Source organism: Aurantimonas sp. (assembly GCF_964217435.1).
Taxonomy (GTDB): Bacteria; Pseudomonadota; Alphaproteobacteria; order Rhizobiales; family Rhizobiaceae; genus Aurantimonas; species Aurantimonas coralicida.
Window position 1 is genome coordinate 55,762 of record NZ_CAXPJM010000007.1, and the last position, 46,592, is coordinate 102,353.

At 68.6% G+C, this 46,592-nt stretch carries 46 protein-coding genes and 1 other RNA gene (1 of these 47 running past the window's edge); 14 read left to right on the forward strand and 33 right to left on the reverse strand.

All coding sequences use genetic code 11. The features are described 5' to 3' along the window. The 6 genes from ACEQX1_RS02930 to ACEQX1_RS02955 all read right to left on the reverse strand — a co-directional run. Nucleotides 1–207: the start of an outer membrane protein assembly factor BamD gene (locus ACEQX1_RS02930; protein WP_188076296.1), read on the reverse strand. Its footprint begins 675 nt before the window's first position; 207 of the gene's 882 nt are visible here — the first part of the coding sequence; it begins with the start codon at nucleotides 205–207; its stop codon lies beyond the left edge, outside the window. A 177-nt stretch (nucleotides 208–384) separates the two neighbouring features. Further along, on the reverse strand, nucleotides 385–1,323 hold the full coding sequence (gene lpxC, locus ACEQX1_RS02935; RefSeq protein WP_188076297.1) for a UDP-3-O-acyl-N-acetylglucosamine deacetylase: 939 nt from the start codon (nucleotides 1,321–1,323) through the stop codon (nucleotides 385–387). Nucleotides 1,324–1,643: 320 nt separating this feature from the next. Beyond that, on the reverse strand, nucleotides 1,644–3,212 hold the full coding sequence (gene ftsZ / locus ACEQX1_RS02940) for a cell division protein FtsZ (protein ID WP_370196491.1): 1,569 nt from the start codon (nucleotides 3,210–3,212) through the stop codon (nucleotides 1,644–1,646). A 127-nt stretch (nucleotides 3,213–3,339) separates the two neighbouring features. Continuing rightward, nucleotides 3,340–4,665: a cell division protein FtsA gene (gene ftsA, locus ACEQX1_RS02945; protein ID WP_187390555.1), complete on the reverse strand. Its 1,326-nt coding sequence runs from the start codon at nucleotides 4,663–4,665 to the stop codon at nucleotides 3,340–3,342. Then, complete coding sequence (locus ACEQX1_RS02950) at nucleotides 4,662–5,597, reverse strand: cell division protein FtsQ/DivIB (protein ID WP_024351994.1); 936 nt, start codon at nucleotides 5,595–5,597, stop codon at nucleotides 4,662–4,664. Before ACEQX1_RS02950 ends, ftsA begins: the two co-directional genes overlap by 4 nt. Next, nucleotides 5,585–6,508 carry a D-alanine--D-alanine ligase gene (locus ACEQX1_RS02955; RefSeq protein ID WP_188076298.1) on the reverse strand — a complete coding sequence of 308 codons (924 nt, stop codon included), beginning with the start codon at nucleotides 6,506–6,508 and terminating at the stop codon, nucleotides 5,585–5,587. Before ACEQX1_RS02955 ends, ACEQX1_RS02950 begins: the two co-directional genes overlap by 13 nt. Nucleotides 6,509–6,732: 224 nt before the next feature. On the opposite strand from ACEQX1_RS02955, the gene ACEQX1_RS02960 reads away from it, so the two are divergent. Beyond that, a complete protein-coding gene (locus tag ACEQX1_RS02960; RefSeq protein ID WP_040325776.1) occupies nucleotides 6,733–6,930 on the forward strand; it encodes a hypothetical protein in 198 nt (65 codons plus the stop codon). Between the two features lie 64 nt (nucleotides 6,931–6,994). Here ACEQX1_RS02960 and murB read toward each other — a convergent pair whose 3' ends face one another. The 14 genes from murB to ACEQX1_RS03030 all read right to left on the reverse strand — a co-directional run bounded on the left by murB (nucleotide 6,995) and on the right by ACEQX1_RS03030 (nucleotide 22,762). After that, the gene (murB, locus tag ACEQX1_RS02965) at nucleotides 6,995–7,951 is read right to left on the reverse strand and encodes a UDP-N-acetylmuramate dehydrogenase (protein ID WP_370196492.1); all 957 of its coding nucleotides are present in this window, start codon (nucleotides 7,949–7,951) and stop codon (nucleotides 6,995–6,997) included. After that, a complete protein-coding gene (gene murC, locus ACEQX1_RS02970) occupies nucleotides 7,951–9,378 on the reverse strand; it encodes a UDP-N-acetylmuramate--L-alanine ligase (protein ID WP_370195595.1) in 1,428 nt (475 codons plus the stop codon). The genes murB and murC overlap by 1 nt, the downstream gene beginning before the upstream one ends. A gap of 28 nt (nucleotides 9,379–9,406) precedes the next feature. Beyond that, nucleotides 9,407–10,513, reverse strand: a complete 1,107-nt coding sequence (gene murG, locus ACEQX1_RS02975; RefSeq protein ID WP_370196503.1) for an undecaprenyldiphospho-muramoylpentapeptide beta-N-acetylglucosaminyltransferase — start codon at nucleotides 10,511–10,513, stop codon at nucleotides 9,407–9,409. Between the two features lie 103 nt (nucleotides 10,514–10,616). Beyond that, a complete protein-coding gene (gene ftsW, locus ACEQX1_RS02980) occupies nucleotides 10,617–11,774 on the reverse strand; it encodes a putative lipid II flippase FtsW (RefSeq protein ID WP_024352000.1) in 1,158 nt (385 codons plus the stop codon). 2 nt (nucleotides 11,775–11,776) lie between these two features. Further along, nucleotides 11,777–13,189 carry a UDP-N-acetylmuramoyl-L-alanine--D-glutamate ligase gene (murD, locus tag ACEQX1_RS02985; RefSeq protein ID WP_370192284.1) on the reverse strand — a complete coding sequence of 471 codons (1,413 nt, stop codon included), beginning with the start codon at nucleotides 13,187–13,189 and terminating at the stop codon, nucleotides 11,777–11,779. Nucleotides 13,190–13,192: 3 nt separating this feature from the next. Continuing rightward, nucleotides 13,193–14,275 (reverse strand): phospho-N-acetylmuramoyl-pentapeptide-transferase, encoded by a 1,083-nt coding sequence (gene mraY, locus ACEQX1_RS02990; protein WP_009210158.1) that lies wholly within the window; start codon nucleotides 14,273–14,275, stop codon nucleotides 13,193–13,195. Then, entirely contained in the window at nucleotides 14,275–15,786 is a 1,512-nt protein-coding gene (locus tag ACEQX1_RS02995) for a UDP-N-acetylmuramoylalanyl-D-glutamyl-2,6-diaminopimelate--D-alanyl-D-alanine ligase (protein ID WP_370196493.1), read from the reverse strand. The genes mraY and ACEQX1_RS02995 overlap by 1 nt, the downstream gene beginning before the upstream one ends. Continuing rightward, a complete protein-coding gene (locus tag ACEQX1_RS03000) occupies nucleotides 15,783–17,231 on the reverse strand; it encodes a UDP-N-acetylmuramoyl-L-alanyl-D-glutamate--2,6-diaminopimelate ligase (protein ID WP_370196494.1) in 1,449 nt (482 codons plus the stop codon). Before ACEQX1_RS03000 ends, ACEQX1_RS02995 begins: the two co-directional genes overlap by 4 nt. Nucleotides 17,232–17,402: 171 nt before the next feature. Then, nucleotides 17,403–19,088: a peptidoglycan D,D-transpeptidase FtsI family protein gene (locus ACEQX1_RS03005; protein WP_370195999.1), complete on the reverse strand. Its 1,686-nt coding sequence runs from the start codon at nucleotides 19,086–19,088 to the stop codon at nucleotides 17,403–17,405. Between the two features lie 50 nt (nucleotides 19,089–19,138). Further along, nucleotides 19,139–19,495, reverse strand: a complete 357-nt coding sequence (locus ACEQX1_RS03010; protein ID WP_024352006.1) for a hypothetical protein — start codon at nucleotides 19,493–19,495, stop codon at nucleotides 19,139–19,141. Between the two features lie 5 nt (nucleotides 19,496–19,500). After that, a complete protein-coding gene (gene rsmH / locus ACEQX1_RS03015) occupies nucleotides 19,501–20,547 on the reverse strand; it encodes a 16S rRNA (cytosine(1402)-N(4))-methyltransferase RsmH (protein WP_370195986.1) in 1,047 nt (348 codons plus the stop codon). Continuing rightward, nucleotides 20,544–21,005 (reverse strand): division/cell wall cluster transcriptional repressor MraZ, encoded by a 462-nt coding sequence (gene mraZ, locus ACEQX1_RS03020; RefSeq protein ID WP_024352008.1) that lies wholly within the window; start codon nucleotides 21,003–21,005, stop codon nucleotides 20,544–20,546. Before mraZ ends, rsmH begins: the two co-directional genes overlap by 4 nt. A 530-nt stretch (nucleotides 21,006–21,535) precedes the next feature. After that, nucleotides 21,536–21,974, reverse strand: an RNA gene (gene rnpB / locus ACEQX1_RS03025) — RNase P RNA component class A. 68 nt (nucleotides 21,975–22,042) lie between these two features. After that, nucleotides 22,043–22,762: a winged helix-turn-helix transcriptional regulator gene (locus ACEQX1_RS03030; protein WP_370195987.1), complete on the reverse strand. Its 720-nt coding sequence runs from the start codon at nucleotides 22,760–22,762 to the stop codon at nucleotides 22,043–22,045. A gap of 60 nt (nucleotides 22,763–22,822) precedes the next feature. Between ACEQX1_RS03030 and ACEQX1_RS03035 the strand changes: the two genes are divergently transcribed. From ACEQX1_RS03035 to ACEQX1_RS03045, 3 genes are all read left to right on the forward strand, one after another. Next, on the forward strand, nucleotides 22,823–23,251 hold the full coding sequence (locus ACEQX1_RS03035) for a VOC family protein (RefSeq protein ID WP_370195988.1): 429 nt from the start codon (nucleotides 22,823–22,825) through the stop codon (nucleotides 23,249–23,251). Between the two features lie 155 nt (nucleotides 23,252–23,406). Next, nucleotides 23,407–23,757 carry a DUF1428 domain-containing protein gene (locus tag ACEQX1_RS03040; protein WP_188076308.1) on the forward strand — a complete coding sequence of 117 codons (351 nt, stop codon included), beginning with the start codon at nucleotides 23,407–23,409 and terminating at the stop codon, nucleotides 23,755–23,757. A gap of 4 nt (nucleotides 23,758–23,761) precedes the next feature. Beyond that, complete coding sequence (locus ACEQX1_RS03045; RefSeq protein WP_187390545.1) at nucleotides 23,762–24,250, forward strand: VOC family protein; 489 nt, start codon at nucleotides 23,762–23,764, stop codon at nucleotides 24,248–24,250. Between the two features lie 100 nt (nucleotides 24,251–24,350). Here the strand turns inward: ACEQX1_RS03045 and ACEQX1_RS03050 are convergent, their stop codons facing one another. From ACEQX1_RS03050 to ACEQX1_RS03060, 3 genes are all read right to left on the reverse strand, one after another. Next, nucleotides 24,351–24,803: a lytic transglycosylase domain-containing protein gene (locus tag ACEQX1_RS03050; RefSeq protein ID WP_370195992.1), complete on the reverse strand. Its 453-nt coding sequence runs from the start codon at nucleotides 24,801–24,803 to the stop codon at nucleotides 24,351–24,353. 216 nt (nucleotides 24,804–25,019) lie between these two features. After that, entirely contained in the window at nucleotides 25,020–25,808 is a 789-nt protein-coding gene (locus tag ACEQX1_RS03055; protein WP_370196495.1) for an N-acetylmuramoyl-L-alanine amidase, read from the reverse strand. Next, entirely contained in the window at nucleotides 25,805–26,518 is a 714-nt protein-coding gene (locus ACEQX1_RS03060; RefSeq protein ID WP_009210171.1) for a DnaJ family molecular chaperone, read from the reverse strand. The genes ACEQX1_RS03055 and ACEQX1_RS03060 overlap by 4 nt, the downstream gene beginning before the upstream one ends. Nucleotides 26,519–26,833: 315 nt before the next feature. On the opposite strand from ACEQX1_RS03060, the gene ACEQX1_RS03065 reads away from it, so the two are divergent. The 3 genes from ACEQX1_RS03065 to ACEQX1_RS03075 all read left to right on the forward strand — a co-directional run bounded on the left by ACEQX1_RS03065 (nucleotide 26,834) and on the right by ACEQX1_RS03075 (nucleotide 30,260). After that, a complete protein-coding gene (locus ACEQX1_RS03065; RefSeq protein WP_370196496.1) occupies nucleotides 26,834–27,637 on the forward strand; it encodes a GH25 family lysozyme in 804 nt (267 codons plus the stop codon). A gap of 74 nt (nucleotides 27,638–27,711) precedes the next feature. Beyond that, nucleotides 27,712–28,899, forward strand: coding sequence for a lytic murein transglycosylase (locus ACEQX1_RS03070; RefSeq protein WP_370196497.1), 1,188 nt, complete (start codon nucleotides 27,712–27,714; stop codon nucleotides 28,897–28,899). Nucleotides 28,900–29,126: 227 nt separating this feature from the next. Further along, a complete protein-coding gene (locus ACEQX1_RS03075) occupies nucleotides 29,127–30,260 on the forward strand; it encodes an AbrB family transcriptional regulator (protein ID WP_370194962.1) in 1,134 nt (377 codons plus the stop codon). Nucleotides 30,261–30,279: 19 nt separating this feature from the next. On the opposite strand, the gene ACEQX1_RS03080 is transcribed toward ACEQX1_RS03075, so the two are convergent. After that, nucleotides 30,280–31,716 carry a cation:proton antiporter gene (locus ACEQX1_RS03080; RefSeq protein WP_370194959.1) on the reverse strand — a complete coding sequence of 479 codons (1,437 nt, stop codon included), beginning with the start codon at nucleotides 31,714–31,716 and terminating at the stop codon, nucleotides 30,280–30,282. A 213-nt stretch (nucleotides 31,717–31,929) separates the two neighbouring features. On the opposite strand from ACEQX1_RS03080, the gene ACEQX1_RS03085 reads away from it, so the two are divergent. The 3 genes from ACEQX1_RS03085 to ACEQX1_RS03095 all read left to right on the forward strand — a co-directional run bounded on the left by ACEQX1_RS03085 (nucleotide 31,930) and on the right by ACEQX1_RS03095 (nucleotide 34,981). Then, nucleotides 31,930–32,358, forward strand: a complete 429-nt coding sequence (locus tag ACEQX1_RS03085; RefSeq protein ID WP_024352020.1) for a DUF4112 domain-containing protein — start codon at nucleotides 31,930–31,932, stop codon at nucleotides 32,356–32,358. A gap of 172 nt (nucleotides 32,359–32,530) precedes the next feature. Continuing rightward, nucleotides 32,531–33,700, forward strand: coding sequence for a chromate efflux transporter (gene chrA, locus ACEQX1_RS03090; protein ID WP_370196504.1), 1,170 nt, complete (start codon nucleotides 32,531–32,533; stop codon nucleotides 33,698–33,700). Between the two features lie 108 nt (nucleotides 33,701–33,808). Then, the gene (locus ACEQX1_RS03095; protein WP_370196498.1) at nucleotides 33,809–34,981 is read left to right on the forward strand and encodes a GGDEF domain-containing protein; all 1,173 of its coding nucleotides are present in this window, start codon (nucleotides 33,809–33,811) and stop codon (nucleotides 34,979–34,981) included. 13 nt (nucleotides 34,982–34,994) lie between these two features. Here ACEQX1_RS03095 and ACEQX1_RS03100 read toward each other — a convergent pair whose 3' ends face one another. The 3 genes from ACEQX1_RS03100 to ACEQX1_RS03110 all read right to left on the reverse strand — a co-directional run bounded on the left by ACEQX1_RS03100 (nucleotide 34,995) and on the right by ACEQX1_RS03110 (nucleotide 38,042). Beyond that, nucleotides 34,995–35,450, reverse strand: coding sequence for an isoprenylcysteine carboxylmethyltransferase family protein (locus ACEQX1_RS03100; RefSeq protein WP_370194467.1), 456 nt, complete (start codon nucleotides 35,448–35,450; stop codon nucleotides 34,995–34,997). A gap of 162 nt (nucleotides 35,451–35,612) precedes the next feature. Continuing rightward, on the reverse strand, nucleotides 35,613–36,617 hold the full coding sequence (locus ACEQX1_RS03105) for a diguanylate cyclase domain-containing protein (RefSeq protein ID WP_370194466.1): 1,005 nt from the start codon (nucleotides 36,615–36,617) through the stop codon (nucleotides 35,613–35,615). Nucleotides 36,618–36,821: 204 nt separating this feature from the next. Further along, complete coding sequence (locus ACEQX1_RS03110) at nucleotides 36,822–38,042, reverse strand: alanine racemase (RefSeq protein WP_370196499.1); 1,221 nt, start codon at nucleotides 38,040–38,042, stop codon at nucleotides 36,822–36,824. Nucleotides 38,043–38,313: 271 nt separating this feature from the next. On the opposite strand from ACEQX1_RS03110, the gene ACEQX1_RS03115 reads away from it, so the two are divergent. Next, on the forward strand, nucleotides 38,314–39,579 hold the full coding sequence (locus tag ACEQX1_RS03115; protein ID WP_370196500.1) for an amidase: 1,266 nt from the start codon (nucleotides 38,314–38,316) through the stop codon (nucleotides 39,577–39,579). A 766-nt stretch (nucleotides 39,580–40,345) separates the two neighbouring features. Here ACEQX1_RS03115 and metF read toward each other — a convergent pair. Further along, on the reverse strand, nucleotides 40,346–41,257 hold the full coding sequence (gene metF / locus ACEQX1_RS03120) for a methylenetetrahydrofolate reductase [NAD(P)H] (protein WP_009210182.1): 912 nt from the start codon (nucleotides 41,255–41,257) through the stop codon (nucleotides 40,346–40,348). Between the two features lie 14 nt (nucleotides 41,258–41,271). Continuing rightward, complete coding sequence (locus ACEQX1_RS03125; RefSeq protein ID WP_188076319.1) at nucleotides 41,272–42,285, reverse strand: metalloregulator ArsR/SmtB family transcription factor; 1,014 nt, start codon at nucleotides 42,283–42,285, stop codon at nucleotides 41,272–41,274. Between the two features lie 123 nt (nucleotides 42,286–42,408). Between ACEQX1_RS03125 and tsaA the strand changes: the two genes are divergently transcribed. Both tsaA and ACEQX1_RS03135 read left to right on the forward strand, forming a co-directional pair. Beyond that, on the forward strand, nucleotides 42,409–42,921 hold the full coding sequence (gene tsaA, locus ACEQX1_RS03130; protein ID WP_370194463.1) for a tRNA (N6-threonylcarbamoyladenosine(37)-N6)-methyltransferase TrmO: 513 nt from the start codon (nucleotides 42,409–42,411) through the stop codon (nucleotides 42,919–42,921). 16 nt (nucleotides 42,922–42,937) lie between these two features. After that, nucleotides 42,938–43,291, forward strand: coding sequence for a DUF2293 domain-containing protein (locus tag ACEQX1_RS03135; protein ID WP_370194462.1), 354 nt, complete (start codon nucleotides 42,938–42,940; stop codon nucleotides 43,289–43,291). Between the two features lie 60 nt (nucleotides 43,292–43,351). Here the strand turns inward: ACEQX1_RS03135 and ACEQX1_RS03140 are convergent, their stop codons facing one another. The 3 genes from ACEQX1_RS03140 to ACEQX1_RS03150 form a co-directional block, all read right to left on the reverse strand. Continuing rightward, nucleotides 43,352–44,134: a hypothetical protein gene (locus tag ACEQX1_RS03140; RefSeq protein WP_370194461.1), complete on the reverse strand. Its 783-nt coding sequence runs from the start codon at nucleotides 44,132–44,134 to the stop codon at nucleotides 43,352–43,354. 194 nt (nucleotides 44,135–44,328) lie between these two features. Further along, nucleotides 44,329–44,910 (reverse strand): MOSC domain-containing protein, encoded by a 582-nt coding sequence (locus ACEQX1_RS03145; RefSeq protein WP_370194460.1) that lies wholly within the window; start codon nucleotides 44,908–44,910, stop codon nucleotides 44,329–44,331. Between the two features lie 42 nt (nucleotides 44,911–44,952). Beyond that, nucleotides 44,953–45,585, reverse strand: a complete 633-nt coding sequence (locus tag ACEQX1_RS03150) for a DedA family protein (RefSeq protein ID WP_188076323.1) — start codon at nucleotides 45,583–45,585, stop codon at nucleotides 44,953–44,955. 156 nt (nucleotides 45,586–45,741) lie between these two features. On the opposite strand from ACEQX1_RS03150, the gene ACEQX1_RS03155 reads away from it, so the two are divergent. After that, nucleotides 45,742–46,143, forward strand: a complete 402-nt coding sequence (locus ACEQX1_RS03155; protein WP_370194459.1) for a hypothetical protein — start codon at nucleotides 45,742–45,744, stop codon at nucleotides 46,141–46,143. Between the two features lie 71 nt (nucleotides 46,144–46,214). On the opposite strand, the gene ACEQX1_RS03160 is transcribed toward ACEQX1_RS03155, so the two are convergent. After that, on the reverse strand, nucleotides 46,215–46,592 hold a 378-nt coding region (locus tag ACEQX1_RS03160), incomplete at its 5' end, for a helix-turn-helix domain-containing protein (RefSeq protein ID WP_370196501.1).

Here is a 46,592-nt window from a genome sequence, read left to right on the forward strand (position 1 = left end):
ACGGCCACCTTCGAGATTGGCGAGACCCTGATTGTACAGGACGTCCGGCGGATCGGTCTGGGCGGCGAGCGCAAGCGCCTCGACGTCGCTGGTGTCCGAACTCATGCAGCCCGACAGGCCGGCGGATGCGAGACCCAGCGCCAGAGCGCCGGTGAGTTTCGCCACCCGCAGTCGGCGCAAGGCCGGATGGTCGTGCGGATTGCTCATTCGTGCTGATCCCCCTGCTTTCGAAAGCCCGGCTGTCTTACGCCGCGCCTTCGTCGTCAGCAACGCTCAAGCCGGTTCAACCCGTCTTTTTTGTGACGCAGCGTCCCGATCGAGCGCACGTCGTCGTGTGCGACACCGGTTTTGTCGACCGGACGCGGCGGTTGCGCAATGCCGATGTCAGAGAGTCTGCGGACCGTAGGCGGGCGCCGCGACGGCGACCAGCGGCGCGTGACGGACCGGATCGACCCGGCGCGACGGCGCCTCGACGATCTCGTAGGCCCGGCGGTCGGCCAGAAGCGCCTGCAGCGCGAGACCGTTGAGCTTGTGGCCGCCGCGATAGGAGCGGTAGCAGCCGAGCACGCGGGCACCGGCCAGCGCCTGGTCACCCACCGCGTCCAGCGCCTTGTGGCGGACGAATTCGTCGTCGTAGCGCAGGCCGTCCGGATTGATCACCCGGCCGTCGTCGCCGATGACCACGGAATTGTCGAGCGAGGAGCCCAGCGCGGAGCCGGCGGCCCACAGGCGCTCGACATCCTTCATGAAGCCGAAGGTGCGGGCGCGGGACAGGTCGCGGGCGAAGCGCTCGGCGGTGAGATCCGCCTTGTAGACCTGCCGGCCGATGGCCGGGGTGGCGAAGTCGATCTCGATTTCGAAGCGGGTGCCGTTGTGGGGCAGATATTCGGCGCGGGCGCCGTTCATCTCGACCGAGACGGGCTTCAGCACGCGCACATAGCGGGCCCGGGCCGACTGGCCGACGACGTCGGCCTCGCGGATGCCCTTGATGAAGGCGGCGGCGCAGCCGTCCATGATCGGCGTCTCGTGCGCGTCGAGCTGCACGACGACATTGTCGACGCCCATGGCGTAGAGCGCGGCCATCAGATGCTCGATCGTCGCGACATGGGCGCCGCGCGGATCGCCGACGACGGTCGCCAGATCCATCGGCGCGGCATTGCCGGTCACGGCCTTGATCTCGTGCAGGTAGCCCTGCTTGTCGCACAGGTGGAAGACGATGCCGGTGTTGACCTCGGCCGGAAGCAGGGTGAGCTGGACCGGGAGACCGCTATGGACGCCAATGCCCTCGAAATAGACCCTGGATCCAATCGTCTGCTGGAACATTCGCACTATCGGCAACCTTTCCCGCCGGCATCGGCGCGGTGCTCCGCGTCTCAGATACCGGCATCCCCGCTCGGGAGCTTCGTCGTCAGTGCTGGCCCGCCCCCTCTCCCCCTATGGAGGAATCGGGCCATCCCGCACTCTGCAATTCGTGACAAATTCCCTAGAACGAACAGGCCCTTCGACAAAATCACGGTTCGTTACCCGTTGTTACCGCCGGAACGGGGCCGAAAACACGGATGTCAGCGATTTCATACGCTTGTCGTAAAAAAGGCCCGCCGAACGTGCCGGCGGGCCTTGTGTCAAACCTGCAACGTTGACGGTCAGTTCGCCTGACGACGCAGGAAGGCAGGGATCTCGAGCTGGTCTTCCTCGCTGACGGCGCGCGGCTGCGGGGCCGGACGGGCCGCCGATTCCGCCGCCTGACGGCGCGGCGCGTAGGGGTTCGGCTCGACCACGGCGCGACGCGGCTGCTCGGCCGGCGCATGGCGTGCCTCGTGCGGTGCAGCCTCGTCCTCCTCGCGGCGCGACAGGCCGGTCGTCAGGCGACGCAGCAGGCCCATCGGGCCCCGCTCGTCATGGGCGTCGGCCGCCGCACGGCTCTCGATCTCGGCCCGCACATTCGGCGGGAAATCCTCGACCTGGGGCATGCGCGGTGCGGCTGCACGCGGTGCCGGCTCCGCGGCCGGGCTGACCTGGGCGATCTCGGCCTCGAGGGCGGCGGTGAAGTCGTCCTCCATCTCGGCCTGGGGCGCCGGGGCAGCTTCGGCATGGACCGGAGCTTCCTGGACGGGGGCAGCGGCCGGGGCCGGCTGCTGCGCCGCCGGACGCACGGCCGCGGCCTGCGTTTCGGGCAGCGCACGCGGTGCCGGGGCCGCCGTCGGACGGACCTGGTAGGCGGCGGTGTGCTCGGCCGCTTCCATCTCGGCCTTGTCGATGCCGGTGGCCACGACCGACACGCGGATCACGCCTTCCAGATTCTCGTCGAAGGTCGCGCCGAGGATGATGTTGGCGTCGTGGTCGACTTCCTCGCGGATGCGGGTCGCCGCCTCGTCCACCTCGAACAGGGTCAGGTCACGGCCGCCGGTGATCGAGATCAACAGGCCGCGGGCGCCCTTCATCGAGGTCTCGTCGAGCAGCGGGTTGGCGATCGCCGCTTCGGCGGCGGCCATGGCGCGGCCCTCGCCCGACGCTTCGCCGGTGCCCATCATCGCCTTGCCCATCTCGCGCATCACCGAACGCACGTCGGCGAAGTCGAGGTTGATCAGGCCTTCCTTGACCATCAGGTCGGTGATGCAGGCAACGCCCGAATACAGAACCTGGTCGGCCATGCCGAAGGCATCGGCGAAGGTGGTCTTGTCATTGGCGATCCGGAACAGGTTCTGGTTCGGAATGACGATCAGCGTGTCGACGGTCTTCTGCAGTTCCTCGATGCCCTGGTCGGCGATGCGCAGACGGCGCTGGCCCTCGAAGTGGAACGGCTTGGTGACCACGCCGACCGTGAGGATGCCCTTTTCGCGCGCCGCACGGGCCACGACGGGAGCCGCACCGGTGCCGGTGCCGCCGCCCATGCCGGCGGTGACGAAGCACATGTGCGATCCGAGCAGGTGATCGCAGATCTCGTCGATGGATTCCTCGGCGGCGGCGCTGCCGACTTCCGGCTGCGAGCCGGCGCCCAGGCCCTCGGTGACGGCGACGCCCATCTGGATGATGCGTTCGGCGCGCGAGGAGCGCAGGGCCTGCGCGTCGGTGTTCGCTATGACGAACTCGACGCCTTCCAGCCCGGCATTGATCATGTTGTTGACCGCGTTGCAGCCACCGCCGCCGACGCCGAAGACGGTGATGCGGGGCTTCAGCTCGGTGATGTCGGGCTTCTTCAGGGTAACGCTCATGGTTCGATCCTCTTTCACGCAGTTCTGGCCGGTTCGCCGCGCGGCCGTTCGTTGGTGACTCTTCAGCGGCGCGCGGCGCGCACCGATCTCGTTGTTCGCCCGGCCGTCCGCGCGGCCGGGGGCGTTGTCAAAGGCTGCGTCTCAGCCAGGATCCGATCCGGCCGGCGCGGGTGTTCTCGTTGAAGGCGACCGTCGCGATGGACGGCGCCGAGACGTTCTCGCGGTGGGCGACCTGCGGGTAGATCAGCAGGCCGACGGCCGTCGCGAAGGCCGGGCCCTTGCTCGACGGATTCAGTCCCGACACGCCCATCGGCCGGCCGAGCCGGACGTTGCGCTGCAGGATGGTGCGGGCCGTGTCGCCGAGACCGGCCAACTGGCTGGCACCGCCGGTCAGGACGATGCGCTTGCCGATGACGTGGCCGAGGCCGGACGAGGCCAGCCGGTCGCGGACCAGCTCCAGCGTCTCCTCGACGCGCGGCCGGATGATCCGCGCGACCAGCGAGCGGGCCACGGTGACCGGCGCGTCGTGGCCGTCCTCGCCGAGGGCGGCGACCTGCACGGTCTCGCCGTCCTGCATCAGCTCGGTCAGCGTGCAGCCATGCATGACCTTCAGCCGTTCGGCATCGGCCAGCGGGATGGACAGGCCGCGGGCCAGATCCATGGTTATGTGCCGGCCGCCCATGGCGACCTGGTCGGCATAGACGAAGCGACCGTTCTGGAAGATCGCGATGGTGGTCGCACCGCCGCCCATGTCGATGCAGGCCGAGCCCATGGCGGCCTCGTCCTCGACGAGGGTCGACAGCGCGCTGGCATAGGGCGTGGCGACGAAGGCCTCGACCATCAGCTGGGCGCGGTTGACCACCGCCTCGAGATTGCGCAGCGGCGTTTCCTCGGCCGACAGGACATGCATCGAGGCGCCGAGCCGCGAGCCGGTCATGCCGACCGGATTGTCGAGGCCGCCCTCGCCGTCCAGCGCCAGGTCGTAGGCCATGGAATGCAGCGCCACGCGGCGCTCATCGAGCGGCACGCGTGCGGCCATGCCGAGGACGCGCTCGACGTCCATCTTGTCGATCTCGCCGGACGTCGCGATCTCGGCCGAGCCGCTGTGGCTCTTCAACCGCCCGGCAGTGACCGAGACGATCAAGGATTCGATGGTCAGGCCGGCCATCCGCTCGGCAGCGTCGACGCACAGGCGGATCGACTGCTCGGCCGCGTCGAGGTCGACGACGACGCCGGACTTGATGCCGTGCGAACGCTGGTGACCGACGCCGATGACCTCGATCGTATGGGTGCGGCCGGGCAGCATCTCGCTGGCCAGGCGCGGCTTCAGGCGCGCGATCAGGCAGGAGATCTTTTCCGAGCCCACGTCGAGCACCGAAATGATCCGGGCGCGGCGCTTCGGCAATGCCTTGATGCGGGGCAATTCGTCCCCGCCGCGATTGAACAGACTCATACCGGCTTGTCCTTCCGGCTACGCTTGATGAGCTTCTCGCGCTCTTCGAGTGCCGCGTTCCGGCGCACCAGGGCGTCGGGAGTGAGCTTGACGACCATGCGATCGGACAGCCGCATGTCGACGGAGACGATGTCCCGCGACAGAAGTCCGTTCTCCCGATCCATTCTCGCTACCTCGGCCAATGCTTCTACCGGCTGATCTTCGGGCAACAGGACGGACAGGCCGTTCTCCAGTCGCAGATCCCACCGGCGGTCTCCGACGCGAACATACGCCTTGACCCTTGCGCGAAGCTCGGGAAGCACTTCCATTTCATCGATCAGGGCGGCGGCATGGGTTGCCGCGCCGGCGCCGACGACGATGGGCAGCGCGGCGAAACGGCCGGGCACGAAGGGGACGATTTCCTGTCCCTCGCGATTGACCACGACGAATTCCCGGCCCTTCTGCCAGACCGCATAGGGGCGGTGCTCGGAGATGCCGATCTTGACGCGGCCGGGGAAGATCTTGGCGACCGAGGCGCGGTCGATCCAGGGCATCGCCTCCAGCGTCTCGCGGGCCGCGGACGGATCGAGCGAGATCAGGCTCTGGGAGCCGGTCTGCCACAGCGCCTGCAGAACGTCGATTTCCGAGGTCTCGGCATTGCCGACGACGTCGATGTCCTCGATGGCGAAGCCCAGCGGCTGGGCGACGGAATCGACCACGGTGACCGTATGGCCGCCCTGGACGACGCCGTAGACGACCGATGCGCCGACGACGACGGCCGCGAGGCTGCCGAAGCGCGGCAGCGGCAGATGCGCCACATCGCCGGCCAGCGCCGAGATCCGGCGGCCGAAGCGCGCGGTGCGCAGCATCAGCCGGCCGGCGGCACCCGGCCGCGGGTCGTCGTGGTGATCATGATAGGCCCCGTAGGGGCGCTGGGCGGTCATCGGCGACATGAGGCATCCTCCACCATCCAGCTGAGAAGTTCGGGGAAGCTGTGACCGGACGCGGCAGCGATGTCGGGCACCAGCGAGGTCTCGGTCATGCCCGGCTGGGTGTTGACCTCCAGCCAGACCACCTCGCCGCCCGGACCGAACCGGTCGTCATAGCGAAAGTCCGAGCGCGACACGCCGCGGCAGCCGAGCGCCGCATGGGCGGCCAGCGACCAGCCCTGGATCTTGCGCGCGACATCCTTGGGCAGGTCGGCCGGCACGATGTGGCTCGAACCGCCGGGCACATATTTGGAATCGTAATCGTAGAAGGCGTGGCCCTCGGTGACGATCTCGCAGACCTCCAGCGCCACGTCGCCCATCACCGCACAGGTGAGTTCGCGACCGGCGATGAAGCGCTCGATCATGACGATGTCGCCATAGGGCCAGTCGTCGCCATAGAGCTGCTGCGGCGGATGCGGCTGGTCCTCGCGGACGATCAGCACGCCGAAGCTCGAGCCCTCGGCCACCGGCTTGATGACGTAGGGCGGCGGCAGGACATGGCTCTCGGCCGCGTCGAGGCGATGGCGGAGCTTGGCCTCGGCCACCGGCACGCCGGCCGCCTTGGCGACGATCTTGGCCCGTTCCTTGTGCATGGCCAGCGCCGAGGCCAGCACGCCGGAATGGGTGTAGGGAATTTCCAGATATTCGAGGATGCCCTGGATGGTGCCGTCCTCGCCGAAGGGCCCGTGCAGCGCATTGAAGGCGACGTCGGGGCGCAGGCGGGCCAGGGTCTCGGCGACGTTGCGGTCGACGTCGACCGTCGTGACGGTGTAGCCGGCGGTCTCCAGCGCAGCCGCGCAGGCCTTGCCGGAGGCCAGGCTCACGGGCCGCTCCGACGAAAACCCACCCATCAAGACTGCTACATGCTTGCCCATAGAACCCGATCCATCCTCAAAACGAGGGTATCGGCCATTCATCGCAGCCAGATGGTTAAGCGCGGGTTAAGGCACTCACGCTAAAGCAAGAAAATCGTAACGTTGCCACAATGGGGGTGGCAGATGTCGGGTCTGTCGTTCCGTTCAAATTTGCCTTCGCAGACAGCCGGTCCGTTAACGAATTGTCGATCATCTCCATGGTCGTGACCGTCAGGAGACATGCAATGTCGAACGATCTGCATGATGCCGTCGAAGAAGTCGTGATCCGCGCCAAGCAGGAGCGGACGGTACTGACGCTGGCCGACGCCGCAAGGCAGATCGCCATCGCCAGGGGCGCGACGGACCGCCGGGGGGACGGCGATCTGATGCTCGCCCTGATGAAGGAATCGGCGCGCCGCGGCGTCGCCATGCGCTTCAACTGAGCCGCGGCGAAAGATCGAGCGCGCGTTGAACGCCCGCGCGGCGCCTTGAGCAGCCGCGCCGACGTCACTTGCCGAGAAACGGCTCCACCACGGCGCCGTCGCGGAAGCGGCCGAGCCGCTTGATCTCCCATTCGAGCCGGATGCCAGAATTCTCCAGCACCCGGGCGCGCACCGTCTCGCCGAGGCACTCCAGATCGTAGGCGGTCGCCGACGCGTCGTTGATCATGAAATTGCAGTGCAGCTCGGACATGTGCGCACCGCCGACGCGAAGCCCGCGGCAGCCGGCCTTGTCGACTTCCTTCCAGGCGGAACTGCCGGCCGGGTTCTTGAAGGTCGAGCCGCCGGTCTTCTCGCGGATCGGCTGCACCGTCTCGCGGTGATGCTGGACCTCGTCCATCTTCGCGCGGATCTCGGCTTCCTCGGCCGGATAGCCCTCGAAGACCGCCGAGGTGAAGATCAGGTCGCGCGACGCCGCCGAATGGCGATAGGCGTAGCCCATCTCCTCATTGGTGAGGACATGCACGACGCCCCTGCGATCCAGCGCCCGCACCTCGACCACCCGCTCGCAGGTCTCGACGCCGTTGGCGCCGGCATTCATCCGCAGGGCACCGCCGATGGCGCCGGGAACGCCGTGGTAGAAATGAAAGCCGCCGAGCCCCGCCTCAAGCGCCGCCGCGGCCAGCCGCTTGTCGGGCAGCGCGGTGCCGGCGCGCAGGGTGCGCTCGCCGATGCGCTCGACCTGGCCGAAGCCCTTGGCGGACAGGCGGATCACCACGCCCGGCACGCCGCCGTCGCGCACCAGGAGGTTCGAGCCAATGCCGACGACCAGCACCGGGATCTCCTCGGGCAATGCCGCCAGGAAGGTCGCCAGATCCGCCTCGTCGGCCGGCTGGAACAGAAGCTCGGCCGGACCGCCGGCGCGGAACCAGGTGATCTTGTCCATGCCCGCATCAGGCGTCAGCCGTCCCCGGACCGCCTCCAGCCTGTCGCCGAGGGAGGCCAGCAGATCCGCACCCGCCATCAGGCCGAGGCCCGGCCGTTGTTCGCGGCCAGCGCTTCCAGATCCTTCGGCAGCGCATAGGCCCATTGCGAGATCGAGCCGGCGCCGAGGCAGACCACCATGTCGCCGGGCTCGGCCAGATTGTGGATCAGCGGGGCGAGTTCTTCCGGCCCGTCGATCAGGCGCGCGTCGCGATGGCCGCCGAGCTTCAGCCGCTCGACCAGGATCTCGGAGCTGACGAAGTCGATCGGCTCCTCGCCGGCCGCATAGACCGGTGCGATGATCACCGTGTCGGCGTCGTTGAAGCAGGCGGCGAAATCGGCGAACAGCGCCTGCAGCCGGCTGTAGCGATGCGGCTGGACCACCGCGATGACCCGGCCGCTGGCCGACGAGCGCGCCGCCGACAGCGCGGCCCGGATCTCCACCGGATGGTGCCCGTAATCGTCGTAGATGGCGACCTCGCCGACGACGCCGGTCAGGGTGAAGCGCCGCTTGACGCCGCCAAAGCCCGCGAGACCCTTGCGAATGGCGTCGCCCGAGATGTTCAGGCGGTGCGCCACGGCGATCGCGGCGGTGGCGTTGGAGACGTTGTGGCGGCCCGGCATCGGCAGGACGAGGCCGTCGATGCGCTCGGTCGTGCCCTTCACCCGGTCGCGGATCGAGATGTCGAAATGCGACTTGCCGGCGGTGAAGCTGACATTCTCGAAGCGCACGTCGGCCTGCAGATTCTCGCCATAGGTGATGATGCGGCGATCCTCGATGCGCGAGACCAGCGCCTGCACTTCCGGGTGGTCGAGGCACATCACGCCGAAACCGTAGAAGGGCACGTTCTCGACGAAGGCGCAGAACGCCTCGCGGACCTTGTCGAAGGTGCCGTAATGGTCGAGATGCTCGGGATCGATATTGGTGACGACGGCGATATCGGCCGGCAGCTTTAGGAAGGTGCCGTCGGATTCGTCGGCCTCGACGACCATCCACTCGCCCTCGCCCATGCGGGCGTTGGTGCCATAGGCGTTGATGATGCCGCCATTGACCACGGTCGGGTCGAGATCGCCGGCATCCAGGAGGGTCGCGACCATTGAGGTGGTCGTCGTCTTGCCATGGGTACCGCCGATGGCGACGGCATGGCGGAAGCGCATCAGCTCGGCCAGCATCTCGGCGCGGCGCACGATGGGCAGCAGCCGCTCGCGGGCGGCGGCGAGCTCCGGATTGCTGCGCTTGATCGCGGTGGAGACGACGACGACCTCTGCCTGGCCGAGATTTTCGGCGGAATGGCCGACGAAGATCTTCACGCCCAGTTCGCGCAGGCGCTGGACATTGGCGTTCTCGCCCTGGTCGGAGCCCTGGACGTTATAGCCGAGATTGACCAGCACCTCGGCGATGCCGCTCATCCCGATGCCGCCGATCCCGATAAAGTGGACCGGTCCGATGTTCGGCGGCATCTTCATGACCGCATCCCCCTGATTTCATGTGTGTTCAGCTTGGTTTCACGGCCTGCGGCATAGACTCAACGAGGTCGGCAAGCAACTCCGCCGCGTCCGGTATCCCCGTCGCACGCGCCGCCGCGGCCATCGCCGCGGCCTTGGCCGGGTCGCCGGCGATGCCGGCGACCAGCCCGGCAAGGCGCTCGGGCGTCAGCTGCGCCTGCGGCTCGACCAGCGCCCCGCCCTCGGCCTCGAGCCGCGCCGCATTGGCGGCCTGGTCGTGGTCGAGCGCATAGGGATAGGGCACGAGGATCGCCGGCCGGCCGACCACCGCGATCTCCGAGACCGTCGAGGCGCCGGAGCGGCTGATCACCAGATGCGCCGCGCCGATCCGCTCGGCCATGTCGGAGAAGAACGGCGCGACCGTCGCGGGAATGCCCTCGGCTTCGTAGAAGCGGCGCACAGTCTCCTCGTCCTCGGCCCGCGCCTGCTGGGTGACGACCAGCCGCCGGCGCAGCGCCTCGGGCAGATGCGCGATCGCCTTGGGCATGACCTGCGAGAAGAACTGCGCGCCCTGGCTGCCGCCGAAGACGACGAGATTGAACGGCGCGTCGGCCTCGGCCGGCCTGTAGGCCTGGCGCGCCGCGAGGATCACGGCCGGGCGCACCGGATTGCCGGTGACGGTGATCTTGCTGACGATGGCCGGATCGGCCTTGCCCTGCGGGATGCCGGCGGCGATGCGGTCGACCCGCGGCGCCAGGAACTTGTTCGCCCGGCCCATCACGGCGTTCTGCTCGTGGATCATGGTGGGGCGGCCGGCGCGCTGCGCCGCCATCAGCGGCGGCACGGTCGGATAGCCGCCGAAGCCGACGACCACCGCCGGGCGGATCTCGCGGATCAGCGCGCCGGCCTCGCGGAAGCCGCGCCACAGGGTCCACAGCGCCGAGAACACCTTGACCGGGTTCTTCGAGGCGAAGGTCGCCGAGCGGACGCGGTGGATCTCCTTGACCGGAAACCGGTCGGCGAAGCGGCCGGCGCGGTCGTCGGTGACGAGATGGACGTCGTGGCCGCGCGCGACGAGTTCGTGCGCCAGCGCCTCGGCCGGAAACAGATGGCCGCCCGTGCCGCCGGCGGAAAGCAGGATCGTGGTCATGGTCAGGCGATATCCATGCGGGCCGCCGGACGCAAGCGTACGCCGCGGCGGGCTGTCATGCACCGACGACCTCTCAGGGGACGGCGGCGTTTGTATGGCCGAAGCCGTGTCAGGCGGGGCTGTGCATCTGCCAGGTCCGCTCCAGAAGCCGGTCGGTATGCGAACGGTTCTCGGGGCGACGGCGGGTGAGCGCCAGGATGAAGCCGGCGGAGACCGCCACGGCCAGCATCGACGAGCCACCGTAGGAGATGAAGGGCAGCGTCATGCCCTTGGCCGGCATCAGCTGCAGGTTCACCGCCATGTTGATGATCGACTGCAGGCCGAACAGCAGGACGAGCCCGGCGATCGCCAGCCGGTTGAAGACGTCGCGCTGGACCAGCGCCACCTGCAGGCCGCGGATCACGATGAAGGCGAAGATCGCCGCCAGCAGCGCGCAGGTGACGATGCCGAATTCCTCGGCCAGCACGGAGAAGGCGAAGTCGGTGTGGCTGTCGGGCAGCATCCGCTTGACGGTGCCCTCGCCCGGTCCCTGTCCCAGCCAGCCGCCACGCATGATCGCCTCGCGGGCGGTGTCGGTCTGGAAGGTGTCGCCCTCGCCGGTGAGGAAGCGGTCGATGCGGCTCGCCACATGCGGGAAGGCGAGATAGGCCAGGAGCGCGCCGCCGGCGCCGATGCCGCCGAGGACGGCGATCCACAGCCAGGACAGGCCGGCCATGAAGAACAGCCCGCCCCAGGCGCCGGCGACCAGGATGGTCTGGCCGAGATCGGGCTGGGCGACCAGCAGCGCCACCGCCACCAGCAGCAGGATCAACGCAAACAGGTTGCCGGGGATCTCGGCGCGGCGCTGGTTCTCGGCGAACAGCCAGGCGCAGATCACCACGAAGGCCGGCTTCATGAATTCCGACGGCTGCAGGTTGAGCGGGCCGAGGTCGATCCAGCGGCGGGCGCCCTTGATCTCGGTGCCGAAGAACAGCGCCATCACCATCAGCGCCATGGAGACGGCAAGCATGATCAGCGCGGTGCGGCGCACGCCGCGCGGGCTGAGCAGCGAACAGGCGAACATCACCAGCGCCGACGGGATCAGGAAGACCGCGTGCCGCTTGACGAAATGGAAGGGCTCGAGCCCGATGCGCTCGGCGACGGGCGGGCTGGCCGCGAAGGACAGCACCAGGCCGCCGACCAGCAGCGTCAGGAACGCCGCCAGGAACCAGCGATCGACGCCCCACCACCAGTCACTGATCACACCACGCTTGATCCGGCTCGTCATCGTCATCCCTTCCGGATCATCGCCATGTCCGGCAGCTTGCGTACCGCGTCGCGGAAGGCATCGCCCCGAACCTCGAAATTGCGGAACTGGTCGAAGCTGGCACAGGCCGGCGACAGGAGGACGACCGCCTCCGCCCCCTCGCCCTGCGCTGCCGCGTCCGCTGCCGCATCGGCCGCCGCGCGTTCCACCGCGACCTTCAGCGTACCGGAAATTTCGTAAGGAATTCGTTTACCAAGCGTCGCGGCGAAGGACGGCGCCGCCTCGCCGATCAGATAGGCCTTGGCGATCCGCGGGAAGAACGGCGACAGCGAACCGATGCCGCCCTCCTTGGGCAGGCCACCGGCGATCCAGTGGATGCGCGGGAAGGCCGCCAGAGCGGGTGCCGCGGCCTCGGCATTGGTCGCCTTGGAATCGTTGACGAACAGCACGGGGCCGGCCCGGCCGACCTCTTCCATGCGGTGCGCCAGCCCGGGGAAGCTTTCGAGGCCGGCGACGATCTCCTCGTCGGACAGGCCGAGCGCGGTGAAGACGGCGACCGCCGCGGCGGCGTTCTGCCCGTTGTGGCGGCCGCGCAGCGAGCCGATGGCGGACAGGTCGAAGCTCGCCTCGGGGCGGCCGTCCATGCGCCGGTGCAGCACCCGGCCGTCGAAGCCGACGCCGGCATCGAGCCCGTCGGTCTGCGAGATGCGAACGACCCTATGGCCCTCCGATTCCAGTTCGTCGGCGATCTGGCGGCAATGGGGATCGTCGACGCCGACGATGGCAAGCTGCGAACCCGCCACCAGCCGCGCCTTGACCGCGGCGTAGCTGCTCATCGAGCCGTGGCGGTCGAGATGGTCCGGCGTCAGGTTGAGCAAGAGCCCGATGGACGGCTCGATCGTCGGCGCGAGGTCGATCTGGTAGGAGGAGCACTCGACGACGTAGTGGCGCTCGGGCGCCGGCGGCGCGAGGGTCATCACCGCGACGCCGATATTGCCGCCAAGCTGCACGTCGCGCCCGGCATGGGCAAGGCAATGGGCGATCAGCGCCGTCGTCGTCGACTTGCCGTTGGTGCCGGTGATGGCGACGAAGGGCGCCGTCGGTGCCAGCGCCCGGCGCTCGCGGCAGAACAGTTCGATGTCGCCGATCACCTCGACGCCGGCCGCATAGGCCAGCGCGACGGTCCAGTGTGGCCGCGGATGGGTCAGCGGCACGCCCGGCGACAGCACCAGCGCGGCAAAGCGCGTCCAGTCGGCAGAGGCCAGATCGACGGTCGGGATGCCCTCGGCGATCGCCGCCTCGACGCTGGCCGGGTTGTCGTCCCAGGCCGCAACCTCGGCGCCGCCCTCCTGCAAGGCGCGCGCGGTCGCCCGGCCCGAGCCGCCCAGCCCGAACAGCGCCACCGACTTGCCAGAGAATGCGCGCGCCGGGATCATCTGCTACCTCAGCTTCAGGGTCGACAGGCCGACAAAGGCCAGCATGAAGGCGATGATCCAGAAGCGGATCACGACCTGGCTCTCGGTCCAGCCGAGCTTTTCGAAATGGTGGTGGATGGGCGCCATCAGGAACACCCGCCGCCCGGTCAGCTTGAACCAGCCGACCTGGATGATCACCGACAGCGCCTCGATGACGAACAGGCCGCCGATGATGGCGAGGACGATCTCGTGCTTGGTGGCGACCGCCACCGTGCCGGTCATGCCGCCCAGCGCCAGCGAGCCGGTGTCGCCCATGAAGATGGCGGCCGGCGGCGCGTTGAACCACAGGAAGCCGAGACCGGCGCCGATCACCGCGCCGCAGATCGGCGCCAGTTCGCCGGTGCCGGCGACATAGTGGATCTGCAGGTAATTGGCGAAGTTCACGTTGCCGGCGACATAGGCGATCAGGCCGAAGGCGCCGGCGGCGATCATGATCGGCACGATCGCCAGGCCGTCGAGACCGTCGGTCAGGTTCACGGCATTGGCCGCGCCGACGACGACGAAGGCGGCGAAGCCGACATAGAACCAGCCGAGATTGAGGAGGATTTCCTTGACGAAGGGAAACGCCAGCGAGGTCGCGAAGTCACCGGTGCCGGCATAGATGATCAGCACCGCGGCGACGCCGGCGATCAGGAACTCCAGCGCCAGCCGCATCTTGCCGGAAAAGCCCTTGTCGCTCTGCTTGGTGACCTTGAGATAGTCGTCGTAGAAGCCGATCGCGCCGAAGCCGAGCGTCACCAGCAGCACCGTCCAGACATAGAGATTGCGCAAATCCGCCCACAGCAGCGTCGCCGTCAGGAAGCCGGTCAGCATCATCAGGCCGCCCATGGTCGGCGTGCCGGCCTTCTTGAAATGGGTCTGCGGCCCGTCGGCGCGGATCGGCTGGCCGCGGCCCTGGCGCACGCGCAGATTGGCGATGACGACGGGGCCGAACAGGAAGACGACGAGGAAGCCGGTGATCATCGCCGCGCCGGTGCGGAAGGTGATGTACCGGAAAACGTTGAACAGCGGGAAATCGGCACCGAACTGGCCGAGATAGGCAATCATTAAGCGGCTCCCGCTGGGTCTGTATCGTCCGCCGGCGGCTCGGCCGGGGACATGGCGTCGGCGGAGGAGGTCTCCGGCGCGTCGGTTTCGGCCGCCTTGGGCGGATAGAGGGCGAGGAGCTTGTCGACCAGCGGCGAGAAGCCGATGCTCTTGGACGCCTTGACCATGACGACGTCGCCGGTGCGCATGGTCTTCAGGAGGCTGTCCAGCAATTCGCCGGCATTCTCGTGCCATTCGCGGCGCACGCGCGATTCCAGCACGTCGTCGAGCGCCTTCATCTCGTCGCCCGCCAGGAAGACGAGGTCGACGCCCGCCGCCTCGATGGGTTCGACGAGACCGGCATGCAGGCCCGGGGCCTTGTCGCCGAGTTCCAGCATGTCGCCGAGGACGGCGATGCGGCGACCGCCCTCGCCCGGCTTCGCGGCGCCCAGTACGTCGAGCGCGGCGCGCATCGAGGCCGGGTTGGCGTTGGAGCTCTCGTCGATCAGCTCGACACGGCCGCCGGCCGGCATCGGCAGGAGGTCGCGCCCGCCGCGGCCCTTGACGGCGCGCCAGTCCTTCAGCGCGCCGGCGACCCGGTGAGGGTCGGCATGGGCCAGCGACGCCGCGCCGAGGACGGCGAGGACGTTCTGCGCCATGTGGCGGCCGCGGGAGGTCAGCTCGACGCGTACGGTATCGCCGCCGATATCGGCTTCCATCACCGAATGCTCGCCGGTCGGCGCGAAGGACAGGAGCCGGAAGTCGGCGCCGGCGCTCTCGCCGAAGGTGCGGATCTCGGTGACGCCTGCCTTGCGGGCCATGGTCGCCAGCGGGCCGCATTGCGGATCGTCGGCGTTGAGGATGGCGGTGCCGTCGCTGACCAGCCCCTCGAAGATCTCCGCCTTGGCCTCGGCGATCTCGTCGAGGTCGCGGAAATGGCCGAGATGGGCCGGCGCGATCAGGGTGATGATCGCCAGATGCGGCCGCACCAGCTTGACCAGCGGCCGGATCTCACCGGGATGGTTCATGCCGATCTCGAAGATCGCGAAGCGGGCGTCGCGCGGCAGGCGGGCGAGGCTCAGCGGCACGCCCCAGTGATTGTTGAAGGACGCGGCGCTCGCATGGACCTTGCCCTCGGCGGCCAGGCCGTGGCGCAGGGCCTCCTTGGTGGTGGTCTTGCCGACGCTGCCGGTCACCGCGACGATGGTCGCCTTGGAGCGCGCCCGCGCGGCTTCCGCCAGCCGCGACATCGCCTTCAGGACGTCGTCGACGATCAGCAGCGGCGACTGCACCCGGCCGAGCGCCGGCAGCTTCTGCTCGGAGACGACATGCAGCGCCGCCCCGGCCTTGGTCGCGGCGGTCAGGAAGTCATGGCCGTCGAAGCGGTCGCCCTGGATGGCGAAGAAGGCGTCGCCCGCCTCCAGCGTCCGCGTGTCGATGGAGATGCCGGAGATCGTCGCCGGCAGATCGCCGAGCGGACGGGCATGCATCGCCGCCGCCATGGCGTCGACGTCCCACAGTGCTTCGTTCATCGGGCCGCCTCCGTGAGTGCTGCGCGGACCTCTTCATGGTCGCTGAAATGATGGGTGACGCCGGCGACCGTCTGGCCGACCTCGTGGCCCTTGCCGGCGATCACCACGGTGTCGCCGGTGCGGGCGCTCGCGACGGCCTCGCGGATTGCGGCGCGGCGGTCGCCGATCTCGCGGGCGCCGTTGGCGGCGGCCATGATCTCGGCGCGGATCGCGGCGGGCTCCTCGGAACGCGGATTGTCGTCGGTGACGATGACGATGTCGGCGAGGCGCGCGGCGATCTCGCCCATCATCGGCCGCTTGGCCCGGTCGCGGTCGCCGCCGCAGCCGATCACCACGAGGACGCGGCCCGTCGTGAACGGGCGCACCGCCGCCAGCACGTTCTCCAGCGCCTCGGGCTTGTGGGCGTAGTCGACAAAGACCGGCGCCCCGTCCGCCGTGGTGCCGGCAAGGTCGAGCCGTCCGGCCGCGCCCTTCAGATGCTCCAGCGCGGCCAGCGCATCGGCGGTCGCAACGCCCGTCGCGATGGCGAGACCGGCGGCGACGAGGGCGTTGGCCATCTGGAATTCGCCGGCCAGCGGCAGCACGACCCGGTGGATACGGCCCTCCGCCTCGATCTCGGCGATCTGGCGCTGGCGCTCCAGTTCGAGCCGCTTCAGCGTCAGAAAATTGCCGCCGCGACCGACGGTCATCACCTTCGCGCCGGCGCTCGTCGCCACCTCGATGGCGCGGCCCGACCAGCGGTCGTCGGCGAAGATCACCGCCGGCGCGCCCTTCGGCAGCAGTGTCGTGAACAGCCGCATCTTGGCGGCGAAATAGGATTCGATGTCCGGATGATAGTCGAGATGGTCGTGGCCGAGATTGCTGAAGGCCGCCGCCGCCAGCCGCACTCCGTCGAGCCGGCGCTGGTCGATGCCGTGGCTCGACGCCTCCATCGCCGCGTGGGTGACCCCCTCGCCGGCCAGTTCCGCCATCAGCCGCATCAGCGCGATCGGGTCGGGGGTGGTCAGCGAGCCATATTCGTCGCGGCTCGGGGAGACGACACCGGTGGTGCCGACCGAGGCGGCGGCGAGGCCGCAGCGCGCCCAGATCTGGCGGGTGAAGGTGGCGATCGAGGTCTTGCCGGCCGTCCCGGTGATCGCGACCACATGCTCCGGCTGGGCGCCATGGAAGCGCGCGGCCATCAGGGCGATCGCCCGGCGCGGATCGGCAGCGCGCAGCACCGGCAGCGCGGTGTCGATCGCGGCCCCCTCGCCGGCAAGGATCGCGGCGGCGCCGCGCGCCTCGGCATCGGCAACGAAGCGCGCCCCGTCGGCACGGCTGCCGGCCAAAGCGGCGAACAGGAAGCCGGCACCGGTCTCGCGCGAGTCGACGCACAGGCCGGCGATGTCCGGATCGGACGTCGTCTGCCCCGTGGCAAGATCCTCAGCGAGTTGGGAAAGCTTCATTAACCATGTTCCGAGCTGGACCGCAAAGCCGGCGCATCGCCCGCCGGCCCGTCGGTCTTCTATAGGCAAGCGCCCGTCCGGTGAAGCGCACATCTCGCTGCGGCCCGACGCTTCGGTCCGGCTGTGGCTTTCCTGCGGCAGCGGTCCCGGCCGCCGCAGGCGATACCCGGTCTAGTAGGAGACCAGCAGCGACTTGCCCTCTTCGCCGAACTCGGGTCGCACGCCCAACAGGGTCGCCGAACGCCGGATGATGTTGCCGACGGTCGGCGCGGCGTTCATGCCGGCGGTGGCGTAATACTGGCCATCCTCCGGCTGGGGCTCGTCGATGACGACGAGGACGACATAGCGCGGATTGTCCATCGGGAAGGCCGACAGGAAGGCGTTGAACTTCTTCGTGTCGGAATAGCGCCCGTTGACCACCTTGTTGGCCGTGCCGGTCTTGCCGCCGACGCGGTAGCCGGTGACGTCGGCCTTGTTGCCCGAGCCGCGCTGGTCGGCGACGTTCAGGCGGAAGAGATAGCGCATCTGGTCGCTGGTCTTCTCGCTGAGGACCCGCGTGGCGACGGCCTCGGCCTCGGCGCGGCTGCGCGGCAGGAAGGTCGGCGGGATCAGCTTGCCGCCGTTCATCAGCGCGGCGGCGGCGACGGCGGTGTTCAGCGGCGTCGTGGACACGCCGTGACCGAAGGAGATCGTCACCGAGTTGATCTGCTTCCAGACCTTCGGCTGGGTCGGCGTGGCGACTTCCGGCAGCTCGGTCGTCATGCGCGACAACAGGCCGACGCGGGTCAGGAACTCTTGGTGCCCCTCGATGCCGACGGCCTCGGCTTCCTTGGCGCTGCCGATGTTCGAGGAATAGATAAAGACCTCGGGTACGCTCAGCACCCGGCGCTTGCCGTGGAAGTCGGAGATGGTGAAGCCGCCCATGCGGATCGGCCGCGTCGCGTCGAAGCTGTCGGTGATCTTCACCTTGCCGGAATCCAGCGCCATCGCCGTGGTGAAGGCCTTGAAGGTCGAGCCCATCTCGAACAGGCCCGCCGACATGCGGTTCATGCGGTCCTTGTCCAGCGCCTGGCTCGGCTGGTTCGGATCGTAATCCGGCAGCGAGGTCATGGCGACGACCTCGCCGGTGTGGACGTCGAGCACGACGCCGCCGGCGGCGATCGCCTTGTAGCGCGCCATGGCGGCGGCCAGTTCGTCACGCACGATGTGCTGAACGCGCAGGTCGAGCGACAGCTTCACCGGCTCCAGATCGGTGCCGACGGCAAGGCCCGCATCCTGCAGGGCGCGGTAGCCCTGGTCGTCGATGTATTTCTCCATGCCGGCAGTGCCCTGATTGTCGACATTGGTATGTCCGACAATGAAGCCCGCGGTGGTGCCGCCCGGATAGAAACGGCGCTTTTCGGTGCGGAAGCCGATGCCCGGAATGCCGAGATCGAGGACGGCCTGCTGCTGGCCCGGCGTCAGCTCACGGCGCAGCCAGACGAAGCCGGCATTGCTGGCGAGGCGGCGATAGAGCCATTTCGGGTCGAGATCCGGCATGACGCCGAGCAGCAGCTCGCTCGCCTCGTCCGGATCGATGATGCGGCGCGGCTCGGCGAAGAGCGAGGCGGTCTTGATGTCGGTGGCCAGCACCTCGCCATTGCGGTCGAGGAGGTCCGGGCGGTCCGACATGATCTTGTCGGCAGCACCATAGGCAGCGGCGCTTTCGGTCGGCGCGACGCCCCACATGACAAGGCGGCCGCCGATGACGCCGTAGATGCCGACGAACAGGCCCATGGCGATGACGAAGCGGCTGCGGTTCTTCGGTCCGCCGCGATGGCGGCGCGGCCGGCCGAAATGGTCGCAGTCCGGCAGCATGGTGCCGGCGGCGACGGGCTTGTTGCGCTTGAACGGATTGGGGACTCGCATCACCGCACCACCGTGTCGGAGCTGTCGGCATAGCCGCCGAGATTGCCGCCGGTCTCGGGCACGAGATTCACCGGACGCCGGGGCAGTTCGTCGGGACGCACGATCTGGTCGGGACGCATGGGCTGCAGCTGCAGCTCGTCCTGGAAGACATTGGCGATGCGCTGCAGCCGGTTCGGCTGGTCGAGCAGGCTCCAGTCGGCTTCCAGAAGCGAGATCGTCTCGCGCTCCAGCGCGATGCGGCGCTCGACCTTGGCGACCTCGGTCTCCAGCGTCTCGGCCTCATGCTTGATCTTGTAGGTCCAGGCTGCCGCAGAAATCATGACTGCAATCAGGACGATATCGAGAGTTTTCAACATGGTACTCAAACTCCGGTATCTGGGAGATCGGCGAGCGACGGCAGTCCGGCAAATCCGAGCTCGTCGGCGTCCTGGCGCGCCGGCTCGGCGGTGCGGATCCCGGCGCGCAGCTTGGCCGAGCGGGCACGCGGATTGCGCTCCGCCTCGGCGTCGGTCGCGCCGACGGCGCGGTTGCGCGCCTCGAAGGTCTGGGTGGCCGGCGCCACGTCCGGCAGATGGCGCGAGCCCGACGGCGGCGAGGACCGGTCGCGCAGGAAGCGCTTGACGATGCGGTCTTCGAGCGAATGGAAGCTGACGATCACCAGCCGGCCGCCGGGCTTCAGCACCCGCTCGGCCGCCACCAGCGCCCGGGCGAGCTCGCCGAGCTCGTCATTGACGAAGATGCGCAGGCCCTGAAAGCTGCGCGTCGCCGGATCGATCTTGTCCTTGGGGCCGCGTCCGACGACCTTGCCGATGACGCCGGCGAGATCAAGGGTCCGCGTGAAGGGCTGCTCGAGACGGCGCGCCTCGATGGCCCGGGCGACCCGGCCCGCCTGCTTTTCCTCGCCGAGAATGCCGATGACCCGCAGAAGGTCGCCGACCTTCAAGCGGTTGACGACATCGGCAGCGTTCGGGCCGGCGCCGCTCATGCGCATGTCGAGGGGCCCGTCCTTCTGGAAGGAAAAGCCGCGCTCGGCCTCGTCGAGCTGCATGGAGGAGACGCCGACATCGAGAACGATGCCGTCGACACGGCCGCCCGCGGCCTCGGCCCGGGTCTCGACGATGCGCTGCAGGTCGCCGAAGCGGCCCTCGACCGGCGTCAGCCGGCCGCCACAGTTTTCAGCCAGTTCGCGCGCCGTGGCGATGGCAGCCGGATCGCGGTCGATGGCGATGACGTCGGCGCCGGCCTCGAGGATGGCGCGCGTGTAGCCGCCGGCCCCGAAAGTGCCGTCGACGATGATCTCGCCCGGCTTCGGTGCGAGCGCCTCGAGCACTTCCGCGAGAAGCACCGGAATGTGGCGAGCCGGTCCGCCAACCACGGGATCATCGATCCCGTCGTGACCCGCCGTCATTCCGGTGCTCCCGCAGAAGCCTTGCCGCCCGGCGATGTCGCCAGGAGCCGTGCCCGTGCCTCGCTGCGTGCCGCCTCGAACCGCGCCGGCTCCCAGAGCTGGAAGTATTTGCGCGTTCCCACGAAGGCGACCTTGTCCGTGATGCCGGTATGCGAGCGGATGAAGTCCGTCACCACGATCCGCCCCTCTGCATCGAATTTCAAATATGCGCCGTCGCCGTAGGCGAAGAGCGCAAGGTCCTGATAGGCCTCGCTGAACGGATCCTGCGTATCCATCTGGCGCTCGAAGCGCTCCAGCAGATCCGGCCCGCCCACTTCCATCACCGGCAGCGACAGGCTGCGCATGGCGAACAGGTCGCGAATGCCCCGCGCCGCGATCACCTGCCGGAACGAGGCCGGCACGGACACCCGACCCTTGGAGTCGATGTTGTTGACGTAGTTGGAGAGGAACCAGTCCATCAGCCGCAGCGCTGCCCGTCGCGACAGATTCCCATCTCATCAAGGCCCCCGCCTGCCTGCCGTGCGACCGGTGCACCATCCCCACGGCGCTGCCCGACTTGCGGCAACTCTTGCCCGCCCCGGACTGCCCGAAGCGCATCGTTTTCTGCCTGAAATGGAGCCCCGAGCGGCCCCTTAATGATGGCTTATGGAATATCATGGGCACTCTTGGTCGTCAATGGGATCGCCCCACACGAAGGCGGCGCACGGCCTTCCGGAAGGGTCTAGCACGCAGCCATTAATAGCCTATTAACATTGACGTTTTCCAAACAGGCCGGGATTTCGGGCGGCCATGAGTTCAGTCGCAGCAAGGCCTCCGGCCGCCGTCTGACGGAACGGAAATTCCATAGGAATTCGGGGTGGTTGCGGCGCGAGGGGACGCCAGCCCATGGCCGAACAGAAATATCTGCCGGAACGCTCTCGACGGTCCGCCGACCGGGACGATCGGCCGGTCGCGGTGACGCGCACGAAGTGGGGAAGCGGGAATGAAAAGTGCCAGCCGGCCTGTAAGCCGGGTTCTGTCAGCGGCATGACCGCCGGACGACCATTCCTCTGGGACGACCCTTGCGGGCCGCCTCTAGCAACCTACCCGAACGACCGGCCCGGAGAGGGCTGGCGACCCGTCTTGCGACGGACCGACCGCGTCGTTCCTATTCGGTCTTGCTCCCGGTGGGGTTTGCCGTGCCGTCGCTGTTGCCAGAGACGCGGTGGGCTCTTACCCCACCGTTTCACCCTTACCCCGCCAGCACTGCGGCTCCGTCGCGTTTCGTCGCGCGAGCCGCACTGCAGGCGGGGCGGTCTGTTTTCTGTGGCACTTTCCCTGGGATCACTCCCGCCGGACGTTATCCGGCACCGTTTCTCCGTGGAGCCCGGACTTTCCTCCCCCGCCGTCTTTCGACGTATGACGGGAGCGGCCGTCCAGCCGGCTGGCGCCCGCTACGTGTTCCGCACGGCCGGCGAAGTCAACGCCTAATCGTCATCGGCCGGGCGGCGCCGGCTCATTCCGGTGCCGTCGCGGCCAGCTTCGCCTCGGCCTTGGGCGGCAGCGCGAACAGCGCCACGAAGCGCTCGGCGACGGCCCGGTCGCCGGTCACGGTCAGCGCGCCGTCGGCCTCCAGCGCCGCCAGCGGCACCTTGCCGTAGACCGCGCCGGCGATGACCGGCGGCTCGGCGGCCAGGACGACATCGGCCGTATCGGGCGTCTCGGCGGCGATCTCGATCCGGCCGTCCGCGACATGGGCGAGGAAGTTCTGGTCGCCGACGACGAAGCCGAGCCGCGCGGCAAAACCGTCGGCCTTTTCGGGATCGAACATGGTGCGCAGCGACAGCATCAGCGACGACGCGCTGAACGGCATCGCCGGATCGTGCGCCGGCGAGCGCACCGCCCAGCGCCCCAGCGCCTGGAAGATCGGCTCGCACTCATAGCCCCATTCGGTGAGCTCGTAGACCTGCGAGGCCGCCGGCGGCGGCAGCCTTCGCCGCAACAGCACGCCGGCTGCCTCCAGGCCTTCCAGCCGCTGGGTCAGGACATTGGCGCTGAGCCCCGGCAGGGCGGACCGCAGATCGGAGAAGCGGCGCGGCCCCCACATCAGCTCGCGCACGACGAGCAGAGCCCAGCGCTCGCCGAGCAGGTCCATGGCGTGGGCCGCGGCACAGGCATCTTCATAGCGACGGCGCTGGCGGGTGTCAGGATTTTTGGTTATTTTTTCTAACTTCATTGTTGTCTTTTATAACTTGATGGGTCATCAATCGCAAATACGAGATCGCGAGAGGTGTTCATGTCCCGCCTGATATTCGTCAATCTGCCCGTCGCCGACCTGCCCCGCGCCATTGCCTTCTACGAGGCCGTCGGCGCCGTGCGAAATCCGCAATACTCCAACGAGACGGCCGCCTGCATGGTGTTTTCGGAGACCATCCACGTGATGATCCTGACCCATGCGCGCTTCGCCGACTTCACCCACAAGCCGATCGCCAACGCGCATGCCACCACCGAGGTGCTGCTCTGCACGACGGTGGATAGCCGCGAGACGGTGGATGCGGTGGTCGGATGGGCGGGCGCGGCCGGCGGTGTCGCCGACCCGACGCCCAGCCAGGATCACGGCTTCATGTACATGCGCAGTTTCGAGGACCCCGACGGCCACATCTGGGAAATCTCCTGGATGGATCCGGCCGCGGTTCCGGCCGACAGCGAGATGGCGACGGCCTGACACGCCGCCGGGCGGATCGCCGGCTCGGCCCGGCGCGCTGCCCCTCGCCCGCCGCGGCATCGGCGCGAACCGGACACCGTCGCGGCCATCCGGCCCCCGGCACGGCGATCCTCGCCCTGCCGCAGCGCAGACAGCCCGCAACGAAGGAGGAACGCATGGAATATGTCGATGGATTCGTGGTGCCGGTCCCCGCCGCCAACAAGGACGCCTATCGCGAGATGGCGGTGAAGTTCGCGCCGATGTTCAAGGAGTTCGGCGCCCTGCGCATGGTCGAATGCTGGGGCGACGACGTGCCCGACGGCAAGGTCACCGACTTTCGCCGCGCGGTGCAGGCCGAGGAGGGCGAGGTCGTCGTCTTCTCCTGGATCACCTGGCCGGACAAGGCGACCCGCGACGCCGGCATGAAACGGGTGATGGAAGATCCGCGCATGCAGCCGGGCGGCGACATGCCCTTCGACGGCAAGCGGATGATCTTCGGCGGCTTCCAGGTCATTCTGGACAGCTGAGCCCATGTCGAAGATTTCCCCCTGCCTCTGGTTCGACACCGAGGCCGAGGCGGCGGCGCGCTTCTACGTCGAGACGTTCCGCGCCTGCGGCCAGACCGCCTCGCTCGGCGACACGCTGCTCTATGGCGAAGCCTTCCCCGACCGGGAGGGCAGCGTCCTGACCATCGGCTTCACGCTGGCCGGACAGGACTTCATCGCGCTGAACGGCGGATCGAGCTTCAAGATCACGCCGGCGGTGTCGCTGTTCGTGTCCTGCGCCGACCAGGCCGAGATCGACGCCTTCTGGGAGCGCTTCCTCGACGGCGGCACGGTGCAGCAATGCGGCTGGATCACCGACCGGTTCGGCCTGTCCTGGCAGATCGTGCCGGCCGCCCTCAAGCGGATGACCCACGACCCGGACAAGGCGCGGGCCGCCCGCGTCATGCAGGCGATGATGGGCATGGTGAAACTGGACCTGGCGTCCCTCGAAGCCGCATATCGAGGCGAGGCCTGACGGGAGCGCGGGCGGGCATTGTCACCCCTCTGCCCGCCGCGATCCCGATGGAAGCGGCCGCAACCCCCTCGCGGCCGCTTCCATCGCATGGGAGGGCCGATCAGGCCTGGGCGAGCTCGCGCTTGACCTTCGAGCAATAGCGCTGGGAGATCGGGTTCATCCGCTTGGCGTAGTGACCGGCATTGTACTTCAGGATCGTGCCGCAGGTGGTGCCGCCGCCGCGCTGCACGGCACCGGCCAGGTAGCGCATGCCCCACTTGATGTTGGTGGCCGGGTCGTAGAGCGCCTTGGTGCTGCCGCGATAGCCCATGCCGCGCGCCGTCGCCGGCTTGATCTGCATCAGCCCGACTTCGCCGGCCGCGCCCGTGACCGACGAGCGATAGCTGCTCTCGATGTTGATGACCGCGTGCGCCAGGTTCAGCGGCACGCCATGGGCGGCGGCTTCCCTGGCGATGATCGTCGCGAACGGCCGGTCGGCAAAGCGCTCGAGCGCTGCGACCTGCGTGGCGGACGTGATCTCGGATGTCGTGTCGTTGGCGAAAGCAGTCGTCATATGGCCGAATGCAAGCGTCGCGGCGAGAGCCACGGCAGTCAGTCTGTACATAAAAACCCCAAGTGATCGATGCCGGCCATCCCCTTGCAGGGCCGGCGCTATTTCCCTCGAAAGCGGCGCACCGCAGTTGCGAAGGACCGCTGTGTGCGGCGCAAAACCATCGGGATTGTGACGAAGCGATCACGCAACATTTCAGGGTGTAACAAACACCGTGAATCAGGCGCTTGTGGTTGCGCTTTCATCGGGGTCGAAGGGCGACCGCGGCAGGCTGGTCAGGAGCCGGTGCAGGGTTTCGATCGTCGAGGCATCGGCAATGCCGTCGACCCGCTCCTGGCGGAAATGCCGCTGGAAGGCGACGGTCGCCTGACGCGTTGCGTCGTCGAAGGTTCCGTCGCACGGCACGCCGTAGCCATAGGCCGCCAGCAGCGACTGATAGGCGGCGACGGGCTCGCCCCGATCGCCGAGGCCGAAGTAGCGCCCGCCCCGCAAAGGCGCCGGATCCACCGCATGGCCGATGCCGGCGGAAAAAAGTTGAAGCCAGGGGAACTTTTCGCCGGGATCGGACTTTCGCGCGGGAGCGACGTCGGAGTGCGCCAGCACGAATTCGGGCCGGATCGCCCACCGCGCGACACAATCGGCACACAATCGGGTCACCGCATCGATCTGCGCGGGCGGGAAATCGGGATAGCCGTTGCCGTGCCCGACATTGACGATCTCGATGCCGATGGAGCGCGAATTGATGTCGTCGCGGCCGCGCCAGCTGCCGGTCCCCGCATGCCAGGCGCGCCTTTCCTCCGGCACCATCTGCACGATCCGCCCGTCCTCATGGACGAGATAGTGGCAGGACACCTCGCTCTCGGGGGTGCAGAGCCAGCGCATGGCCGCCTCCCCGGTGCCCATGCCGGTATAGTGCAGGATCAGCATGTCCGGCCGCAGCCCGTTGCGGCGTTCGGTATGGTTCGGCGACGGACAGATCTCGTCGACGCCGGCATGGTCTGGAATCACGCCGCGGTCTTTCCTGCAATCTGGCTGTAGGCGTTGTTGATCGCCTTCATCCGCTCGGTGGCGATGAACATGAACTCGTCGGGCACGCCGCGGGCGGCCAGCCGGTCGGGATGGTTCTCGCGCACCAGCGTCAGATAGCGGGCCCGGGTCTCCGACGGCGCGGCGTCCGGGTCGAGCCCCAGCACCGCATAGGGGTTGCTCGGCCCCAGGATGTGCCGGTTCTTCACGTCGGTGAACTCGGTCTCGCTCAGGCCGAAGATGCGGGCGACCTCGGCCAGGAACTCCAGCTCGCGCTCATGCACCAGCCCGTCCGCCTTGGCGATGTGGAACAGCCCGTCGAGAACGTCGGTCAGAAGCTCGCAGGTCTCGCCTTCCTCACGGCACAGGCCCTTCAGCCGCATCGCATAGGTGTCGAAGCCGGCAATGTCCTGCTTGGCGATGTCATACAGACGGAAGACGTTGCGCAGTTCCTCAGGCGGGATCTCGAGGATCTCCTGGAACGCCGTCACCTCACGCGGCGAGACGATGCCGTCGGCCTTGGCCATCTTGGCGGACAGGGCGATCACGGCGACGCCGAAGGCGACGCGCTTGCGCGTGTCGCGATCGCCGCCGAAAATCGCACGGATGCTTTCGAAGATGGCGTCCAGCGTCGCGCGGCTGCCGGCGGGTATGCCCTGCAGCAGCGTGTTGAGGCTCGTCAGAATGTTCATCGCGCCGCCCCGCCGGCCATGTTGTCGAATCGAGATTATCTGCGATCGTTCGCTGCGACGCAAACCGACGGGCGCCGAACGCCTGCGAACAGCCCGTCACCGCCGCAAAAACCGCGCCGGCCCGTGCCAAACGACGCCGTCGCCCGTTGGTTTCGTGCGCCCGCGCCGGAATTTCGCATCTGCGTCACCAGCCCCGTTCCAGCCAGCCGTGATCAATGGGAGAGCGGCGCAGACCGTCCGCCGTCGCCGATGCGGGACCCTTGCGGCGATCCGGGCCGTGCGGCGACCTTCCTTCTGCTGAATTCGAGTGACCCGATGCGCGACCGCCACGAGACCAATTCCTCCCCCGCCGCGCGCCGTGGCACCAAACGCCGCCTGGCCATGGCCGGCATGGCGCTGGTTCTGGCGCTTGCCGGCTGCCGCTCCACGGCGCTCAGCGTCGCCGAGCTCGGCCTGTCCGACATGACGGTCGAGGCCTCGCACGAATACCCGATCCACGGCATCGACGTCGCCAAGTACCAGGGCGACATCGACTGGAACGCGGCCCGCCAGGGCGGCGTCGCCTTCGCCTTCCTGAAGGCGACCGAGGGCGGCGACCGGCTCGACGACCGCTTCCACGAGAACTGGCGCGAGGCCCGCGCCGCCGGCGTGCCGCGTGGCGCCTATCACTTCTGGTACCACTGCCGGCCGGGCATCGAGCAGGCCCGCTGGTTCATCGACAATGTCCCGCGCGAAAAGGGCGCCCTGCCGCCGGTGATCGACGTGGAGTGGACGCCCTTCTCGCCGACCTGCACCAAGCGGCCGCCGCGCGAGGACCTGATCCGCGAGGTCATGGCGATGTCCGACGCGCTGGAGCGCCAATACGGCCAGCGCCCGATCCTCTACGTGCCGATCGACGTGCATCGCGAACGCCTGGTGGCCGCCTTCCCGCGCCATGAATTCTGGGTGCGCGCCGTCGCCGACCATCCCGACAATGTCTACGAGGACCGCAAATTCCGCTTCTGGCAGTACACCGCCACCGGTTCGGTGCCGGGCATTCGCGGCGAGGTCGACCGCAACGCCTTCGCCGGCTCGCGGGCCGATTGGGCGAAATGGCTGCAGGCGCGCATGCGGCGTTGACCTTCTTCAAAGCGCCATGATGATCGCCTAGGCGCGGGTCAAATTCACTTTGCCCCATTTGGAGGAATTCGCCGATGCCCGTTGCCAGCCGTCTCGCCCTGACCCTGTCGCTTCTCCTGTCCGGCAGCACCCTCGCGGCGGCCCAGCAATGCGGCGGCGATTTCGGCGCCTTCCTCCAGGGTGTGCGGGCCGAGGCTGAGGCCAAGGGCCTGTCGGCCGGCGCCATCGACGCGGCCGTTGCCGACATGCGCCAGGACCCGAAGGTGCTCGCCGCCGATCGCGCTCAGGGCGTCTTCGCCCAGGACTGGCAGCAATTCGCCACCCGCATGGTCAATGGCTACCGGCTGCAGCAGGGCAAGGAAAACCTGCAGAAATATGCCAGCGTCCTGTCGCGCATCGAAACCGAGACCGGCGTGCCCGGCCCGGTCATTGCCGCCTTCTGGGGACTGGAGACCGATTACGGCGCCGTCCTCGGCAATTTCGACACGCTGGCGGCGCTGGCCACCCTCGCCCATGACTGCCGCCGTCCCGAACTCTTCCGCCCGCACCTCCTGGCGGCGATCGAGATCGTCGATCGCGGCTACCTGACCCCGTCCGAGATGAAGGGCGCCTGGGCCGGCGAGATCGGCCAGACCCAGCTTCTGCCCGAGGAATATCTGGAATTCGGCACCGACGGCGACGGCAATGGCCGGATCGACCTGCGCCAGGACGCCGCCGATGTCCTGTTCACCACCGGTAAATACATCCAGTCGCTCGGCTGGCGCGGTGGCGAGCCGTGGCTCGAAGCCGTGCAGGTGCCGTCGGAATTCCCGTGGGATCGCGCCGCGCTGGTCAACAAGGAGCCGCGCGCCAATTTCGCCGAGCTCGGCGTGACCAGGGCCGACGGATCGGCGCTGCCGTCCGACCAGCTGCCGGCCTCGCTGATCCTGCCGATGGGACGCGGCGGCCCGGCCTTCCTCGCCTATCCGAATTTCGACATCTACCTGAAGTGGAACAAGTCGCTCGTCTATTCCCTGACCGCGGCCTATTTCTCGACGCGCCTTGCCGGCGCCCCGCCGGTCGACATGGGCAATCCGCAACCGGGCCTCGACCTCGAGGGCACCAAGCAGCTGCAGCAGCGCCTGACCGATCTCGGCTACGACACCGGCGGCATTGACGGCATCATCGGCGAGAACACACGTGCCGCCGTCCGCAAGGAGCAGATGCGCCTCGGCCTGCCCGCCGATGGCTGGCCGACGGCCGACCTCCTCCGCGCGCTCTGATAGGACGACGCCCCGGCGAACACTCCGCCGGGGCCCTCGCCGCACCGCCGATGGGCCGGCGTGCCCTCGCCATCCGGCGCCGAAGACGCTAAGCACGGCTTATCTCCATCGATGCCCGCGCCGGGACCCGACGACCGGCGGCGCGGGCGGCAGGATGCGCCCGTGACCCGACTCCGTCTCCCCGCTCTTCCGGCCATCGCTCCCGTACGGGCCGGTGCGGATCGACGGTGCACCCGTCAAGCCCCGCGGCCCCGCGCGTGAGGGACGACGCCGTTCCGCCCGTCGAGACGCCCGGCGCGGCGAGCCGGATGCCCGTGCCGCTGCAATGGCTGGCGCTGCTGGCGCTCTCGATCCTGATCGGCAGCCTGCTGGAACTCGTCGGCATGCCCGCCGCCATGCTTCTGGGGCCGATGATCGCCGCCATCGTGATCGCGGTGCTCGGCACCACCATCGCCGTGCCGAAGGCGCCCTATCACGGCGCCCAGGCGGCGATCGGCTGCCTGGTCGCCTCGTCCATCACGCTGGAGATCCTCGCCACCTTCCTGCGCGACTGGCCACTCTATGTCGGCGTCGTCCTCGCCGTGGTGACCGCCAGCGGCGTCCTCGGCGGCCTGATGAGCCGCTGGCACGTCCTGCCCGGCACGACGGCGGTCTGGGGCTCATGGCCCGGCGCCGCCACCGCGATGATGGTCATGGCCGAAGCCTTCGGGGCCGATGCCCGGCTCGTCGGCTTCATGCAGTATCTGCGGGTGATCCTGGTCGCCTTCGCTGCCGCGCTGATGGCGGGGTTCTGGACCAATGGCGACGCCGCGGCCTCTGTCGGCACGGCGATCGTCTGGTTTCCGGCGCTCGACTGGGCGCATTTCGGTCCGACGCTGGGCTTTGTCGGCCTCGGCATCCTGGTCGGCCGCTTCCTGACGATTCCCGCCGGCCCGTTTCTGCTGCCCATGGCCATCGCCGTCGCGCTCACCCTCGGCGGCGTGGTCGAATTCCAGCTGCCGGAATGGTTCCTGGTCATCGGCTACGGCATTCTCGGCTGGAAGATCGGCCTCGGCTTCACCCGCGCCGTTCTTGCCCATGCCTGGCAGGCCCTGCCCAAGATCGTCGGCTCGATCCTTCTCCTGATGGCGTTCTGCGGCGGCATCGCCGCGCTCCTGCACGTCTGGCTCGGCATCGATCCGGTCACCGCCTATCTGGCGACCAGCCCCGGCGGCATGGATTCCATCGCCATCATCGCGGCCTCGACCAATGTCGATCTGCCCTTCGTCATGGCGTTGCAGACGGTGCGCTTCGTCATCGTGCTGATTGCCGGCCCGCCCATCGCTCGCCTCGTCGCCCGCCGCATCGGCGCGCGCGACTGAACTCCGGCCCGGCCTCGCGCTATTCGCGCGGCGCCGGCTCGCCGGTCTCGTCCACGGCTTCCGCTTTGCCATTGCGCCGCGCGACCCGGCGCCGGGTCATCGCCCGGCGCAGGGCGCGGCCGCGCACCTTCAGCCAGACGCCCAAATCCTCGACGGTCTCGATCCGGTCGCCATAGAGCTCGGTCAGGGCAGCGCGAAACTCGGCGTAGCCGAAGCGCGCCTCGCCCTCCAGATGACGGATCACCACCATCCAGGCCGGCGAGACCAGCAGCGACACGGCGGTCACCGCCAGCGCCAGCCGGTAGACGTCGCCGCCGATCGCACCCGACGCAAAAGCCGCCGCCGCCAGCACGAAGGAGAATTCCCCGATCTGCGCCATGGAGAGCCCCGCCTCCACCGCGATCTTGTGCGGCAGGCCCGCGAGGCGGATCAGCAATATGTTGAGGACGGTCTTGGCGAGGATCACGAAGAGCGAGGCGACCAGCACCAGCACCCAGTTCTCGACGATGTAGTTCAGGTCGATCAGAAGGCCGATGGACAGGAAGAACACCACCAGCAGCAGCGCCTGGATCGGCTCCACCACGTGGATGACCGGCGAGCGCAGGGTCGAGGCGCCGACGACCAGCCCGGCAATGAAGGCGCCATAGGCCGGCGACAGGCCGACGAGGCCCGAAAACGAGGCGGCGGCGAAGCAGAAGGCCAGCGAGCCGAGCGCCAGGATCTCGACATTGTTCTCCACTGCCGGCGCGAAGGACGGCTTCAGCTTCGGCCGGCGGCCGAGGAACCACAGGAGCCCGCCGAGAACCGCGACGGCGACGGCGATCTTCAGCCCGACATCGACCCAGCTCACCGCTTCCTCGCCGCCGAGCGAGGTGGCGACGATCAGCATCGGCACCACCGCCAGATCCTGGGCGATCAGCACCGCGACGGCGATCCGCCCCGGTTCCTGGCGCAGCTCGCCGATGTCCTCCAGCATCTTCATCGCCACCACGGTCGAGGACAGCGCAATGATGAAGCCGAGAATGATCGCCTCGGCCAGCGTCGCCTCGGAGATCGCCATCAGGCCGAAGGAGATCGCCATGGCGGCGATCAGCTGGCCGCCGGCGATCTGCACCGCCGGCTTCAGCGAGGCGACGAAGGCCTTCAACGACAATTCCATGCCGATGAAGAACAGGAGCATCAGCACGCCCATCTCGGCGAGCATGGTGACGTTCTCGTTGGAGGTGGAGATGACCCCCAGCGCCGAGGGACCGAGCAGCACGCCGGCGAGGATGAAGCCGACCAGCGGCGGCTGCCGCAGCCGCATCAGCCCGAGGCCGGCGGTCACCGCGACGACGATCACGAAGGCGATGGCGGTCAGCCCGGTGTCGGCGCCATGGCCGCCCTGTGCGCCCTGGGCCACCTCCGCGACCGCGTGTTCGACCGTCGCCGTGGCCTCGGTGACCGCTTCCTCCATGTCGTCTCCCTTGATCCGCCTGCCTGATTCGCGGTTGCGGCACGAAAGGCGAGAACCTTGGCCCGCTTGTGTCCGGCGCCCGGGCATCGGCCGCTTTCCTCGGCATCGGCCGGTCGGGGACCGTCGTGATCACGCTATCACCCTGCCCACGCATCTGTTTCGCCGCTCGGGCGTTCCCATATGGAAACCAGCCATCGAACCGGAGACCCGTCCATGAATGCCGCCGACCCTTCCCTTCATGCCGACCACCAGCGGCGCCTGACGCGCATCAGCCGGGTCGCGCGGCTGATGGACACGGCGATCCGCATTCCCGGCACCGGCATTCGCTTCGGCGGCGATTCCGTGCTGGGCCTGATTCCGGGTGTCGGCGACGCCGCAGGCAGCCTCGTCGGCATCTACATTCTCAACGAAGCCCGGCGCCTCGGCGTGCCCAAGCACAAGCTGGTCAAGATGGCCGGCAATCTCGGCATCGACTTCGCCGTCGGCGCCGTGCCGCTGCTCGGCGACGTCTTCGACGTCTTCTACAAGGCGCATCGGCGCAATCTCGACATCGTCCTCGACCATTTCGGCGAGGCCGGCACCGCCTATGGCGACGCCCTGCGCGATCCGCCGATGAAGGACATCACGCCGAAGCGCGCCTGACCGCTTTCGCGTCTTCGCGCCGACATTCATCCGTGCCACCCTTGGCCGCGACCACGAAGGCGGGGGACGACGGGTGAAGGATGCAGATGCGGCAGTGCGCGGGGACCGGGCAGCGGATGCCGTCGCGGGACATGAACGACCCGCCCACGCTCCGCAGGGCTCGCCCGGCGAGGTGTTCCGCGCCTTCCTGAAACTCGGCGTCTCGGCCTTTGGCGGGCCGATCGCGCATCTGGGCTATTTCCGCGACGAGTTCGTCACCCGGCGACGCTGGGTGGACGAGGCCGGCTATGCCGATCTGGTGGCGCTGTGCCAGTTCCTGCCCGGCCCGGCCTCCAGCCAGGTCGGCTTCGCGCTGGGCCTGATGCGGGCCGGCCCGCTGGGCGGGCTGGCGGCCTGGACCGCCTTCACCCTGCCCTCGGCCATCCTGCTGATCCTCTTTGCGGCAGGCGCGTCGGCCTTCGACAGCGGCATCGGCGCGGCGATCGTCCATGGCCTGAAGATCGTCGCGGTCGCCGTGGTGGCGCAGGCGGTGTTCGGCATGGCGCGCAGCCTCTGCCCCGATCGCACGCGGGCGAGTATCGCGGTCGTCGCCGTCGTGGCGGTGGTCGCGCTGGCCGGTTCGCTCGGCCAGATCGCAGCCATTGTCATGGGCGGACTCGCCGGCCTCTGGTTCTGCCGCGCGGACGCTGCGGTGCTGCCGCCGATCCCCATGGTCCCCGTCTCGCGCACCGCCGGGCTCGTCGCCCTTGCCGTCTTCGCCGTTCTCCTGATCCTGCTGCCGGTCTTCGCCGCCATGGACTCGGCGACGAACGGTGCCGGTCCCGTTGCGTTGTTCGACGCCTTCTACCGGGCCGGCGCGCTGGTCTTCGGCGGCGGCCATGTCGTTCTGCCGCTCCTGCAGGCCTTCGTCGTCGAGCCGGGATGGGCGAGCGACGACGCCTTCCTCGCCGGCTACGGCGCCGCCCAGGCCGTGCCCGGCCCGCTCTTCACCTTCGCCGCCTATCTCGGCGCCATCGCCTCGCCGCAGGGCTACGGTCTGCCGGGAGCCGTCATCGGGCTGGTGGCGATCTCGCTGCCCGGCCTGCTTCTCGTCGTGGCGGCGCTGCCCTTCTGGGACGAATTTCGCCGCCGCGTCACGGCGCAGGCCGCGATGCGCGGCGCCAATGCCGCCGTCGTCGGCATTCTCGGGGCGGCGCTCTACGATCCGGTCTTCGTCAGCGCCGTGCGCGGACCCGCCGATTTCGCCCTGGCGCTGGCCGGCTTCGTCGCCCTGGTCGTCTGGAAGGCGCCGCCCTGGACGGTCGTCCTCGCCTGCGCCCTCGCCAGCATCGCCATCGCCTAGTCACAGCAACGTCAACGAAGCCGTGATCGGATCATAGCAATCCCTTAAGCGACCCATGGCATTCTCGTCGCCATCGAGACCAGGCGTGGGCGCGATGCCGGTGGGGGGATGGGGATGAATTCGCGGGTCGACATGGATATCGGCGTCGATGTCCAGACGCTGTTCCTGACCAACGCCATGATCCTCATCGTCATGGGCCTCGCCTTCTACGCGGCCTGGCGCAAGCAACCGGACGAAACCTACTGGCCGGCCTGGATCGGCGCGAATTTCGTCATCGCCGCCTCGCTGTTCTCCTACATGGCCTTTCCCGGCAACGAACCGAGCTTCGGCCTGGCGCTGCCCAACAGCCTCCTGGTCATCGGCTTCGGGCTGCGCTGGACGGCGGCCCGCCTGTTCGCCCGGCGTCGCGTCTTCTGGCCCATCCTCGTCCTGCCGCCACTGGTCGTTGCCACCATGTTCGGCCTTCCCGGCTGGATCGACTATCGCGTGGCCTATTACACGGTGAACGCCATCCTGATGCTGTTCGCCGCCGCGACGGCCTGGGAATTCTACACCGATCGCGAGACCGGCCTGCCGTCGCGCTACGGCCTGCTCCTCGCCTATGGCGTCATGGCGCTGTCCTTCGCCGGCCGCATCGCGCAGGGCATCAACGCCCATACCGCGGACACCGCGCATCTGGTCTTCGACAGCGTGCTGCAGATCCATCTGCTCATCGCGGTGATCCACACCACCGCCAGCGGCGCCTTCGTGCTGTCGATCGCCTATGAGCGCATGGCCAGGGACCTGCGCCACGCGGCGATGCACGATGCCCTGACCGGACTGCCCAACCGCCGCGCCTTCGAGCAGCGGCTGGAGAAGGCCCTCCAGGACCGCGGCCACTTCGCGCTGGTCGTCTTCGATCTCGATCATTTCAAGAGCATCAACGACCGCTACGGCCATGCCGCCGGCGATGCGGCGCTGAAGCGCTGCGCCCTCCTCTGCCCGTCGGTGCTCCGCCAGCAGGACTTCGTCGCGCGCGTCGGCGGCGAGGAATTCGCGGCGATCCTGCCCGGTGTCACCCCGACCGAGGCCTTCATGCTGACGGACCGGGTGCGGGCCACCGTCGCGGCGACACGGATCGTGGCGGATGACGTCAGCTTCGGGCTGACGCTCAGCGCCGGCATCGCCCATTCCGCCGAAGGCGAGGCCAGCTTCGACCGGCTGATGCGCGCGGCCGACGCCAATCTCTACCGGGCCAAGAACGGCGGCCGCAATCGCATCGCCGAGACCGCCGCCGCCTGACGCCGCGCCGGTGTCACCACCGCCTGGTGCGGGCGATATAGCCCTCCGCCTCGGCGCCGAAGGCCGAGCGCAGGGCCGCCTCCTCGCCGCGAATGAAGCGGGCGGTGATCACGAAAGGAAAGATCAGGGCAATCGCCACGGCGGACAGGGCGCCGATCCAGAACGCGAGCCCGACGAGCACCAGCGCCATGCCCGTATAGATCGGGTTGCGGTTGATCCTGAACGGGCCCTCGACGATCAGCGCCTTCGGCACGTCCCGCGGCTCGATCGAGGTGCGCTTGCGCCGGAACCACAGGGCCGACCATGCCGCGAGGAGGACGCCCACCACGATCAGCGCGATGCCGATCAGCGTCGCGGGCGCCGACACGAAGACGGCGATCGGCAGCACCGACGCCGCCACGACCTCGGCGATGAGAAAGCCGGAGGCCCAGACCGGCGGAAGGTCCGGGAAATCGCGCTTCATCGACATGGTCGTCTCCGTTGGTTTCGTCGCCGGCTCCGCATATGGGGCGCCGCGCGGCCCGGCACGAGGCCCTGCGGCCGCCTTCAGCCGGCAGCGTTCGGCCGGGCAGGTTCAGGGCATGTGGTGGGATGCGATCGGGATGGGACGCCCCGCGAAGCGTCGGGACGGTCAGGCCGCGCGCGAGCGCAGCGGGTTCTGCATGGTCGGGCTGAACATCCGGTAGGTCTTCCGGCCGGACGCCTTGGCGGCGTAGAGGGCCGAGTCGGCGCGGCAGAACAGCGTGTCCGGCTCCATCCCGGCCTCGGCCATGGCAATGCCGACCGAGGCGCCGAGATCGGACGCCGTGGCGTCGGCGGCGGGACCGTTGAGGAGATCGACGATGGTCGCGGCGAGGCTTTCGACGGCAGCCGCATCCAGATGGCTGCCGAGCAGCACGGCGAACTCGTCGCCGCCGACGCGGGCGACCAGTTCGGCATTGACGCAGACCTGCCGCAGCCGGGCCGCCGTCGCCTTCAGGCACTCGTCGCCGAAGGCGTGGCCATAGGTGTCGTTGATCGCCTTGAAGCCGTCGAGATCGATCAGCAGCAGCGCGCCGACGGCACGATCGCCGGCCGTCGTGCCCGCCAGATCGGCCAGCCGGCTCTGGAACTGGCTGCGGTTGGCGAGCCCCGTCATCACGTCATATTCGGCCAGATAGCGCATCTTGTCGGCCAGCAGCTTCTCCTCGGTGATGTCCTGCTTGAAGCCGAAGATGCGGACCGGTTCGCCGTTCTCGCACTCCACCGAGGCGGTGATGCGGATCCAGCGGTGGCGACCGGTGGCGGTGGTGATCTCGACGTCGAGGCCGAAACCGCCGCGCGTGGCGATCGCCTCGCTGCGGATCTCCTCGAGGACCCGCAGGGACTTTTCCGGATAGCATTTGAGGATCGTCTCGCGGTCGAGCGGCGCGCCGCGCGGCAAGTCGTAGAGATCGTAGACGACGTCGGTCCAGCGCAGCGTGTTCTGCGGCAAGGCGCATTCCCACACGCCCATCCGCGCCGCCTCGGACGCCCGGTCGAAGATCTTGGTCATGTGCGCGAGCTGGGTGTTCTTCTGGCGCAACAGGCGCGAGGTGGCCTCGAGCGCCGAAGACAGACGCGCAATGCGCGCGCTGCTGTTCCCGCGATAGATCATCGGGGCGCCTCCCCGCCCGGCATCGGGCGCCGCACCGTAGCACACGCCCCGCACGCCGCCGCATCTGTCGCGGCGGTTTCGACGCTGGGCAGGCTCGGCATGTCAGTCGGCATGGCGGGTCACGGTTCCTCGGTCGCGATCACGCCACATTTCTAGAGCGCGACACTTAAGAATTCCCTCGCGCCGGCGGTCTTGATTGATCAGTCAGTCAGCCATGGTCTCCAGGCTGGCGTAGCTCTCGGCCGCGTCGCCATGGTCGAAGGGGGTTTCCACCTCGACGAAGGTGTCGGGATAGAACCCGTTGAAGCGGGTGCGCAGGGACAGGGAATAGGCCCCGATATGGCCGATCTCGATCCAGTCGCCGGTGTCGACGGTCTCCGGCAGCCAGAACGGCCGCGACAGGATGTCGACGCTGTCGCAGGTGGCGCCGCAGACCTTGAAGGCCTGAATGTTCGCCGGGTCGCCATTGCGGCTCTGGCGGGCCGGATCGGGGATGAAGCGCGCCGGCAGGGTGATCTTGCCGGTCCAGGAATCCGACAGCGACGCCCAGATGCCGTCATTGATGTAGAGCCGCTTGCCCTTGCGCAGCAGCACCCGCACGATCAGCGAGAAGGCCCGCGCGACGACCACCCGGCCCGGCTCGGCGACCATCGGCATGTCCGAAAAGCCCCATTCCTCCACGTCGGAGGTCAGCCGCGACATGATCTGACCGAAACCCGGCATCTCCTTCTTCTTGCGTCGTGGATCGTGGCCGTATTCGGCCGGAAAGCCGCCGCCGACATCGATGCCGGCCAGCGGCACGTCGGCCCGGTTGCGCACCCAGTCGGCCGAGGCGAGCGCCCGCTCGTAGGTGTCCGGGTCCTCGATCTGCGAGCCGACATGGAAGCAGATGCCGACCTTGAAGCCGATCCGGTGGCAGCGCTGCAAGAGCTCCACCGCATGGGCCGGCGCCGCGCCGAACTTCTTCGACAGTTCGTATGCGGCGCTGCCCTTGGTCTGGATGCGGATGAACAGGGTGATCTTGCCAGGATCGAGATCCAGCGCCCGCACGACGCGCAGGATCTTCACCACCTCGTCCTCGTGGTCGAGGGACATCACCCGGATCCCGTAGGTCTCCAGCGCCAGGCGGATGTCGGACTGGGCCTTCACCGGATGCATGTAGAGCATCTCGGCATCCGGCTGGGCGGCGCGCACCGCCTCGAACTCGCCGGGCGAGGCCACGTCGAAGATGCGCACGCCGGCCCGGCTCAGCGTCTCCAGCACCATCGGCTCGCCATTGGTCTTCACCGCATAGGCGGTGTCGCCGGGAAACGCCGCCATGAAGCGCTCGGCATCGGCGGTCAGGACGGCGGGACGGAAGCAATAGACCGGCACGTCGGGCCGAAGCGTCAGGGCGGCATCCTTGGCGGACTTGAAGGTCTGCAACAGGCGGTTCTCCACGGGTGACGCTCGGGTCACGGGACGGGTCGGACGAACTGCGGATGAGGGAATCACCCGCACTGCCCGTCATCGCGGCGCAACTAGAGCATGGATCGGCGTTGTCAGCGCCCCTGCCCGCGGCCGGCCTGCGGATCGGCCCGCAAGACCCGGCCATTCCGGCGGCGGACAGCGGCTCGCCTGCTCCCTCACGGGGGCCGCTTGTCGGACAGCCGGACAGCGCTCTAAACAGGGACACCCGCCAACAGGAACCATCGCCATGCCCGCCGCCCCGCTTCGCCTGACCGACATCGTCCGTGACATCGAGGCCGGGCGCACGACGCCGCAGGCGGTGCTGGCCGCGACCAACGAGCGGATCGACGCGGGCGACGGCGCGCTCGGGGTCTTCACCCACCGCGCGCCGGAAGCCTCGCGCGCCGAGGCGGCGGCGGCCAAAGGTCCGCTGGCCGGCGTGCCCTTCGGCGCCAAGGACGTCTTCGACAGTTTCGACATGCCGACCGAGCACGGCTCGGCGATCTATCGCGGCCACCAGCCGGCCGCCGATGCCCCGGTCATCGCGCTGGCGCGGGCCCGGGGCGCGGCCATCGTCGGCAAGACCGCTACGACCGAATTCGCCTCGCTCGATCCGACCCCGACCCGCAATCCGCACAATCCGGACCACACGCCGGGCGGCTCCTCCTCCGGCTCGGCGGCGGGCGTTGCCGCCGGCTACCTCGCCGGCGCCTGCGGCACCCAGACCGGCGGCTCGGTCATCCGCCCCGCCTCCTTCTGCGGCGTCGCCGGCTACAAGCCGAGCTTCCGGCTGTTCCCGACGGTCGGCGTGAAGACCTATTCCTGGTCGCTCGACACGGTCGGCTTCTTCGCCGCCACGGTGCCCGACGTCGCGCTGCTCGCCGCGCTGATCAGCGGCCGGCCGCTGGCCGACACGCCGCCCGCCGATGCGTCGGGACTGACCATCGGCCTCTACCGCTCGGCCGTTGACGATCTGCTCGAGCCCGACATGGCGGCCGCCTGGGACACGGCCGCCCGCGTCATCGAGGCGGCCGGGGCCAAGCTGATCGAGATCGCCGAGCCGGCCTCGCTCTCGGCGGCCCGCGAGATCCACGCGCCGCTGCAGAATTTCGAGGCGGCGCAGGCGCTGTTGCACGAGCGCACCCGGCACCGCGCCCTGATGGGCCCGAAGGTGCTGGAACAGCTCGACCACGGCGCGAGCGTGACGCCGGAGGAATACGACAATGCGCGGCGCACGGCCCGGATCGGCCGCAAGGCCGCCACCACCCTGTTCGAGAATGCCGACGCCCTGCTGGTGCCCTCCGCGATCGGCGCGGCGCCCCACAGCCTCCGCTCGACCGGCGACGCGATGTTCAACAAGCTGTGGACCATCACCGGCAATCCCTGCGTCAACGTGCCGGGCCTGCACGCCGCCAACGACCTGCCGGTGGGCCTCACCATCGTCACCCGTTTCGGGCGCGACGCGCGGGCGCTCGCCATCGCCGCCATGCTGGGCGAGCGGCTGGCGATCTGAGGATTCACCACGAACCCATCGACCGTCCGCAAATACGGGAACCGAAGTGCTGCAGTGCCGTTCACACCCCGCATATCAACGAGGGGAACCCCACATGCGGATCGAGACTCTGGTCACCATCTTCGGCACCGTCGTGTTCTTCGGAATGCTCGGCGGCATCACCACCGTCGGCGCGATCGTCCTCTTTCCCTGATCGTCGCGACGCCGCTGTCCCCCGGCGGCGTCCCCGATCGGGACCATTCCCAAATCTGGCAGCTTCGCCACATTCGCCCCGCTTGAGGGCTCGTGCGCCGTCTCGCCGTGCCGTGAGGCCGCGACCGACGCCAATCGCCTGATCACACTGGACTTCCTTCGGCTCAGACCCTCCCCGGAAGGCCCGACCCGGCTACACGCAGCGGCTCGCGCCTTCGCCACTGTCCCAAAAAAACACAGGCCGGATGGCGCAGTGCATCGCCGCGCTCACAGGGGCTGCGTGGATTTGGCGCGCCTCGCTGCCGCAGTGCAGCGACGAATTCGCATTTACCTTCTGTGTCACGCCGTTACTCTTCGTGTGTCCGTCAACGAGGAGGCAATGCAAATGGAACTGACGCGTCCGCTGAATTTGCTGATGATCTGTGCCGCGTTTGCATTCGTCGGAGCCATGGTGATCGGCGTCGTGCCCTGATCCCATCCGTCCGACGGGCGCCTGACGGTGCCCCATCGACAAAAAAGCCGGGGCCCTGCCCCGGCTTTTCTTGTTTCGGTCGATGTCCTCGCTCGCGGCTGCTCAGGCCGCGGCGGCCTCGCTCTTGGGAGCGGCGGCCGTTCCGGCCCGCATGCCGAGGATGTGGCAGATCGAATAGACCAGGTCGGCCCGGTTCATCGTGTAGAAATGGAAGTCCGACAGGCCGCGCTTCTGCAGGTCCAGCACCTGCTCGGCACAGACCGCCGCCGCCACGTGGCTGCGGGTCTGCGGGTCTTCCTCCAGCCCGTCGAAACGCTCGGCCAGCCAGGACGGGATCTTGGCGCCGGTGGCGTTGGAGAAGCGCGCGACCTTGACGAAGTCGTGGATCGGCACGATGCCCGGCACGATCGGAATGTAGATGCCGGCGCGGCGCACCCGCTCGACGTAGCGCTCGAAGACGTCGTTGTCGAAGAAGAACTGGGTGATCGCACGGGTCGCGCCATTGTCGACCTTGCGCTTCAACAGGTCGATGTCGGTGGCGAAATCCGGGCTTTCCGGATGCTTCTCCGGATAGGCCGCGACGGAGATCTCGAAATCGGCGAAGGCCTTCAGCCCGGCGACCAGTTCGACGGCGTTGCGATAGCCGTCCTCGCGCGGGACATATTTGCCGCCGACGCCGTTCTGCCCGTCGCCGCGCAGCGCCACGAAATGGCGCACGCCGGTCTCCCAGTACTGGCGCACCACCTCGTCGACCTCTTCCCGCGAGGCATCGACGCAGGTCAGATGCGCGGCCGGGGTCAGCGTGGTCTCCTTGAGGATCCGCTCGATCGTCTGGTGGGTGCGCTCGCGGGTCGAGCCGCCGGCGCCGTAGGTCACCGAGACGAAGCTGGGGCCGAGCGGCGCGAGACGCTCGATCGAGCGCCAGAGATTCTCTTCCATCTTCTCGGTCTTCGGCGGGAAGAACTCGAAGGATACGCGAAGTCCGGAACCGGCAAGCGGCGGGGTCTGGCTCATGACGGGGCTCTCTATCAGCTGACGAGGGTTGTGCGGTTCGGGCCGTCGCCTGCCATGAGCAGGCGGGGGTCCCGGGCGATGCAGATGGTCACGGTGAGTTCGCCGGTCTCGCCTCCGCTGGAGACGAGATGGTCGAGGGACACCAGTTCGAGGCCGGCATCGTCCAGATAGCCGGCCAGCGTGTCGTCGGAAAAGCCGAGGCGCAGATGCGCATGCTCGGCGCGCAGGAATTCCAGCTCGTGCGGCGCGAAATCGATGATCGCCAGGCGGCCGCCCGGCGCGACGGCCCGGGCCGCCTCGGCTACGGCGGCCTGCGGGTCTTCCAGATAATGCAGCACCTGGTGGATCGTGACGAGGTCGTAGGCCTGACGCTCGACCGGCAGGTGATAGGCCTCGCCCTGGCGCACGACCGCATTGCCGATCCCGGCACTGTCGAGCTTGGCCCGGGCGATCGCCAGCATCTCGCGCGAAGCGTCGATGCCGACGGCGCGCTCACAGCGCGGTGCCAGCACCTCCAGCATGCGGCCGGTGCCGGTGCCCACGTCGAGCAGCGTGCCGATGCGCTTGTTGCCGAGCGCGGCCAGAAGCGCCTGCTCGACTTCGGCGTCCGAGGCATGCAGGGCCCGGATCGTGTCCCAGCTTCCGGCATTGCGGGCGAAATAGTCGGCGGCGCGGCGGGCGCGCTCCACCCGCACGGCATCGAGCCGCTCGCTGTCGCGCTCGACCACCGGATCGGCCTCGTCGGCCCAGTTCAGAACGGCATGGACGAGACCGGAGACGCTGGCCTCCTCCGACAGGCGGAAATAGGCCCAGGCGCCTTCCTGATAGCGGGTCAGGACGCCGGATTCGACCAGCAGCTTCAGGTGCCGCGAGATGCGTGGCTGCGACTGGCCGAGAATCGCGGTAAGGTCGCTGACCGTCAGATCGCTTCGCGCCAGAAGCAGGACGAGCCGCAGGCGGGTCGGCTCGGCGACCGCCTTGAGGGCATCGACCAGTCGGCCGAAGGAGAGCTTCTGAATGTCCAGCATGTTCCGTCTCGATTTCGATATAAAGATATCTTTATGTGAAAATACGGGCCGATGCAAGCGATACCATGCGCCGCTGACGAATGGCCGGAGCGACAGCCCCGCCCCGATGGCCATCGCAGCGCCATGACGCAGCCTCTCCTTTCCCCGGCCGACCGGGACGCCACCGTCGCGCGGCCCGGCGAACGCCGCTTCGAGGGACCCGCACCGGCCTATGACGATGCCGGACTGGTCTTCATCGGCCGCATCCGCTCGCCCTGGACCGAGCGCTCGCAATGCCCGAAGAACGTCGGCCGTGCCCGCGAGGCGGGCCAGCCCGCCGAGATCCGGCTTGACCCACGCTGGCGCGAGGGCCTTGCGGGTCTGGGCGCCGGGCAATGGGTGCTGCTCCTGACCTGGCTCGACCAGGCGGATCGCGATCTCGCCTTGCAGATGCCGCGCCATGCCGACGCGCCCCGCGGCACCTTCTCGCTGCGCTCGCCGGTCCGGCCCAATCCGGTCGGCCTGCATCTCGTCCAGATCGTCGCCCTCGATCGCGAGACCGGGATCATCGGCATCGATGCCATCGACGTCCTCAACGGCACGCCGCTCCTCGACATCAAGCCCTATCTCGCGTCGGTCGACGCGCCGCCGGCCTGACCGGACGGACGCTGCCTTGGCCACCGAACGCCAGAAGCGCATTGCCCGCGCCCTCACCGCCCTGATCCCCCGCGCGCCCTTCATCGACGCCGAGGCGATCCGCGAGGCGGCGCGCGCCCGGCACATGCGCTCCCTGCCGCCCGAACGTGCCGTCTGGCTCGCCGCGGTCGCCCATATCCGCCACGCCCATACCGACTATGACGAGCTCATGGACGACGGCTACGACAAGGACGCCGCACGTTTCTTCGTCCTCGACGACACCAATGCGGTGCTGGACGGCTGGGGCGCCACCCGCCATCTCGACCCCGATGCGATCGACGAAGAGCCGGGGCTCAACGAAGCGGACGACGACGCTTCCGATTCCGGATGAACGAGCGGGCGCCGCGTCACGCGGCGTTCCTATCCGGTGACGGCCGGCAAGGCCGCGGGGTCATGCGCGTGAGGTGGCCTGATCCCGCACAATCCCGGCCATCCAGCTGACGAAAATCCCCAACCGGCGCGAAAAACCGACGGGATCGATGTTCGGCGTGATCGCCTGCTCCAGAAAGTAGAGGATCTGTTCGCCCTGCGCCGGGTAACGGCACCGGAAGGCCTGAGCATGCTCCGCGAGCGTTCCCGGCCAACACGGATCATCCTCGCTTCGCAACACATTGGTCGAACGGATCAGCTTGCGCGACGCCTCCCTGACCAGGCGGTTCGCAATGGCGTCGGACTGCGCCACCAGCAACGCGTTACGATAGTCCCCCAGAACGCGCTCGAAATCCCCGTTGACCGCGAGGGCGAGTGTCCTGGAGGGACGGAACAGGGCGATACCATCCGCCAGATCCTCACCGACGAGGCAGCGGCAATGGTGCCTGAGCCAGTAGCGCCATGCCATACCGGCGTCCTCCGACGTAACCTCCTCAAGCAAGCCCATGTCGAAATCGACCTTGCTGATGACCGGGTGAGTCAGATCGATTTCAAGCCTGATCGCGTCGAGGACAGCCGTTTCGCGATCGGACAACGGTCCGCGCATGATCAGTGACAGGTCGAGGTCCGAACGCCCTGGGACTGCACGGCCGGCCGCGATGCTCCCATAGACATAGACGCTGTGAATCGAACAAACCGAATCCGGGGACAGCCGGTCCCGGACCTGCGCGAGGACGGGGAGGAACGCGCCCTGGAACGGGCGGTCTCCGATCACCGAAATGAAACCTCGTTGGTCAGCGGTCATCGTGCCAGCATGCTTCCAGCAATGGGACGGGCCCGCTCAGCCTATCCGCGCATGAGGGCCCCCGTAAGAGCGAAGCAAGTTCTGCTGCACTCACCGGAACGTCCGCTCGGGGAGGGGCACCTACGCCTCATCGGCAGCGACCGGATGCCGGGCTCTCAACCCTCTCCGCGCAACGGCAACGTCACGAGGAAACCTCAGGCGTAGATCCACTGCTCCGGAATGCGCGCCTCGACGGCCTCGCCGACCGTGATGCGGCCCGGCTTCTCGACCCAGGCGACAAGGCCGCGGCGGTGCATGGCGGCCTTCACGAAGCCCAGCTCGATGTCGCCGCGATCCGGGTAATGCGCCGCGATCGCCGCGCCTGAGGACCGGCAGGGGCCATTGTCGCCGTCGATCCGCAGGGTCACCCCGCCGGCGAACATCAAGAGCGTGCGCGGCGGCAGCCAGGTGAGACGCGCAATGCCGCCGACGAGCAGATTGCCGCCGATCCATTCCGGACGGATCTCGGGAATGCCGAGCGCTTCTGCGGCCTCGGCCAGTTCGTCGGCGGCCAGCAGCGAGAGCTGGCGCTCGTTGCGCATCCGCGTGCCGCGCGGATACCAGGGCTCGCGTCCCCCTGAGCGCCGCGTCATCCCGCCATGGCGGTCGCCGTCGATGCCGTCGAAGCCGAGGTCGAGATGATCGACCGGCACGGTGGCGAACCCCTCGCCCTGCGTCCGGAAGAGCCCGTCGATCGTGGCGGCGAGCTTGCGCGCCCGCGTGCGTTGCATCTGCATCCGTCGGTGTCGTCCGGCATCGTGTTGGCGGCGACGGCCCGCCTAGCGCGGCGAATCGTCGGTGGTCTCCGCCCGCGTGTGGCTGCGGTCGAAGGTGGCCACACGATAGATGTAGAAGCCGACGATGGCGATGAGCACGGCGTTGGAAACCGGCCCGACATAGGATTCCACCGCCTCGTAATTCTGGCCGAGCGCATAGCCCGCATAGGCCAGAAGCGTCGTCCAGGCGGCGCTGCCGATGGCAGAGAAGATCAGGAAGGTCAGGAAGGACATCTTCGCGATGCCCGCCGGCACCGAGATCAGCGTGCGCACGGCCGGCACCAGGCGACCGAACAGGACGGCGGCGATGCCGTATTTGCGGAACCAGCGATCGGCGGCGTCGACATCCTCCGGGGCCATGGTCAGCCAGCGGCCATGGCGCTCGGTGAAGCGCTTCAGCCGGCGCTCGCCGACGAAGCGGCCAGCATAGTACCAGGGGATGACGCCGAGGAGCGACCCGACCGTGCCGGCGAGGATCACCGTGACCAGCGACATCTGCCCGCTCGCCGACTGGTAGCCGGCCAAAGGCATGATCAGTTCGGAGGGGATCGGCGGAAAGACGTTTTCCAGGAACATCAGGAGCGCGATGCCGAAGGGGCCGAGCGTTTCCATCATGCTGCGGACAAAGGCGTCCATGTCGTCTCCGTTCAGTCTCGCCGCGCAGGGCGCCATTCACCGTGCAGAAAGCCCTGCATGGCGTTTCGGGTTCCGCCCCGCATGCGGCCGGCGACCGTCTGCCCGGCGTAAGCCGCGGCGCTTGCCGGCGCCACGGGGGAGTGATCTCATGGCCGGATGACGACCGGTCTCGACACATTCGACGGCTTCAGCTGGGCGAGCCTCCTGGCCGGCCGGGACGTGCTCGTGCTCGACCCCGACGCGGCGCGGGGCCTGCGCACCGCCAATGCGCTCGACGCCGCCGGAGCCCGCGCCAGCCGCGTCGCCACAGTGGAGGCGGCGCACGACCGCATGCTGCGCCGCGCCTTCGTCGTTGCGGTGGTCGCCCTGCCCGGCGAGGCCGGCCTCGACGAGACCTTGGGCGCGCAGTTCGCGGCGGCGGGCCTGCATCTGATGCTGCTGGCGGCGCCCGCACGGCACGCCGCACTGCGGGCCCGCCATCCCGGCGCCCGCGTCGCCGGTCTCGACCTCGGCGAACGCCAGTTCGTCATGCTGCTGACCGGCACCGCCGACGAATAGGCCATGCCTCTCCCCCGGACGATCGCGGCAGGCGGCGGCCCTGCCCGACCCCGCTCCGCCAGCCACCCGCGTCAGGGAGCCGGATGGCTGTCCGCCAGGCACTGGTCGTGATCGGCCAGCACCTCGATCACCCGGCATTGCTCGACCGTCTCGTTCCGGCAGCGGGTCATCCGCGCGACCTCGGCCCGCAGCGCCGTCAGCCGCGCGATCTTGCGGTCGATGTCGGCGAGATGCGCCGTGGCGATCTCGTCCGCCTTGGCGCAGGGCCGCGTCGGATGACCGGCCAGGTCGAGAAGCTCCCGGATCGCCTCGATGTCGAAGCCGAGTTCGCGCGCATGGCGTACGAAGCCGAGGCGGCGCAGATGCGCCTCGCCATAAAGCCGCCGGTTGCCGGCACTGCGCGGCGGCGCCGGCAGCAGGCCGATCTCCTCGTAATAGCGGATGGTCGG

Bases quoted from the DNA above. Each gene is read 5' to 3' on its own strand.
- ACEQX1_RS03085 (WP_024352020.1), top strand. From the start codon at position 31,930: ATGAATGCCGCCGACCCTTCCCTTCATGCCGACCACCAGCGGCGCCTG.
- ACEQX1_RS02960 (WP_040325776.1), top strand. From the start codon at position 6,733: ATGTCGAACGATCTGCATGATGCCGTCGAAGAAGTCGTGATCCGCGCC.
- ACEQX1_RS03100 (WP_370194467.1), bottom strand. From the start codon at position 35,450: ATGTCGATGAAGCGCGATTTCCCGGACCTTCCGCCGGTCTGGGCCTCC.
- metF (WP_009210182.1), bottom strand. From the start codon at position 41,257: ATGAGCCAGACCCCGCCGCTTGCCGGTTCCGGACTTCGCGTATCCTTC.
- murC (WP_370195595.1), bottom strand. From the start codon at position 9,378: ATGAAGATGCCGCCGAACATCGGACCGGTCCACTTTATCGGGATCGGC.
- ftsA (WP_187390555.1), bottom strand. From the start codon at position 4,665: ATGAGTCTGTTCAATCGCGGCGGGGACGAATTGCCCCGCATCAAGGCA.
- mraZ (WP_024352008.1), bottom strand. From the start codon at position 21,005: ATGGACTGGTTCCTCTCCAACTACGTCAACAACATCGACTCCAAGGGT.
- ACEQX1_RS03105 (WP_370194466.1), bottom strand. From the start codon at position 36,617: ATGATCTATCGCGGGAACAGCAGCGCGCGCATTGCGCGTCTGTCTTCG.
- ACEQX1_RS03095 (WP_370196498.1), top strand. From the start codon at position 33,809: ATGGGGATGAATTCGCGGGTCGACATGGATATCGGCGTCGATGTCCAG.
- ACEQX1_RS03035 (WP_370195988.1), top strand. From the start codon at position 22,823: ATGTCCCGCCTGATATTCGTCAATCTGCCCGTCGCCGACCTGCCCCGC.
- ACEQX1_RS03040 (WP_188076308.1), top strand. From the start codon at position 23,407: ATGGAATATGTCGATGGATTCGTGGTGCCGGTCCCCGCCGCCAACAAG.
- ACEQX1_RS03000 (WP_370196494.1), bottom strand. From the start codon at position 17,231: ATGAAGCTTTCCCAACTCGCTGAGGATCTTGCCACGGGGCAGACGACG.
- mraY (WP_009210158.1), bottom strand. From the start codon at position 14,275: ATGATTGCCTATCTCGGCCAGTTCGGTGCCGATTTCCCGCTGTTCAAC.
- murB (WP_370196492.1), bottom strand. From the start codon at position 7,951: ATGGCGGGTGCGGATCTGCTGGCCTCCCTCGGCGACAGGCTGGAGGCG.
- ACEQX1_RS03145 (WP_370194460.1), bottom strand. From the start codon at position 44,910: ATGCAGATGCAACGCACGCGGGCGCGCAAGCTCGCCGCCACGATCGAC.
- ACEQX1_RS02955 (WP_188076298.1), bottom strand. From the start codon at position 6,508: ATGGGCAAGCATGTAGCAGTCTTGATGGGTGGGTTTTCGTCGGAGCGG.
- ACEQX1_RS03150 (WP_188076323.1), bottom strand. From the start codon at position 45,585: ATGGACGCCTTTGTCCGCAGCATGATGGAAACGCTCGGCCCCTTCGGC.
- rsmH (WP_370195986.1), bottom strand. From the start codon at position 20,547: ATGACGGCGGGTCACGACGGGATCGATGATCCCGTGGTTGGCGGACCG.
- ACEQX1_RS03080 (WP_370194959.1), bottom strand. From the start codon at position 31,716: ATGGAGGAAGCGGTCACCGAGGCCACGGCGACGGTCGAACACGCGGTC.
- ACEQX1_RS03155 (WP_370194459.1), top strand. From the start codon at position 45,742: ATGACGACCGGTCTCGACACATTCGACGGCTTCAGCTGGGCGAGCCTC.
- ACEQX1_RS03125 (WP_188076319.1), bottom strand. From the start codon at position 42,285: ATGCTGGACATTCAGAAGCTCTCCTTCGGCCGACTGGTCGATGCCCTC.
- ACEQX1_RS02995 (WP_370196493.1), bottom strand. From the start codon at position 15,786: ATGAACGAAGCACTGTGGGACGTCGACGCCATGGCGGCGGCGATGCAT.
- murD (WP_370192284.1), bottom strand. From the start codon at position 13,189: ATGATCCCGGCGCGCGCATTCTCTGGCAAGTCGGTGGCGCTGTTCGGG.
- ACEQX1_RS02950 (WP_024351994.1), bottom strand. From the start codon at position 5,597: ATGTCGCCGATGACCGCCCAGCGCCCCTACGGGGCCTATCATGATCAC.
- lpxC (WP_188076297.1), bottom strand. From the start codon at position 1,323: ATGTTCCAGCAGACGATTGGATCCAGGGTCTATTTCGAGGGCATTGGC.
- ACEQX1_RS03060 (WP_009210171.1), bottom strand. From the start codon at position 26,518: ATGAACATTCTGACGAGCCTCAACACGCTGCTGCAGGGCATACCCGCC.
- ACEQX1_RS03050 (WP_370195992.1), bottom strand. From the start codon at position 24,803: ATGACGACTGCTTTCGCCAACGACACGACATCCGAGATCACGTCCGCC.
- ACEQX1_RS03045 (WP_187390545.1), top strand. From the start codon at position 23,762: ATGTCGAAGATTTCCCCCTGCCTCTGGTTCGACACCGAGGCCGAGGCG.
- ACEQX1_RS03010 (WP_024352006.1), bottom strand. From the start codon at position 19,495: ATGTTGAAAACTCTCGATATCGTCCTGATTGCAGTCATGATTTCTGCG.
- ACEQX1_RS03115 (WP_370196500.1), top strand. From the start codon at position 38,314: ATGCCCGCCGCCCCGCTTCGCCTGACCGACATCGTCCGTGACATCGAG.
- ftsW (WP_024352000.1), bottom strand. From the start codon at position 11,774: ATGACGAGCCGGATCAAGCGTGGTGTGATCAGTGACTGGTGGTGGGGC.
- ACEQX1_RS03005 (WP_370195999.1), bottom strand. From the start codon at position 19,088: ATGCTGCCGGACTGCGACCATTTCGGCCGGCCGCGCCGCCATCGCGGC.
- ACEQX1_RS03140 (WP_370194461.1), bottom strand. From the start codon at position 44,134: ATGACCGCTGACCAACGAGGTTTCATTTCGGTGATCGGAGACCGCCCG.
- ftsZ (WP_370196491.1), bottom strand. From the start codon at position 3,212: ATGAGCGTTACCCTGAAGAAGCCCGACATCACCGAGCTGAAGCCCCGC.
- ACEQX1_RS03070 (WP_370196497.1), top strand. From the start codon at position 27,712: ATGCCCGTTGCCAGCCGTCTCGCCCTGACCCTGTCGCTTCTCCTGTCC.
- tsaA (WP_370194463.1), top strand. From the start codon at position 42,409: ATGACGCAGCCTCTCCTTTCCCCGGCCGACCGGGACGCCACCGTCGCG.
- ACEQX1_RS03030 (WP_370195987.1), bottom strand. From the start codon at position 22,762: ATGAAGTTAGAAAAAATAACCAAAAATCCTGACACCCGCCAGCGCCGT.
- ACEQX1_RS03065 (WP_370196496.1), top strand. From the start codon at position 26,834: ATGCGCGACCGCCACGAGACCAATTCCTCCCCCGCCGCGCGCCGTGGC.